Raw genomic sequence first — 55,917 nt, 5'->3', positions numbered from 1 at the left:
ATTTCAGGCGGGCCCCCTGGAGCAGCACTGCCGGAGGGAAGCTCTGCGAGATCGTGTCCCTCCGCTTTTCGTTCGCAGCGGATTCAGGCGCGAAACTGCCGCTTCGGAATACTGTGCTGATTGCGCCATACAGTTTCGAGCGCCGAAGCTACTGCAATCTGCTGTTTGATTTTCAGCACATCAACGAAGAGACGCTTCCCAGGCATTACTGGTATTCCGCAGGAAGCGACGCTGAACTGAAAGTGTCCGCCAATGCGACGACTGACGACAATGTAAGCGGAGCTCTCCGTGTCTCGTATACGATCAAATCAGGGGACAGCGGAAAGAACTGGGTGGTGCTCAGGCATCATGACCTTTCCAGCCCGCTGGATGCCTCAAAATATTCCGGAGTGGAGCTCTGGCTGAAATCCGACGGCAGGGGCGGGCTGTTCAGGGTCGACCTGGAGAATGCCGACGGAAGCGTGGCGAGCTTCAGGGATGAACTGATCCTGAATCAGAAGAAATGGCATCATCTGCAGATAGAGTTCGGGAAGTTCCAGGGAGCGGTCTCACTGGTCAAGGCTTTTTCATTCTACATCGGGCTGGACTGGCATCAGGCGCCCCTCTCGGGTGAAGCTTTCTTCCACGACCTGCGGAGAAAAGGCGAGAAAGCATTGACAGTCGAACGGAACGTGTATCTGGGAAACATCAGCGACAGGATCACTGAGCGCGCGAAAGAGCTGCTGCTCGCGACAATGGACGTTGAGAAATGCGTATCACTGGAGAGCGCGCTGATCACGAACAAGATCGAGGAATATTATTATCACCGCACAGGAGCTGAAGCGGAAATCGCGTATGAGAGCTGCGTGGAAGCATTGCGTACCGAACGGCTGAGCAGCGGGGCAAGGATTTTACTGATGCGGGGTTTCAGCCTGCCGTCGTTCGTGCCCGGCGTGCGGGTGAAATATGCAATCACAGGACGGGACAGCAAGGAGAACTACTGCGAATTGAGAAGATACCGCCTCGCGGAAAGCGTGGTGATCCCGGAAGGCGGAAGCGTAGGCTTTTTCCTGCGGTCTGAAGGAAGCGGAGGAGTGCTGAGGCTGATCCTGGAAGCTGCCGACGGGAGCGAATGGGTCAGCGAGCACAGGCTGGCATTGAGGACCAGGCACTGGCATTACTGGCAGGCGCGGGCAGTGGATTTCAGGCGGGCCCCCTGGAGCAGCACTGCCGGAGGGAAGCTCTGCGAGATCGTGTCCCTCCGCTTTTCGTTCGCAGCGGATTCAGGCGCGAAACTGCCGCTTCGGAATACTGTGCTGATTGCGCCTCATACTTTTTCGAGCCGGGATTATCTAAACCTTCTGTGGGATCTTCCTGAAATCAACGAAGTGACGCTCCCCCGCAGTTACTGGTTCGGGTCCGGAGCTGACGCAGAATTCAAAGTTTTTCCGAACATTGTGACAGATGGATTGGCAGGGGGAGCCCTGAAAGCCGCTTTCAGAATCAAATCAGGGGACAGCGGAAAGAACTGGGTGGTGCTCAGGCATCAGGATTTCCCCAGACCAGTCTTCGCTGGCGAACACCAGGGAGTGGAACTCTGGCTGAAATCGGATGGTCGTGGAGGACTTTTCAGAATCGACCTGCTTCAGGAAGATGGGACGATCTGTTCATTCCGCAACGAGCAGGTCCTGAATCAAAAACGCTGGCATCATCTGCAGATCCCATTCCAGAAATTCAGCGGAAAACCTGTCAAACTGATCTCTTTCTCGTTTTACATCGGACTGGACTGGCACCGTCCTCCCCTGGATGGAGAGATCATTCTGCACAATTTCCGGAGCAGGCTTGAAAAAACAGGATTATCTGAAGAGAAAATCTATCTGAACTTGTTCGAGGATTTCGAAACCGGAACAGACGAACTGGCTGATAAGTTCTGGTGGGCTTCCGGCGAAGACAGCAGCCTGTCAGTGACTCCCATGGTGACAGATCCACAGGGTGTGCAGAATTGTCTGCGGATCAACTACCGTATCGAAAGCCCTGATTTCGAGAAAAACTGGATTGTGATCAAGCATAACGATTATTCAGAACCGCAGAATCTGACTTTTGCAGACGGAGTATCTCTCTGGGTAAAGGGAGACGGCCAGGGTGGTCATTTCCGGATCAAGCTTGTGGATAACGATAAAAACGAATTTATCCATTCTGATCGCAAAATCCTGAATACTACCAAATGGCAGCAACTCAAAATTTCTTTTGATAAATTCATTGCCGGTAAACCCGGTTTTGATCTAAAAAAAGTTGCCAGTTTCGAACTCTACTTAGGTCTGGACTGGAAAAAACCACCATTATCCGGAACGGTTTATTTCAATGATTTCCGCAGACAGAAGGAACAACCTATCGCCATTGGCAGGGGCGATTTTCAGAGCTTCCATTCAGCGCAGGTTTCTGAAAAATATGAAAGCCTGGCATACAGATTTCTCTCCTCTTCCCTGATCCCGAAGCGGCAGGTGCATTTCGGCGGGAAATTGATCAACTTCACTGAATATGAAGGCCTGATCAGGCAGAAACATCCACATGTTGATGATCTCAAACGCAGAAATTTCATCGCCTTCAATGAAAAAGATACTGTGATCCTGGATTCGATGCGAAAAAACCGCTGGGGACTGGACAAGGTCGCTCTCTTCATAGAGCCGACCAACCTCTGCAATCTGCAGTGCATCATGTGCAATCACGGTGACCACAGTTTCCAGAGACCCCTGGGGGTAATGAAACTCTCGGAATTCAAACGGATCATTGACGAAATCGTGGCTGAAAAATTGAATTTATGGGAGTTTGCCCCGTTCTGGCTTGGAGAGTCATTCGTGCATCCTCAGATCGTGGATTTCTTAAACTATGCCAGTGAGGCTAAGACCAGACCTGGAACATTCCGGCATTTCAACATCCACACAAACGGTTCGATGCTTGAACGCCAGCATCTGGACGCCATTCTGAACTCCAAGCTCACTTCGATTCTATTTTCCGTTGATGCTGCCACCAAAGGAACTTATGAGAAAATCAGAGTGGGTGGGAACTTCGAGCGGGTGGTCTCCAATCTCCACTTCCTGCTTTCAGAGCGAATCAAGCGAGGGCAGGCGAGTCCCAAGCTGATTGCCCAGCTGATCGGCATGGATGAAAATATCGGTGAAATCAGGGCTTTTGCCGATTACTGGCTGTCTGCAGGATTTGAAGATCTGATCTTTGCAGGGAGAGCGGAAGACAATCCCTTTCCCAGAGAAACAAAAGTGCACCTTCTGTTTCCGCAGGTGATCAGGGATTCCGTTTTCATCAAAGCCCTTGAACCGAACGCCCTCACCAAGCATCAATGCCATCGGGAAGTGATCGAAATGCATCCCGGACTGGTCAGAAAGCCCTGCGGTTCGCTCTGGCGCATGCTGTCAGTTGCCTGGGACGGAACCGCTACAGCCTGCTGTCGTGACGATCAGATCAAGATGCCGATCGGAAATGTGTTGAAAAGTTCGCTGAAGGAAGTCTGGTACGGAGAGCCGCTGCGCAGGTTGAGAATCGCTCAGATCATGGGTAATTTCTCAGAAACCCCGAAATGCCTGGATTGTGTAAACTGGGTGAAGTACCCTCTTTCCAGGGAAGAAGTCGCGGATTATCTCAGATCAATCGGGGAAGACCGCCTGATCAATCATTTTTCGAGGCTCAGCCATGCTTGAGAGGGTAAAAATCAAAATGCAGGAAGCAACTAACCGTCTGAGTGCCAGATTATCCGGTAATTACTACCCTGACTCAATCCTGGCGGTGGAACTTACCAATTTCTGTAACTGCAACTGTGTAATGTGTACACAGTCAATGAATGCAGCCTACGGTCAACGCAAGGGATTTATGCCTCAGGCTACTGTCAGAAAAATTCTGGAGAGTGTAAGTGAGAGAAATGTAAGAATCGGAAAACTCCTGCCTTTTGGACTGGGTGAGTCATTACTGCATCCGGCTTTTCTGGAGATCCTCAAGGAAATCCTGCAGTTCAACCAGGGCCGGAAACACTTTGAAAGCATTGATCTGCATACAAATGCGATCCTGCTGGACGATAAAATTATTGAAGTCATGCTGAACTCCCCTGCTACGATCGATACCCTGAGTTTTTCACTGGATGCGGCCAGCGATGAGACATACGGAAAGATCCGCAGAAACCGTCAGCTCAACAATGCCACGGAAAACATCCGGAGATTTTTCCGTAAACGGAATGAAACCGGTCTGAAACTCCCTAAAGCCCATCTTCAGTTCATAGTGATGGAGCAGAACAGGCATGAAGCCAGGCAGTTTCTAGAACAATGGAGTGATTTCTTCAATGAACTCGGCATCCCGTTTCAAGTGAATTACGACTGGAACCCGCCGATGAGGATTGATACCATTTTTTTCAAAAGGCTCAACCCTTTTAAAAACAGTGAACTGGCTTCCGCAGAGGCTCTCCACAGGGATGTGGCGAAGGAACTGGGACTGATCCCTCCTGAAAAGCACTCTGAGACTGGCCGCATCATCGATTCCCAGGAATATATTGAACATGAGCGCCCGGCTGCACGCAGACCATGTTCCGGACCATTCAAGTACCAGAGCATCGGCTGGGATGGGAAACTCACTGTCTGCTGCATCGATACAGGCAGGGAGCTTACGATTGGAAATGTAGTCGAGACGCCGCTTTTTTCCCTTTGGGAAGGCGATAAAAACAGCTCTTACAGGCTCTGGCAGATCAAGGGAGAATTCGATAAAATGCCTAAATGCACGATCTGCCACAATCTGGATTCCCCTCAGTTATCAGACGACGAGATCACTGAATTCCTGAAAAGAAAAGGACACGCGGAACTGATTCCAATTTTTTTCGAAAGGATCTACGGTTAGATGTGGGAAAGCGAATTCAGAGATCAGTATATTCTGATCGAAGTTACAGATTTCTGTAATCTCAATTGCGTGATGTGCTCCCATGAAAACATACCCGGCCCACATTCACGGGCCAAAGGCTTCATGAGTTTCGAACAGTTCAAAAAGATCGTGGACGAACTGCCGGAAAAAAAGGTTGCTTATGGTTACAAGCTTTTCTGGCTGGGAGAGCCTTTCCTGAATCCTGACTTTCCCGCGATGCTTTCTTACTTGTACAGTAAGATCAGGAATCGGCCCGAATATATCGATTTACATACTAACGCTCACTTTCTACATGCCGACAACCGCAAACTGCTGCTTCAATGCGGTGATAAAATTCCCCGCCTCACAATCTCACTTGATGCCATCAGGCCCGAAACCTACCGGAAAATCCGCCGCGGTGGTGAACTCAAGAACGCAATGGAAAACGTGAACGCGCTGCTTGCCGAACGCGAACAGGCGGGACTTACCCAGCCGACTTTGATCTTCCAGTTCATCATCATGGATGAAAACAGGGAAGAAGCTCTGGAATTCCAGAATTACTGGAAAGAGAGGGTCATTTCCCTGAAGAAGAAGAGCGGTTTTTTCCAAAAACTGGCTCAGAATATTTTTTCCGAAAGGCTCACTGATGTAGTCTGGTTCAAACGCATTGATGTGGCACCTGAGCGAAGAGCATGGGCTGAGCGGATTTATCTGGAAACAGCTAGGAAATTCGGTCTGAAAAAAGAAAAGAACAATGAGATTGAAGTGATTGTTTCCATAGACAATCTCTGGGATTCTGAAATGAAAACTTCCGAACCGGCTATTCCGGTCTCACCAGCCACAGAGCACAATTCACTTCCCAGCCGTCCCGTCTGTTCCGCCCCCTTCAAAAGCCCCTGCATCATGTGGGACGGAACACTTACGGTCTGCTGCTTCGACCCTGCCATGCAGTATTGCCTGGGAAACTTGCGGGACAAGACATTCACTGAGCTCTGGCACGGTCCTCTGATGGATAAGTTCAGACTCAGCCAGATCAGGGGAGAATTCGATAAAATTATTACTGCAGATGGATTTCCTAAATGTCTGCACTGCACTGGCTACGACACTCCCAGAATCACCGACGAGGAAATCCGGCAGTATCTTGCAGCAACAGGCAGAACGGACGAATGGAATTATTACCTCCGGCGGCGTTATGGATAACCTGAAGCTTAATTATCTGCTGTCTCCGTATCTGACAATCGAACTTACCAATGCCTGTAACCTGAAGTGCGGAATGTGCACACTGCGCGACAAGGACCCTCTTTCTCCCAGGTTTATGGAAGAGACTGTTTTCGAGAAGATACTCAGCGGGATCTATGGCTCTCAGCTCACTTTCTCAGACCTACGCCTTTTCTGGGCAGGAGAACCTCTCCTTCATCCAAAGTTTGCGCGATTCATCCAGCTGCTGGCTTGCCGTGAGGCTGAAAATCCAAAATTCAAGCTGATTACAATGGATTCCAATGCCCTGCTCCTCAGTCAAGAAACCGCCAGCCTGCTGGTGAAACATGGAAAAGCTCTAAAGCTCTGCCTGATACTGTCACTGGATTCCCTGAATCCTGAGACTTACCAGAAAATCAGAAAGGGAGGGGACTGCCTGACTGCCATCGGAAATATTCGTCGCCTTCTGGACATCAAGGGCAGCGCCGAATTTCCCAGGATTGCAGTACAGATGATCGTGATGCGTGAAAACTTCCGTGAAGTTCGGGATTTTATTGAATACTGGAAACCCGAATTTGAAAAACACGGTCAGGATTTCAATCTGTTGGTTAATTCATCGGTAGCCGAGAAAAACGGAGTCAACCTGCGTCCTCTCACTGAACAGGACAGACCTGCACTGCAGGATGCTGCCAATCATCTTTTCACCGACACACTGATTAATTGCGGGATAGTCGGGTCAGCTGCTGAATGCAGTGTTTTTTCGCAGGGTGGAGGCCGGTATGATGAAAAATGATCTTCGTCCCTGCCTGGCTCCTTTCAGACAGCCCATGCTGCGTGTCGACGGCTCGCTGACGGTCTGCAATTATGACCTGACACTCAATCTGAAACTTGGAAATCTGAATCAGGATGGATTCGAAGAGCTCTGGTACGGGCCTGCAGTCACAAAGTTGCGCCTCTCCCAGATTACAGGAACAGGCCTTCCTGAAAAGTGCCTGAAGTGCAGGCCTGACCATTTTCTTCCCAGAAATCAGGCCCTGAAATTCCTGCATATCCTGAAACGTGAAGAACTGGCCTGGCCTTTCCTGCGCAGGATCGAAGAACCACTCAAAGTGCTGCTTGTAAATCCCAGGGTCTCTGAGAAAGCCCCGTACAAGATGACCGTGACGCTCGGCCTCGCCTATCTCGCAGCCCGGATCAGAGAAAGCTATCAGGTGGAGATCATCAACATGCCACAGCAGGGTCTTGGAGAGGACGAGGTCGTCACCTATGCCAACGAGCATAACTTCAATGTGGTGGGAATCACAGGCATGACTTATCAGGGGAACTGCGGACTCAAGCTGGCGAAACTTCTGAAAGGGGCCGATTACAGCCGGAAAATCATTTTCGGCGGGCCGTTCGCGACCCTGGCCTGCGGGGATATCCTGAAAGAACCTGCTGTGGATGCAGTAGCGCTGGGTGAAGGTGAGGAGACTCTCTCTGAATTCCTGTCTGAGATCGAAAAACCACAGCCGGATCTCTCGCGAGTAAAGGGACTTGCTTTCCGGGGGTCACTCGGTGAAGTGATTGTCAATGAACAGCGTGAACTGATCAATCTCGACAGCCTGCCTGAACCTGCTCGCGATCTGGAACCGACGCATTGTCTGATCCCTGACGACAGGGCTTTCAGTGCTGACGGGAAAGGCGAAATATCAGTGATGGCTATGTTTTCGAGGGGCTGCCCCGGTAACTGCATCTTCTGCGCATCCCCAAGATTCTGGCGGCGTAAGGTCCGCTATCGGATGCTGGATAACATTATCGCAGAAATCAAGGGAATCATCCGCGATTTCGGAGTGCGCAACATCGTGATCGATGACGATGCATTCACAGTGAACCGGAAGCTTGTGATGGAGTTCTGCGCTCGTGTAATCGAAGAGAAGCTTGAAATCCGCTGGAGGTGCAATACCAAGGTCACAATGGTGGATGAGGAAATGTTTAGATGGATGAAAAAAGCCGGCTGTGTCAAAGTCTCATATGGAGTTGAATCTGGAAACGACAATATACTGGCCATCATCGGCAAGGAGTTCAGAGTTGATGATGTGCGGCGGGCTTTAGCTTTGAATCAATTGACCGGACTTACAGGCACCATGCTGATGATAGTCGGACATCCCTATGAAACGGAAGAAACTGCCCTGGACAGCCTGAGGCTGGTGCAGGAACTGAAACCTGAGGGGGGGTGGGATTTTCAGATCATGCAGCCACATCCGGGTACTGCCTTGCGTGAGAAATTCGCTAAAGAAACCGGAAGATTACTGACTGACGACTGGGACGAGTATTTCTCGGACAACATCACCTATCTTCCGGAAGCTTTCACACCCGAAACTTTCCTGGAGCTCTGCCGCAAGGTGACAGGCAGGCCGGTGAAATACGCAGGCGATGATTACAACCCTCAGAAAAGCTATCTGGCTAGGAATCGCTATTACATCGAAATCCCTCCCCAGCAATGGGAATACGGTTATTTTGACGAATGGCCCCTTTATTACTGGGATGGTGACGACACCTGCAAAGAGGGGTATACCCATACCCTGGGCAAGAATCACGGCGAAATCAACTATTCCTTTGCCTGCCCGATTCCGGTTGAAGCTGTGACAGCGATCCGGATCAGGGTCAGGCTTTCCTCACAACACGACCGGGAAAAAAGCCTGGTTTACCTGTACTTCAACCAGACTCTGGCCGGGAACAAACTGGTGGCTGAGAAGTCGCTCTGCGGCGAGGAATATGTCTTTGAAATCAATCCGGGAACTGTGCGGATCGACCCTCTGAAGAACGAGCTTAAATTCAAACTTTTCCCTGAAAGCCAGGATTTTGGCATCAGCATTTTCTATCGGCCGCTCAGAAGAGGGGGTACTGAAGCAGAAACGCCGATCATAGTGGAATTCGATCTCTTGGAAGGTTTTGAAAAATCCGAATCCCAACCTTTGAAAAAAAAACCCGGGATTTTCAAGCCGATCCCGCTCCTGATCCTTGATACCGCGAATTTCTGCGATCTTCGCTGCATCATGTGCCCGATCGGGTTTGAAGCAGATAAAAGGGAAAAGCGGATCATGAATTTTTCCCTGCTGGAGAAAATCATCTCCGAACTCATCTCTTATGATTTCAAGCTGGCAGACGCGATTCTCCCCTTCTGGAATGGTGAACCCCTTATCTATCCGTATTTCATCGACATGCTCCAGTACCTCCACAGGAGCCGTAAACGCAGCTTCAACTGCCTGATCCTGCACACCAACGCCCAGCGTCTCTACCCCGAGATTTCCGAATTCATGGTGAGGAGCGGGCTGTTCGGCTCAGTCACCTTCTCCCTGGACGCAAGTTCACCTGAAACATACGCTAAAATCCGCGTGGGCGGAGAACTCGGAACAGCAGAGGGCAACATCCGGGAATTTCTGAAGATGAGAAAACTGCATTCCAGTTTTCTTCCCACAGTCAATCTGCAGTTCCTGGTAATGACGGAAAATCACCGCGAAGCTGCCTCTTTCATCACCCGCTGGAATGAATTCTTCCGCTCGCTCGGATTGCCTGAACCGGCACTGGTCTATGATGATTTCGTACCTCCGAAAAGCGATTCCATTTTCATAAAACGCACCACTGCGGCGAAATTTTCCGATCAGCCAGGCTATGATGAACTGCACAGGAGAACCCTGATTGATCTCAAACTGATCGAAGAAAAAGTGCAGAAACCAGTCACAAACGACGAATGCCTGCCTGCGGCCGCAGGAACTGAAGCTCCAGTCCGCCGTCCATGTGTAGGCCTGTTCGAAAACCTGGGAGTGCGCTGGGACGGCCAAGTTTCGGCCTGCTGCCGCGATTTCGGCGCAGCCAATGCGATCGGCTCTGTCTGGGACAAGAGTCTTCTGGATCTCTGGGAGTCAGAGGAACTCAAGCAGCAACGGCTTTGCCATCTCAACTCACAGTTCGACCGGCTGCCGCTCTGCAAAAACTGTCCGAATCAGCCCAATCACAGGCTGTCGGGCGATGAGATCCAGAAGTATTTGAAATACATTTCTTAGCTCATATTCATCTCAATCTGCGCTGAAGATAAAGTTTCCGACCCTCTGGACGGGACTAGCTGTTTCTGATAAGCTGGAGAAGTTTTACTCAAACCTGAAATATTTCGAGTAGAAGATGAAAATAAAAGATAATTTCATTGCACCCAGGAAAGTCCGCCTCTGTTACAGCATCACAGGCATTTCCAGTTTGGCCGGGATCGAAGATTACACAGAGGGGATCTACAATGGAAACCCGGACGAAGATTACTGCATCGCTCAAAAGCGGCAGCATGAGTATCTGCTGGACGAACTCGGCGCAGGACCAGGTTTCAAACTGCTGGAAGTCGGCTGCGGACTCGGCACTCTTCTGAAAGTGGCACGCGGCAGGGGTGTAAATGCAACAGGCATCACCATTTCAGAGGATCAGTGGATCAGGTGCCGCGCCCAGGGTCTGGAAGTGCTGCTCGTAAATTATAAAAATCTTCCTTCAGACTGGAAAGGAAGATTCGACGGAATCATCGCGAATGGAGCGCTGGAGCATTTCTGCCAGCCCGAAGATGCTGCGGCAGGACTGCAGGACTCGATTTATCAGAGCATGTTCAGAATTTTTTTTAGCCTGCTGAATCCCGCTTCCGCATGCAGGAAGCTGGTCACCACAGCCATCCATTTCCGCGGGATTCCGGTTCCGCCGGAAAAATTCCTGAATAACCCTCTCCTGCAGATCTTTGATAAAACCGGTCTCAATTTTTCAATCCTGCATCGCGGTTACGGTGGATACTACCCGAAAGAAGGGCAACTGAAACATTGCGCCAGTGGAGTTTTCGACATGCTGCACGAGGCAGATGGTACTCTAGACTATCGCTTTACCACTGAAGAATGGTACCGGAAATTCAGCAGGGTTTACCTTCACAACCTGCGCTTCAACAAAGCTCTGTTCAGGCATTTCATGCTGAACCCGATTCATACGCTCTGGTTCATGGCGAGCTTCATCGGCCCAGCATCACAGCTCTGGCAGTTCAGGGGAGATCCCCCGCCGGTTCTGCATCTGCGTCATACCTGGCAGGCAGTCTAATCCAATATCTCCACGATTCCATGATCCGCATCCAACCTGATCATTTGCCCGGTTTTGATGATTCTGGTGGCAGGACCGACGTTGACCACTGTAGGTATGCCGTATTCCCTGGCAACAATGCAGCCGTGAGAAAGCATGCCTCCCAGATCCATCACGATTCCCGCCGCGTTCAAGAAATATGGTGCCCAGCCCGGGTCAGTGAAAGGCGCTACCAGGATTTCACCGGGTAAAACTCGTTCTTTCAGATCTGATTTCAGGATAACCCTGGCTTTTCCTGTTACAATTCCCGGCCTGATCACCAGCCCTTTAAGGACTCTGCCGGTGGGAACTTTTCCCAGCTGCATTTTTGCAGGGTTGAATCTTCCCACAACCACTGCCGGCGGAGACAGTTTGTTATTTCCCTCGTATTCGAGCCTGCGCTGCCTGATAAGTTCTGCAATATCCAGATGCGAGGTTCCGTTTACCAGTGCCTCAAGTTCGGTCAGGAAAAGGAAAAAAACATCGTCCTGTGCCGTGAAAACCTTGCGCTCAGTCAACCGTTTTCCAAGTTCCAGCGCGGCAACCCTCGTGTAAGCGACACCGCGGACGAGCTCTGATTTGATGTTTTCCCTGAAACGCAGGCCAAAGCCTGCCTTATGAAGGAGAATGCGGAAAATCTGCCGCAGCACCGGATTCCTGAGCTTTTCCAGGCATTCGATGAGTGTCTTTTTCTTTTCTCTGGCTGCTTTCCTGTAGAATCCGCCGTTTTTCTCCTGTGGATACGACAGAATCAGGTCAAGGATAAATTCAGGCTCCTCGTACCACCGGGGGTTGTGAAGATCGATCTCGCCTCTGCTGTGATGCCCGTGCTTTGCCATGAAGTCCTCAAAGCGGAGCAGAAACTCAGCCCCTCCTGAAAGACTCGCGATGCGCCCTGTTTCGCTGATTTTCACCAGTTTCAACTCTTTCTCAAGCTCAGGGTGCTTTTTGACTATCCGGGAAAGCCGCAGGAGAGCCAGCCCGGATTCGGCAGACTGGATGCCGCCTGAGGCAGACAGCAGACGGTTGAACAAAACACCGTTGTCTCCAAGGAAACGGCGGCAGAACTCGCGCAGCTGATTGAAACAGGTCATGCCAAGCAGGGCGGCTCCTATCCCGTCAGTGTCGTGATATGGAATACTGTTGAAATTGCGCAGGAAATCGATCAGAAAGACATCCGTTGCTTCTGGCCAGTTCAGCTTCTGCAAATCCTGGAATTTATTATTGATGCGATGCAGCAGGCTGACTGATTTTTTCTCGGTCTGGCTGAGCATCCAGAAAAGGAATCCCGGCAGTCTCAGCAGAGCCTTGATAGGGCTAAATCTGACTGCAGGCATGTCCGCAGGGTTGAGTTTCAGCAGTCCTTCCTGATGAAAGCGCTCCTGCTGTCCGCCAAACACTTCTTCCAGGTTCAGCCGTGTCAGGCCTGGAATGCTGTTGATAATTGAAGCCATGGTATTGATATTGAAATAAACCCGGCCTGCCACAAGTCCGATAATTTTAGAAGTATCTACGCTGCAGCCGATGTTCCTGAGAATCATTCCAAACAGTTTCTGGATAAAATCCTGCACCAGGGACCAGGTGAGAGGAGTGACAACGTCAGGCAGGACTTCCCCGGTATTGGCGTTGGTCCAAATCTGCCTGTCTTCGAGAGGATCATATGCTGATACAGCGGTGACAGGCCTGGACTGGAGCAGAAAAACCTCACACTCTGTCGTGGCCCATTCCAGATCCTGTGCAGACCCCAGCTTGATCTCTATTTTAGTGGCGATTTCAAAGAGTTTTCTTACCTGGATATCGTCCAGGCAGAGAGCCGGTTTGAGTGAGGATTCTGCCAAGCCGGCTGGAAATTTCGTTCCGGCACCAGAGGCATGGTATTCGATGACTTCCCCTCCCGTCTTGGTAAGCACGATTCTGTCCGGGTCAATGGAGCCTGAAACAACAGCACATCCAGAGCCCCAGCTGCCCTCAATCACGATCTGTTCCTTACCGCTGACAGGATCTATGGTAAAGAGCACGCCTGAGGCTTTGGCGTCCACCATTTTCTGCACGATCACAGCCATCGCTACCCGCAGGTGAGAAATCTTTTTCATGACCCTGTAACTTACAGCCCGCTCTGAAAAGAGTGATGCCCAGCAGGAACGGATTTTATCGATCAGTTCATTTTTCCTTACTTTCAGAAAAGTATCATACTGCCCGGCAAAGGATGCTCCCGAAAGATCCTCGGCTGTTGCGCTGGAGCGCACTGCATAGGAATCAGCACCAAGCAGTTCCAAGGCTGCCATGACTTCCCGCTCCAATCTTTCCGGAAATGGGGCAGTTTCAATTTCCAGGCGTAATTCATCAAGTTCCTCTGTGTGGTCCATCCAATCAGAGTCCAGCGAGTCCAGCAGTTTCTGATGCGCTTTGAATGCCACGCCCGCGGCTTCCAGGAAAGCCTCAGTATTTATGCAGAAACCGGCCGGGACCGGGAAACCGGAGTTTATCAACCTGGAAAGATTCCAAGCTTTAGAGCCGACCAGCGGAAGATCTGATTCAGAGATTTTATCCAGGGTAATTACAAGCATGATTCTATCATATCAGAAAAGAGTAGAGACCTGCTATTGTAAAGGCGCGCCATAGCGCACCTCAACAATGGCAGGCCATGGTTAGTGGACTGTAACGTCAAAGAACTTATGTTACAGTCCACAAATCACTACAATGGGAATGCTTTAAGGGTAACAAACTAAAAATCGACCATATTAGTCAGCCGTTCACTGGCAGATGTAATCGTTGTGATTCTGATACCAAAATTTTCATCAATTACAACGACTTCCCCCTTGGCGATCAGTTTGTTGTTGACGAGTACGTCCACAGATTCCCCGGCCAGTTTTTCCAGTTCGATCACTGAACCTGAGCCGAGTTCCAGAATCTCTTTAATTTTCATCTTCTTGCGCCCCAGTTCAACTGTGAGCTGCAACGGCACGTCCATCAGAAGGTCAATGTTGCTGGGCACATCCCTGGATTGTTGATACTGGATCTGGGTGAACGGTGCAGGCCTGATTTCCGGCTGCTGACTTACTTTACCTGTGCTGCCTATCGCCTGGGGTCCGCCCGGCAATGGAGGCGGTGCTTTTACCGGATGAGGCGAAACTCTGGGCGGCTGTGGCTGCATGGGGAACTCCCCGGACTGGAGACTTTCCGTGACAGGAGGCGGCATTTCCACTTTCGGCATTTTGGGGGTGATCCTCGCCTCCAGCTGCTGCTTGCTGTCTATCCTTGTTTTATTAAGGCTCGACTGGAAATCATTATAATCATTGTCCGTAAAGATCAGGTAGGATTCAGAATCCAATAGTTCACCAAGTTTGAGCCGCAGGCTAAGAAGACGGATGTCTCCAATAATGGAAAGATCAAGCGATTCGAAAGATCCAACTTTGGTTTTACCGGGCATGATTTCAACAGAACTCCCGATCAAGGAACTGATGGAATTGGCTGAAGAACCCATCATCTGGTTGAAAGCTTCATCGATCGCCGAGAGGTAAATCTCGTTGATCTCTTCGGGAGGAGAAGTGCCGTCTGTTCCCATCATCATGTCGGCAATCACAGCCACAGATTCCTTTTTGATCAAAAAATGGAATCCACCGCTCAGATTTTTTTGGAACTCAATAAAATTGTGGGAAAAGTTCTGCCCGGCAAGAAGTGAAGCAAGCCCCGTTTCGGACTCGTTTTTAATTTCCTTCAGTGAGAAACTGAAGCTTGTGTTGAGAATGGTGGAAACGACTGTGGAAACAGTACTCAACAATGATTCAATCACTTCTCTGAATTTTTCTTCGTCATTTGTATCCAGAGGTGCCGGCTCCGACCCGGAGGAGGTCCTGGAGCTTGCGCCGTCATCCGAGCCCGGCATGCCACCGCTCAACAGAGCATCTATTTCTTCCTGACTCAGCATTTCTTCGCTCATAGCTTGAGCACCTCCTCTTCATCGTTCTTGACCGTCTCTTCAATCACAGCTCCTCTGAATTTTCCGACTACACCGGGGCGAGCAGAATATTTGACCGAATTGCCGATCTTAATATTTATCGGTTGATTGATCTTTTTATCGAGGATTATGATGTCTCCGACCTTGAGACCCAGCACATCCTGGAAAGAGACCGTTGTAGTGCCGAGTTCGGCAATCAGTGGAATGTTCACATTTTTCACTTTTTTTTCGATTGAAATGATGTCTTCAGACGAAGCCTCTGGCTTCATTGGCATGAACCAGGACTGTGTGGTAAGTTTGCTGACGATCGGTTCAAGCACTAAATATGGAATGCACAGATTCATGATGCCTTCCACTTCTCCAACATTGACCTGGAAGCTAACCAGCAGGACCATTTCAGATGGAGACACAATTTGGGTGAATTGCGGGTTGCTTTCGATCAACTCCAGCCTGGGCGAAATCTCGATCACCTGGAACCACGATTCTTTCAACAGATCCAGGATCTTGACAAGCAGCCTCCTCATCACAGCTTCTTCGATTTCCGTCAGGATACGGATTTTTTCCAGGGTTTTCCCTGTCCCTCCGAACAGACGGTCAAGCATTGAATAAACGATGCCGAGATTGGTTTCCAATACACCGCTGCCCGCGAGAGTTCCCAGATTAAAAACACTGATCATGGTAGGATTGCTGATGCTGCGGATGAACTCTTCGTAAGTGATCTGATCCACGGAAACAATTTCCACACGCACCAATGCGCGGAGCTGGGTGGAAAGAAAGTTGCTTGTCAGATGCGCAAAAGTCTCATGGATTCTGCTGATTGTCCTGATCTGTTCCTTTGAAAATTTATCAGGACGCTTGAAATCGTAAATCTTGATTTTCCGCTGCAGTTTTATAGCTTCCTCTTCTTTCTTCTCTGCCGCTGCATTGGAATCACCGCTTGAAATCGCATTCAATAATGCATCAATTTCATCTTGTGAGAGGGTGTCGGGCATGACATTATTTCCTTATCTTGTCTTTATTTTGCGAAAAAATTCAGAAAATGAACATCAACCACCTGCGGTGGTGCATTAAATCGGAAAAAAGAGGCCCTTACTTTCAGATGCGGGGTTAAGACTTCGTTAACGGATTCCAGGATTTCCCTGTGCAATTCTTTAGAGGCGAATGACTCATTGGCTTCTCCGAGATTTTTCGAAGTCAGAATCCTGTTGACACTGTCACGGATTTCACCCAGATTTTTCGACACCAGATCAGCCATTTTCAAGTCGGAAAGTCCGAGCTCAATTTCCGCCTTGATGATACCCTGATTGTCCCTTGTAGAAACCAAAAACTCCTTCAATCCGTATGTGGCGACAACTGGAGGCCTGCCGGAATTGACTAAAACCGCTGCCTGCTTGTTGGACATGAAGGTGATCGTGACGATGCAGATACAGGTTATTGCAAGGATCAACAGTATTCCGGCAATCCCGAACAGCAGGATTTTATTCAGAGGACTTATCTTTCCGACTCCCAGTACTGTATTTTTTTCCTCATCCGCCATCTGGACCTCCTAAATCTTATTCACCGGACAGAGTCGTCATTCTCCCTGAAAAATTGCATCTTTGTATTCCCTGATTTTCGTTATAATTCCCACGATGTCTTCTTTGACAAGCAGTTTTCTGCCTGACACGAAAGTCAATACGGTATCCGGGGTATGTTCTACCATCTCCACCAGCTCCTCGTTGACAAACAGATTGGATCCGTTGAATCTCGTCAATTTTATCATCGCAACGTAGATTTCCTTTCTCGCTGTCTTCTACCTATCGGCTTTTTCCCTGTCATCCAGAATCCTTCAGACCAACAGCCGCAATTCAAAAAAAATCGGAATTCCTGCCTTTCAAGCTTTTCCGTACTTGTTATCGGAAGGAAAGCCAAAACTTTAACAGGCCATTTTATTTTCTGAATTGTTCTGCTACACTGTGATTGTGAAGAAGGCTCTGACAAAACTCAATTTTCTTCAAGAGGATCTATGAAGCTTATGATAAGGGACACCCTCCTGCGCTTGAAATCCGGGGATCTCACGAAAGAGAGGATTGAAGCGATCGTGAATGCCGCTAATTCCAAGCTCTGTGGAGGAGGAGGCGTGGACGGGGCCATCCATCAGGCAGGCGGTCCTGTGATAGACGAGGAATGCGAGAAAATCGTAGTAATGCAAGGCGGCTGTCCGACCGGAGAAGCGGTCATCACCATGGCAGGCTGGCTGCCGGCAAAATATGTGATCCATACAGTAGGCCCGATCTGGCAGGGTGGGAATGCCGGTGAAGAAGCGCTGCTGCGGAATAGTTACAGGAATTCGCTGAGGCTGGCTTCCAAGAATGGGATCCAACGGATCGCCTTCCCTTCAATCAGCACAGGTGTCTATGGTTACCCGCCGGAACTGGCAGCCCCTGCTGCCCTGGACGAGACCATGCTCTTCCTCAAGGAAAAACCAGGCCGTTTCCGTGAAGTGGTGTTTGTTCTGTTCACAGCTGAAATTCTGAAACTCTTTGAGGACTCCCTGACCGTTCTGGCAGGGAAATACAAAGTAAAAGTCCGCTAGGAAAGCGCGCAATTCCTGAAATTCATCCCCAGTTAGAACCCATTTCATAAGTCTGCGTCACCGCAGACTTATGAAATGGGTTCTAGTACTTTTTCCAGAAATATGCATCCAGCACAGGCCGGTCGTTTACTATCTTCCAGTGATTGTCCGAGAGGTAGGACAGGGTTTTCCCGAGCAATGCAACTGTATTCGGATAAACCGCGTGAAAAAGAATAATACCCCTGCCGCGCCGATCCAGTTCCTTTTGGAGAATTGAAAATGTCTTGTCCGGATCTTCTTCCAGCCAGTCCCGGCTGTCGATGGTCCAGCCCAGCGTGATCAGACCCAGGTCGCTGAATAGATATTTAACGTAATTATCCGGAATAATATCCATCAGCGGCCGGATAAAAAGCGGGTCCTTGTGGGTTAGATTCATGATCCCGCGCGATTCCCTCTTGACCCTGTCGAAGACCTCGCGGAAACTGGATTGAAGTATTGTATCATCCTGGTTTTCCTGGCTGAATCCCAGAATCGCAACCCTGATGTCCGAACCTGTCTGGAAGTGAAGCAATCTTTCCGGAATTCCGTTGTAGAGCTGAAAGAAAAAGATTCCGGGAATCAGGTTCTGATCCAGGAGATTGTATAATTCAATCACTCCACGCTCGTAGCAGGGTTTTTCGAAATCAAAGATCAGGAGAACTTCTCCGGTATTCAGGAACGAGTCGTCCTGGCTGAGGATGGGTGTCAGGCCGTGCAGATATTCGACTGAATTGAAGCGTTCATTGACAATTGTGCTGAAACCACTCTGGTCCCGCCTTTTCATTCTCTCGGCATCACTTTCATGGCCGAAGAAGTACTTGCGTTCGATCAGAGCGGCGATCCGCTTGTCCTGCCTTGGTTCAGGAGTACTTTCGCACAGAACTGCAACTTCCTCGATCGCCCTGACCCTGGTGTCGGCAAGTTCAGGGGTGTGCCGCATCCCTGAGAGATACTTGGCGTTGTATTCCACGAGCTCCCTGAAAGCCGTGTAATTGATCTGCTGCCTGCTTTTTTGGAAAAATTTCAGGAATCCACCCAATGTAACAGAGGGGTTTGCCTCGATCATGGACAATATCTCGCGCCTGTAATTTTCCACCTGCCTGCGGCAGTAAATTCCGGCAATGTAGACTTCCCGGTAGGATTTCCATTGCGACCTGTCAATTCCCAGGGCCTGATCTGAATAGTATTTGAGTGTCTGCCAGCAGTCGTTGTAAGACGCAAGCAGGGACTCGAAGTCGGATTTGCCGGCAAAGGCGGTTAATGAGCAGAACAGGAGAAATAAAATGATGATCTTCATGGAATCAATCTACCAGAATTTTCATGGCTGGTAAAATTCAATTTTCAGGTCTAAAAAAGCAGAGACACGGTTTAACGTGTCTCTGCAATGAGTTTACTAAAAAGAATTACTTTTTCGCTTTCGCCGGTTCCTCAACCTGAGCATTCCTGTATAGGAAGTACATCAGAATCAGGAATGGGATGAAAGCAAACCAGACCGCGTCTGCCAGGTTTTCCGTGTATCCGATCCAGGTGGAAAAGCCGGCCATCTTGTCGTAGAGACTGATATTGCCGTCCACCCCGAAGCCGGTGAGTGCCGCGAGGAATACCCCTGTGATCGCTCCGCCTGCAATATAACCGGACGAGAGCAGCACTCCTGGTGAAAACTCCGCCTCAGCTTCGCTCATCCGCTTCTTCCGGTCCACCAGAAATCGGATCAGCCCGCCGGCCATGATTGGAGTGGAACTGGAAAGAGGCAGATAAAGCCCGACAGCGAAGGGCAGAGAGGATACACCAACGAGTTCCATCATCAGGGACAGGAAAACTCCGAGCAGCACCAGTCCCCAGGGCAGTTTGCGGGTGAGAATGCCGTCGATGATCATGGAAAAGAGCCTGGCTTTGGGTGAATCAAGCTTGGTCGACTTGACGATCTTGCCGTCTTTATTGGTATATTCCGTGACCACTCCGGCGATACCCGGATCCACCAGGTACACAATCTTGCCTGATTCATTGATCAGATATTTTCCGATCGGCACGTCTGCGGTTACTTCCTGGACAAAGTGGATTTTATATAGATTGCTGTCTCCAGCCGGCCCTTTCATCTCAGGTGTGCCGGGAATCACCGGGGCGACATAGTTCGGGTATTCCCTGGGTACGATCGTGGTGTACGCATCATTGAGGGTCATCACAGTCCAGCCGATGAAGAGCGCGCTGGTGATCACGCCGACCATCAGGCCCAGCTGCTGGTATCTAGGAGTTCCTCCGACCAGAAATCCTGTCTTCAGGTCCTGGCTGGTGGCACCGCCGTTGGAAGCTGCCACGCAGACGATGGCTGCTGTGGCCAGCGCCATTGCTCTGTAGGAGACTCCGGTCCAGCCCGCCATCAGGAAAAGCAGACAGGTGATCAGCAGGGTCGCCACAGTCATTCCGGAGATAGGGTTGGACGAGGAACCGATTTCCCCGCAGATTCGTGACGATACTGTCACGAAGAAGAATCCGAAGAGCACGATCAGCACCGCGGAAACCGCGTTGATTCCCAGGTTGGGAGCGAGCCAGATTGCAGCTACCAGACCCAGGGATCCGAACACCACTATGTTCAGGGAAAGATCCTGTTCAGTACGGGGGACGTTCTGACTTTTTCCAGGGTTTTTCCTGGAATCCACGAATGTCTTGAAGCCTGCCATGAAAGCTGAAAAGATCGTAGGCAGGGAGCGGATCAGGCTGATGATACCGCCTGTAGCCACAGCTCCGGCACCAATATACAGGATATAGGCGTTCCTGATTTCATGAGGAGACATGTCTTTGATGAGCTTGACTGCAGGAAACATGATCTCATTAATTCCTGATCCGAAGATCTTGATCATCGGGATCAGGATCAGGAATGATAAGATACCTCCTGCCATCATGTTGGCCGAAATTTTCGGACCGATAATATAGCCAACGCCCAGAAGTTCGGGAGACACTTCAGCTCCGAATGATCCGCCCTTTAAAAATCGCAGCAGAGTTTCCGGAGTATCCAGCCAGAGTTTTGTTCCGCAATTGAGGAACTTGTACAATGCCGCCAGTCCGAATCCCAGGAAAACCGTCTTGGCCTGTGATCCTCCCTCTTCGCCTACAATCAATACATCAGCGCAGGCTGTGCCTTCCGGATAGGTCAGTTTCCCGTGTTCTTCAACTATCAGTCCGCGCCGGAGCGGGATCATCATCAGCACGCCCAGCAGGCCGCCGAACAAAGCCACCAGAAAAATGGTCAGAATTTTCATATCCTGTCCAAGCAGCAGATAGACCGGCATGGTAGTGGCGATTCCGAAAGCCAGGGATTCGCCGGCTGATCCGGTGGTCTGCACGATGTTGTTCTCCAGGATCGTGGCTTTTCCGAAGAGCCGGAAAAGTGTGATGGATAGAACTGCCACCGGGATGGAAGCACTTACAGTCATGCCCACTTTCAGAGCCAGGTAGACGCTGGACGCCGCAAAAACCACTCCGAGAACTGCACCCAAGACAACGGCACGGAGCGTGAATTCAGCCGGTGATTTGTCGGGAGAGATATAAGGCTTGAAATCGCTCTGAGACATTAAAGTTCCCCCTTTGTTGAATCAATAGTTAAAGACTTCGCTTTTCCTGAAAAAAATCTTGATTTCACGTTCAGCAGCTTCGCGGCAGTCGGAAGCATGTACAAGGTTCTCCGTGGTATTGAAAGCGAAATCTCCACGTATGCTGCCTGCTTCAGCTTCCATCGGATTTGTGGCACCTACGACTTTGCGGCAGAGTGCAATGGCATTGTCGGACTCGATCACCATGGCCAGTAAAGGACCTGAGGTGATGAACTGGATCAGGTTTATAAAAAAATCCTTGTCCTTATGCATGAAATAATGCTCTTCAGCCTGTTCCCGTTCCAGTTTCATGAAACGCATGGCTTCAATTTTCAAGCCTTTCTGTTCAAATCGGCTGAGAATATCTCCCATCAGTCTGCGTTTGATGGCATCCGGTTTAAGCAGGATCAAAGTTTTTTCAAGCATTCTGCACCTCGATTAAAATGATAGTGATATTGTCATTGCCGCCGGCTTCATTGGCGGCTGCGATCAAGTCCCTAGCCTTGGCTTTCAAGTCAATTTCAGGCATTAAGATGATTTCTGCAATTTTATCATTATTTACCAAGGAACACAGGCCGTCCGAACAGAGCAGGAAAAAATCTTCTGCTTGAGGGGTACAGGTGAAGGTATCTACATTGACATCAGGGAAGATCCCCAGCGCTCTGGTGATGATGTTTCTCCTGGGGTGATTCCTGGCTTCTTCTTCAGTGATTAAGCCAAGACGGACCTGCTCAGCCACCAGTGAATGATCGTCAGTAATCTGTTCGATCCCGATTTTGGGAGAGATCCGGTAAATCCGGCTGTCACCTACATTGGCCAGAAATAATTTGTCATTCAGAAACAGGGATAAAGCAATCGTAGTGCCCATGTGAGAGGATTCTTTCTGATTTTCGCGGTAGATCTGGCCGTTGATCTCTTTCACCCAGTCGAGTAAGGTTTCCGCCACATTGCCTTGCGTCAATGTGGTTTCGCTGATCTCGTACAGGCTTGCTAAAAGTGCAGTCGCCATTTTGGAGGCTTTTTCCCCGAAAGAATACCCTCCCATGCCGTCAGCCACACAGAACAGCTGCTCGCGCATAAGGAAAGAGTCTTCATTGTTAGTCCTCTTTTTCCCGATGTCTGAAAGTCCGTATGACTTGAGGGTCACTTTTGGGAAAGCCTCCCCAGCGCTTTTTTCAGTCGTACCAGGCCTTTTTCCAGTTCTTCCCAGGAAGCCGCAAAGGAGATCCTGATATATTCTTCAGAGAAGAAGGATTCTCCCGGCACAACAGCCAACATGAACTCATCCAGAAGCCAGTTGCAGAGTTCGTTGGAATTCCGGATTTCCTGGTTGTAGTAATGGTCCACTTTCACGAAGACATAGAAAGCCCCTTCCGGCTTGTAATAGCTGAGATGAGGGATTTTGTCAAGTTCTGAGGTGAAGTAGTCCCTTCTCTCGCTGAAGGTTTTCACCATTTTCCGCACCTCCAGTTGCACTTCGGGATTTTTCAACCCTTCCAGCGCTGCATACTGGGAAATTGTGCAGGCATTGGAAGTCTGATGACTCTGGATGCGGTTGAGGAGGGTGATCATGTCCTTGGGGCCTGCAGCATAGCCGATGCGCCATCCCGTCATGGAGAAAGCCTTGGAAAAACCGTTGATCAGCAGTGTCCGATTCCTGATCTCAGGAACAAGAGCCGGCGGCGAAAAATGCTTGTTATCATCGAAGATGATTTTTTCATAGATTTCGTCCGAAAGCAGGATCAGATCCCTTTCCTGGCAGAGCCGGGCGATCTCGATCAGTTCCTGCTTGTTGTAAATATAACCTACCGGATTATTGGGAGAATTGATGATCAGGGCGGTGGTTTTGGAAGTGATTTTTCGAGCCATTTCCTCTGCCTGTGGTTTGACAGAGGCTCCGAAAACGAGAGTGGGGATTCCGTGGGCCAGCTTGATCTGTTCAACGTAGCTGACCCAGCATGGAGAAGGAACCAGGACTTCATCGCCGGAGTTGAGCAGACAGCGGAATCCATTGTAAATTGCCTGCTTAGCTCCGTTCGTGACTATTATCTCGTCCGGAGAATACTTAAGGCCATTCTCAGTCAGAAGTTTCTCGGCAATGGCTTCCCTGAGTTCGATGATCCCCGGGTTGGCTGTGTATTTCGTCTTGCCGTCACGGATGGCCTTGATTCCGGCTTCAGCCACAGGAAGCGGAGTTGGAAAATCCGGTTCACCTGCACAGAGGATCACAGTGTCTTTTCCTGATTTCTTCAGATCCTGGGCTTTCTTAGTGATTACCAGGGTCTGAGAAGGTGAAAGTCCCGAAATTTTTCTAGATAGCTGCATTGCCACTCCTTGACTAGATTTGGTTTACGGTTTCGCTAACCGGGCCGGCTGCCGAATGCCTGAAACTGTCCTGTCCGATCCGGCTCAGCAGAGTCTGCAGTTCAGCCAGTTGGCTTGCAGCGGAAGTCTTGTCTCCCGCATAATAATCGCAAATCGCACAGACCGTATGGGCGTCGGTGTTGGAAATTCCGAGGCTGTATCCATCTGATAAATATAGTCCCGGAGGGAGCAGAGATTCAAGATTGGAGGCAGCCCCGGTGAAACCGGCGGGAGTGGTTTCGCAGATCGAGGCCAGAGAGGCATAAATCACTGCAGCCAGCTGGGAAGAGCTTTTTGAGGAAGCGATGCTGGAATAGGCAGCAGCCCAATTTTTCTCCCCGAAATACGCAAGGCTGGCAGCAATCTGGGACTCCCGGCTTTCGGCAGGATCGGTATTCAGTCCTGAAAGTGTTGCCAGACAGCCGGCGAACTGCCCCGCAATGAGCATCCGGTATGCGGAATATATGCTGATCGCATTGCTGCCGTTCAGACGTTCGCGAGCCAAATCCTCGTTCCCGGATTCGATAATCACCAGTGCATGATCGGAAGTGACATCCAGCGTTTTCCGCGCGAAAACATCAGTTGTTTTGATCATCAGGTTGGCCATTCCTGAACTGAACATGGCGTACTCGCTCTCTGTGAAAGGAATAGTTACACCTCCAGGGGTATAAGTAGCTGATTTCCCGTTTTCCTGAAAAAAAAGGTCGGCGGAATTGAACTCGATCAGATTTCCAATCGCATTGAAATAATAAAGCTTCAGATTGAAGCTGCCTGCTGTAGTGCTGCCTTGTTTGGGAAGAACTACCAGCTGGTTACTGGCCAGACTGGTTGTGGTGATGCGCAGCTCATAATCATTGGAGGGAAAATTCCGGTTAGCGCTGATTCTTCCATCTGCGGTCTTGCCCCCGAAACTGATCCTGAGATTGCCTGTGATCACACCCCCTGTTCCGGAGAAGGTGAAATCATCTTCATACAGAGGCAAGCTGAAAGAAGAACCGGAAATCATTACTGTCCTCGTAAAATTTCCATTGAGCGGGGTGAAAGCAGCTGTACCGGAAACAGGAGAATATCCGGCAGGTGCCGGGAGGCTGGCAACAAATTCTTCCGCCACCTGGTATACACTGCCGTTAATGGAAGTCAAAGGCGTGACCGTTCCACCGCCTCCATCGCTTCCTCCACCTCCGCAGGCCGACAGGAACAGAAACGCAATCAGGAAGGCATAGGCAAACCTTTTAGTCATGTCCCGCTCCAGAAGCTGCAGGGGCGAAAAATGTCTTCTTCACACCTGCTGCGGTGAATTGCAGACTGGCAGTTTTAAGGATGCCTGAAACGCGTCCGGAAAGATCCAGGTTCAGACAGTTCGAAGGGTTATTTATTTCACAGGTCGCAAAATAGGTGTTCCCGGTTAAATGGACGGCTGAGATCTGTCTCAGGGACTGCCCTTCCGTAAGATTGACTGAAAGTTCCTGGCTGTCCAGGGCAGCAGTTGAGGCAATGCTCATGAATAGAAGTTTCGCTGACAGTGGATGGAAAAAAATCCCTGCCAAAAATCCGAAGCTGCTTTCCTTGTCGAATCCGATTCCTGCATCTGAGGCGTGGATATTTTTCAGGAAGACTGCGGATTTCAGTCCAGCATAGTATGAATTGCTGGAGGGAGCGGTGTCCGGAGTGAAGGAGGTTTTCAGGGATGTCCCCGGAAAAGGATCGCCCTGATCTCCTTTATTAGCTTTTCTGTCGAGGCTGTTGGAAGCGTCGGCTTCTTCCAGATCGACACCTTTGTGATTATAATCTGAATTGACATTGTTATCCAGCCATTTGGATGCCAAAACCTGCTCATCCACATGCCAGATCAGCATTCCTCCTCCGGGAAGATATGCATCGTAGCCCGTCCTGCCTCTGTTTTCCAGCAGGAAATATTCCGAGCCTGTAAGCGAGATTTTATAGACTGTGTCAGTTTCCTCCATCTGCGGCAAGGTAAAGTTCCCGCTCTGCGCGCTCAAGTCAAGCGGAGCTATCCATCCCAGATAAAATCTCTCATAGGCGCTGAAAAGCGGGGGGGATTCACCGCTGTATGATTCCCCGTTCCAGCATCCCAGGGACATCACATCCCAGTTCCCGGTGCCGTATGAACCATAGGTAGTGTCGTAAAAGTCGACCAGGCCGAGATCGTGTCCGAATTCGTGCACCATGATGCCGAGCGGTGAGGAATTGGCAAAAATGCAATAGTTGACTACTTTGAGTTCTCCGGTGGCAGGTTCCCCGTCAGGAGTATCAGAAAGACTGCTGTAATCGTCGTCTGTACCGTTTATTATCTTCCAGCTGTGAGACCAGATGTCCCCGGAGTTTCCATTTTCCTGAGCATTTCCGGCATGTATGATCATAAAGTGATCAACTATGTTGTCATGGTTGGTATCCAGGTTATGGGCCTGAAAGTCGAAACCGGAAGCTGTGAGGAGTCTGACGGCTTCGCGGGCCAGCTCGTAAATCTCATGATCCGCCCCTGTGTCGATCCCGTGGCTGTCGGAACCCCAGTAATTGTAAGTATGTGTTGAATAGACGGTCGGGGTGACAACAAGCTGGACGGAAAAATTCCCGTGGGAAGATTTTTCATAATAATCCTTGAATTTGGCGAGCAGGTTCATGTCGATGCCGGGATGAGCCCTGTCTGAAAAAGCCACCGGCACTGTCAGGATTGTAGCAGTGCCTGTAACATCGATGCGTCGCTGGTAAGGGGCGCGATCCCGTTCGTGATAAATCGGCCCTCTGGCAGGGGCAGAGGGATAAAGATTACTCTGATAAAGGTAATTATATCTGTCCGGATGCGGAGGGGCATCAATTCTGGAAGCATGTAGAGAGTAAGAAAAAAACAGCAGAACAATCAGGAGAAATCGCATATTTATCTTAACCCTGGAAGATATCAATACTATTCGATATAAGATATCAGAAAAGGATTTTTTTTAAAAATCATTGAATGATTCAATTCACAATTCCTCTCTGATGCTGTATATTTTTCTCATGAAACCCTCTGTCATGATTCTTGTTTTTCTCTGCGGAAGCCTGATTTTTGCTGCTGATATTTACAGCTGGACTGCACCGGACGGAAAACTGTATGTTTTTTCGAGCCGGGAAAAGCTTGAGGAAGTGAAGCAGAAATACGAGCCAGTACAGAAAACTGAGAGTATTATTCAAAATAAGGTGGATCTGAATGATTCCGAAGAACCTCCTCTCGAACCGATTATCACACCAATCCATCAGACTGAAAAAGTAGAAAAAATAGAAATTCAGAATCCATCCCAAGAGTTGATTCAGCAGATACCGGCCGCCCCCAAGCTTCCAGCCGGTAATGCTCCCGGCCGGATTGTCAGACCGGTTCCCGAATCCCAGGAAAGCCATCCCCCATTTCTACTTTACGCATCCCTCTGCATTCTAGCCGCAGCAGCGATTTATTACTGGAGAAGGCAGGAATTAGCCGCTGAAGACGAGTCACCTGGCAAGATTCCGGTAATCAGCATCGTGGAAAGGGAAATTTTGTGAGCAGGATCACTAAAGCCTTGCGGAAAGCTGAGACTGAAAGCATTCCGTTGCGGAGAAAGTCCTGTTTCAACCAGATTCTGGACCAGCTTCTGCCTCAATTGCCGCGACCTTTCTCCCTGAGCATTCTCTATCAGGAGCAGGATACAGCGTACCGCAGATTCATCGGGCATTTCACCCGGGCATTTTCCGAGCGGTTTGAAGTCAGATTGATCACAAAAGATGCCGCAGCTTTTTCCGAGTTTGAAATTAACTGTCAGGAAGGACGAACAGAAGAGCATTTGATTTACATTTTCGACAACATTGACGACGAGCGCAGCAGGCTGGTGTTTTTAGTGAATCGTGCGGATTTCTTTGTTTACCACAACTTCCCCGCCGAAAAAATCCTGGGGGCGATTTTAATCCGCTGATGTATTTGAAATTCTTCAATCTGACCCGTTTTCCTTTCCATGTCACCCCTGACCCTGAATTCATCTATCTGACAAGCCGCCATGAAGAAGCTCTGAACCGCCTGAAATTCGGAATCGAGTCCAATCTGGGATTCATTGTGCTAACAGGCGAGATCGGATCAGGCAAAACCACCTTAATCCGGAAAATCATCGGGGAATTGAAGGGCGAATACGCCTTTATCTTCAACCCGCAGGATGATTTTCTCAAACTGATGAGGCAGATCCTGGATGAACTTGAAATTATCTATGCGAAGAGCGATGACGCCCTGGAACTGATCAACAAGCTCAATACACACGCCCTGGATTGTCTCTCACAAAACCTGCCCCTGACTGTGCTGATAGACGAAGCCCAAAACCTGTCAATCGCTACTCTGGAAAAAGTGAGAATGCTCACCAACCTCGAAACCGACAAAGCCAAGCTTGTGACAGTGATTCTGACCGGCCAGCCCGAATTGTCCAAACTGCTGGAAGAGCCCGCGCTGTTTCAGCTCAAGCAACGGATCGGAATGAGGTATCATCTTAAACCTCTCGCTTATGAAGATCTTGCACCATACATCAACCATCGCCTCAGAGTGGCAGGCAAGCAGGAAGTCCCTGCAGTCGTTTTTACCGGATCTGCCTTACGCCGGATCTATTCGGTTTCCAGAGGAGTGCCGCGTCTGGTGAATCTGATCTGTCACCAGGTTCTGATCACCGCCTTCACTCTGGAGAAGAAAAAGATCACAAGAGAAATGGTGACTGAGATCTCCCGTGAATTCAAGCTGCCAGGCAGATTATCAGACGGTATCTTTCAGGCTGTACCCCTCTTTCTGATCCTTCTGGCACTGGTTTATTTTGCAGGCAGCAGGGAAGGCTGCCAATCCCCGGCCAGAGGAAGCAGGCCTGAAGCCGGTGCCAATAAAAAGGCGGAAATTATCAATTCACCTTGCGTGGCTACTCTGGAAGCGGAAGTAACTTTAAAAATATCAGAATCCCAAAGGCCTGCAGCAGGTTCATTGATTCCACAGTCTGCCGAACTCCAGACAGGAACAACTGTGGAAATCCCTGTCAAGAAGGAGTTATTAATTCCATACTCCGAAACCTTGGTTCCATTGAAGCTTGTAGAAGAAAAGACTGTTCAAACGGAAGTGGGAAAACCCGTTCCAGATCGGCCCGTAATTATCGCCAAGACTTTAGAAAGCAAAAAAAAGGAACCGCCGAAACCTGCTGTCATCCAGCCCGTGCCCAGGCCCCAACCAGCGATTCCAAAGGAAGCAGGACCCCTGCAAGCGGATCCTATCAAGCTGCCTGTAGTTTACCTGAAAAAAACCGGGGACAGAGTATATTTCCTGCCTGATGAACTGCGGCCCATCAGATATCTGTTGATTACAGATGAGTCGCTCGGGACCGCGGAAATCGAGGGGAAAGGTTTTGAGCAGGACGGCGGATTTTACTCCAGGGAAATGGATTTCTACGGTAATGATGGAGAGCAAGCGAAAAACATCAGGATAGCCGGGAAAAATTACAGGATTGTCTATAAAATTGACAGCACCCCTCCCCTGATTCCAAAATCAATATTGAGTAAGCAGGGGGCTGAATATCTATTGATTTATCCTATGCAGCCTGCCAGGGACTTCACAATTTACCTGAACAACGTCAAAAAAACAGCTGCCTATTTTCGAGAATATCCGGGATATGCAGTCAGGATTCCGGCCAGCGCGCTTTTTCAGAGCTCCAACGAGGTGCGGGTTGTGGTCAGTGACAGGGCAGGAAATTCAAGCACTTCGACATCCAGTCTTTTCCCCTGAAACCAAGGTTTTCAGCCGATTTGTTACAAATTTGGACAATTTGTAACAAAATGTAACTGGCTTTAGCCCTTTTAGTGAGGATATTATTATTACAGTACAAGTATATTGGATTTACTGTATCGGCAGGTGACAGTAGCGGAAAATCCTTATCCGGGAGGTGGCGTAAAGCCGATGGGATAGTAGGCAACAATGTAATGTAAGAATGTAAAAGTATAAGTTGTATAAGAGTAACAAGGAGGAGTAGTGAGTAAACTGAAGCTGTTCGTGTTCTTCTTTCTGATCACAAGCGTCTCAATCTATGCTTTCCAGGCTGATGATTCCAATGCACTGCTGAGAAACCTGCAGGAAAAAGATACCATGACCCTGCGCGGCTTCCAGAATGATTTTGCCGTTTTCGGCAAAGTCGACCCTAATTTTGAAGTGACCTGGGACGAAACCTACGCAGTACCTTCCTCAGTCTGCGGAAATTTCTGCAGCTGCGGCAGAGCTGACCTGATGAATCAGTATCGCTCCTCGCTTCCGGAAAACCTGACCCTCAATAAAATCAAGAACAATGAGGGCCATGAAGTTTATGAATACTCCTTCAATGGAATCAAAGTTTTCCCGAGCGCTCTGACCTATTCTGCAGGCAACAAGGGATTCATGCTCGCCGGAGCTTTCATCCACAACACAGTCATCAAGAATCGTTCCATTTATGACATCGCCACCTGCGAGAAGATCGCCACTGAATATCTCCATGTATTGTCGCTCAGGATGGATACAATCTCTGAAAAAGTTTTTTTCAACACTTATAACGGCCTGAAATCCGCATACCTATATAAAATCGGCGCAGAGCAGCCGCTCGGCGATTTCCTGATCGTGGTGGACGACGAGGACGGAGAAGTTGTTTACTGCGACAACCTGATGCAGTTCATGGACGGCAAGGGCTCAACCTACATGACAAATCCGCTCAAGTGCGATGCGACTGTGGAACCGTTCACAGCCATCACCAAAAGCGGTTATCTCCAGGGTTCCTGGGCCAAGATCGAGAACGGCAACAGCTCAGCCTCAGCCGCCAATTCCGAGCGGAATGAATTTGTCTACGAGACCACAGACACCCATTTCGACGAATCCCACATGTATTTCCACATGACCCGCATCCATGATTACTTTAAGGACACATTCGGTTATACAGGCATGGATAAACAATCCAGGGCAATCGTGCATTACGGCAACAACTATGACAACGCCTTCTTCTCTCCCTGGGGCGGCTACTTCGCTTTCGGGGATGGCAGCAAATTCAATGACCTGGCCAGGGAATCGGCAATCGCCTATCATGAATACACCCATGGCGTCACTTCAGACATCGCAGGGCTCGGAACTTCCGGTGAAGCCGGCGGAATGAATGAGGGATTATCCGACTATTTCGGCAATTCCATCGACAATGACCCTGACATCGGCGAATACGCCTGCGCCAAGATGGGCAAACCCTATCTGCGCTCCTGCATCAACAATTCACATTACCCTGAGAGCGTGCAGAATGAATGCCATGCCGACTCTCTGATGTGGTCTGCTCCGCTGTGGGAAGTCAGGCAGGCCTTCGGCCGGGAAGTCGCCGACTCACTTGCCCATTACAGCCGCTATTATATCAACAGCAGTTCCAAATTCGCCGACGGCCTGAAAGCCATCCTCAAAGTCGATGACGAAAAATTCGGCGGCATCCACAAGGAAGAAATAGTCAAGATCTTCGCAGCCCGCGGCATCCTGCAGAACTCCAAAGTCTTCATCGAAAGGCTGAAGGAAAAGGATATCGTGCAGAAGATGTACGGCGAAGTCGCAACATCCGGATAGGGAAAGTAATTATTTACAGATAGCTAATCATTTACCTCCTATTTCCAATTGGCCGCCGGCAAGGCGGCCATTTTTTTAAGGTTTGGAACGGCCCTCTCAACCCCTGACAAATTTTGGGTGCAGCTAAGGATGGATCAAAAAGGCAACATACTTGCAAAAACCCTGTTTTTTTGCCATAATCAGAAGCATGGAATACCTGATCAGGATCAAGCCGAGAGCTTACGTGTTGGGGAATTTCGAATTCTGTTTGAAATCCACGGAGCTGAAATCATTGTATACAGGATAAAAAATAGAAAAGATGCCTATCAATAAGGCCAAGGAGCATCAGAAATGATAAAACTGCATCCCGAATTCCTCAAAAAAAACGGTAAGGCTGAGTTTGTTGTATTCCCCTATGACGAATATGCAATTATCCAGGAACTGTTGGAAGATGTCGAAGATCTGATGGACTTGAGGGAAGCCAAAAAGAAAGAAGCAGGAAAGTCGGCTCTTACACTGAATGAAGTCAAATCAAAGCTGAAAACTGCTAAGCCAGTCTCGAAAAAACGCAACTTTCGCTGAGCACTGCAAGCAAGGGTTTCGTCTACACTAAAAACGGAATCGTCAAAGCCGCCCCGCCCAAGCGCGGTACACCTGAAGTGCTGTCCGAATACCAAAAGTTGAGGAATCTGATATAATTACATTATGAAGAAAATGCGGATCTATCTTGATACATCAGTGATTAATTTTCTTTTCGCTGAAGACGCGCCGGAATTTATGGCAATTACCCGGGAATTATTCGAAAACTTTGTTGGCCCCGGAAAGTATGAGGTTTTCATTTCTGAAGTGGTAATCAGGGAGCTAGGGAAAACAAGGAACGAGACAAGGAAAATTTCTTTGTTAAAAGTGATCTCCGATTACGCTCTCAAGGTTTTACCTCTTGATAGTGAATCGGAAAAATTGTCTGAAATTTACCTTGAGCAGGGTGTAATACCAAAAGCTAAAACAGATGATGCAAGACATGTTGCAATTGCTGCGACCAATCAGATGGATATTCTACTTTCCTGGAATTTCCGGCATCTGGCCAATGTCAACAAACAGATAAAGATCAAGGCCATCAATGAAAAGGAAGGCTTACTGCATCCTTTATTGTTATTGAGCCCCTTGGAGGTTATCGATGAAGAAGAAAAGTAATGTTATTCCTAAGTCGATGCAGGAAGTCTGGGACTGGAAAAAAGAAGTCTACGAAGATACAAAAAACATGGAGTTCGAAGAGAAAAAAAGTTACTTTACCGAAGGCATTGAAACAGCCCTTAAAATTCTTAATGCCAAGCTTAAAAAAAATCCGGACGGCAGTTTCCTGATAGTGTGAAAAACTCCTGAAAGGGCGCTCTCCTCGTTTTTTTGGTTTCCCCATTAGCCGGGTTGCTGATAGTGTCACAACCCCGTCATTCCAGCGGCTATAGTCCTCGGAGTCCTGTCGGAGACAGGACATAGGGGAAAGCTGGAATCCATCCGTTCTCAACTTGCCTGTCCCAAACCCCGACTTGTCCCCGTCTGAATGCTTGGAAAATATGTAAAAAAAGGCCAGGAAAAAGAATCGCAGGCTGTGAAATTTTCTGATTTCGGAATATCTGGAAAATCCGGAAGGGAAATAGTATTGTAAAATGGCATTAACCGGCTTGATACGGCCAATCATAACAAAGAAAATTGAATTAAGTTCCGCAATAAAATTAATTAATTGATTTCCGGAACTTGAATAATATTTTATCACTTTCAAAAATATCAATCAGCGGTAAAAGTTGACAATGAAGCTACTTTGTGTTAATATATCTCAACAAAATTACGGTGAAACACTTGCAAAATTTCGAGTGCCAGATTTCACCGAAGTATCCACTGCTTTTTTTTAGAGGTAGCGTTTATGAAACAGATTGATGTTAGAGAAGGGGCCCGGAGACAGCATCGTACTATCTCTTTATTTGCAGTTATTCAATGCTGGATTCGTGGATTAGATGGAGTCGCTTTCACGCGCCAATCGCTTCAAAGATTGATAGGTCTTATACGCTTCAAAGGAAAGCGAGAGGTTTGGTTCAAAGAAGACTTCAAAGAATTTTTCCCACACATCAAAACTTATTATTCAAAAGTTCCACCTAAATCATTTGAAGTTCTGATTGTATCGCGTCTTCCATTAGATGACTATTTACCAAATGGTGCTGATTCAACTCAAGATCTAATTGCTGAAATTGCAGAGGGTGGCCCAAAAATTGGAGTGTTCCAATTATGGGGTAATCCAAATGAAGAAGAACTCAAAAGTCAATTTGAAGGATTGGTTCCCTTTTTCGCAGATTCTGTCAATTATGACGAACGTTTATTAACGTCCTATCTAGCGCTCCTTGTTCAGGGACAGGTTTCACCGCGTAGCCTACTTCCTATGGATGTTGAAGCTAAGCAAAGCAATGTGTGATATCGACCTAGTAATTATGGAGATTAAATGTCAGCAGGTTTTATTTATGTTTTAGTGAATAGTTCCATGCCAGAATTAGTTAAAGTTGGAAAAACCACAAGGGAACCATTAGCTAGAGCAGATGAATTGTCTGGTGTGACAGGAATACCAACTCCCTTTATAGTGGCATTTGATCGCTTTTTTGAAAATTGCGATGAAGCCGAGCAATACATTCACACAGTACTTTCTGAAAAAGGATATCGGGTATCTGAAAACAGAGAATTTTTTAAAGCTCCTGTAAAAGATGTAATTACTACAATTTTACAAGCACCTAATCCATCTGGAAATATTCCCAGCGAAGGCACTGAAGATGAAGACTTACTAACCAAAAATCAAAATGATGAACTGAATGATATGAAGCTAAGCAAATGTTCACCTATACACCACCCTTGGACTGATTTGCTTAACGAAGCGGAAAATTATTATCACGGACATGATAAACACCTCCAGGATTTTTCCGAGTCATTAAAATTATACAAAGGGGCAGCTAAGCTCGGTTGCATTGTTGCATATCGATTTATAGCTCACCAATATGATTCCGGGGAAGGCGTTCCTAAAGATAAGCAAAAAGCGTTTGATTTTCTAAAAGAGGGTGCACGAAAAGGGGATTACTTTTGCTTTTTGGAAATGGCAAGAATTTTTTCAGGTGAAAATAATTTTAATAATTTTAAGAAATGCGTTAAAAAATTCTTTGAGGCTAGAGAATTAAAGCCGGATATCACTATTGAAAAACATGGTGATTTTGATTCATTTATTATGTTTTTGAGCGTTGCTGATCAAAATGTAAAGTCTGGAGCAATCATTGCAATTGCTGAATCTGAATTCAAACAAAAAGTGGAAATCTTACAGCAGATAGAAAAGAATGAATCCAACCCTTCTGTTTGTGAGGCAATACTCAAAATCATCGATCAGACTCGGAAACATTCCACTCTATTACCATCTAGATTGATTGAAATTACTTCCAAGTTAGAAACCGGTGACGATTCAGATCTTTTTTCTAAAAACAGTAAAAGAAACGATAAATTTAAATTGAACAGTGATACAACCCCAGCGTGGGTAAATATTTTAAACAAAGCGAACAATCATTATTTCGGACAAGTTGAACATCCCAAGGATTTTTCCAAATCAATAAAGTTGTATAAAGAAGCGGCCAAATTTGGTTGTATTTATGCCTACAAATTTATCGCACGTCAATATTATTATGCTCAAGGTGTACCAAAGGACAATCAAAAAGCTCTTGATTTTTTAAAAGAAGGAGCTGAAAGAAAAGGTGATTATTATTGTTACCTTGAAATTGCAAGAATATTCTTGGATGAAAATGATCATGATAAGTTTAAAGAATGGCTTGATAGATTTTTATTTGAACGATTCCGAAAATCACGGACAGTAGGAATAGATTTAAACATGGAAAAGTATGGGGAAGGTTACTCCATAATCTTAGTGGGAATTTTATTGGAGGTAGTCAAAAAGAAAGTATCGATTAAAAAGTGGGATGGGATTCGTCGCGAGGAGAAAGAAAAAGTTTGCAATTGTATAAAAGGAATGCAGGCAAGATTACGTGCTGACATTGCAAAGAAAGATCAAATTGCTAAATTAGCGGGAATTTTAATGTATGAAGTTAACAAGGAAATTTCTACTGAAATCTGGAAGTATAAACATGAGGAGAGAGAAAAAGTTTATTCATGTATAAAAGAAATGCAAAAGAAAAAGGACTATGGTAAAGCATTGAAAGAACAAATAACTGAATTAGATGGACTTTTAAGCTATGTGACGAACTCACTTTAAGAGCTAAATTATGAAAATTCTTGATTGTAAATCTTTAGGCACAACATATAAATCATTGAAATTTACAAAAACACCTGTTTTAAGGTGAAAATGTCAGAATGTAGTGGGAAGATCAACAGGTTTATTATGAGCGACAATAAATTACAAAAAAGCCGAGAACGACTTTTACTTGAAAGTTTTCTGGATGTTATGTGTATTTCAAAAGAATTTATCGAAGAAAGAGAGTCTCCTGATTTTCTCATTCAATTTGAGGGAAGAAAAATCGGAGTAGAACTCACAGACCTTTTTGTGAACATGAGGCAAACAACGGGAGGCAAGTTTTTAACACAAGCGCAAGAGTCGATTTCCAGAAAGATTATTAATCAATCCCAGAAACTATACCAACAAGACATCTTGTCAACTCCTGTGCGTGTTAGTATTGGATTTTTAGACGATCTCAGAGTATTAGATAGAAACTGTGATGAAGAGGCAAAATTTATTGCTGAATTTGTTCGTGATTTAAGACTGTTTAACGGAGAATATTTCGAATTTAATCCCGATGAAATTGAGCATTCCCCATTGCCAGAAGAAATAACCTTTCTTCATGCTTTAGGTGTGCCTGAATTTGCAATGGCCTCATGGGATGTTGTAGATGCTGGAATTCCAATGCCAATTAGTGTAGAACTACTGCAAGAAAGAATTGAAGATAAATCTAAGAAATTAAAGGAATATCAGAAGGTTGTGTCTGAAAATTGGCTCGTAATAACAGGTAATAATTTCAAATTTTCTCAGATGTTTAAAATAACGTCCGAATTTGACCCAACACTGATCAGCAGCCCTTTTTCAAAGACATTTTACTTTAGCGGGACTGCAATCGTCAAACTTGGCAGCAATGCAAAAGAATCGGATTAGGATTAACTGGCGGAGTTGCGTGGGATAGAGAAAATGATGGAAGAAAATGCAGGAAAATAGGAGTATTTAATTTTTTCCGAGGTCTATTATGGAGCTGAATTTAAAGGAGCTGAGCTGATGTTTTACAACTGGCGTCCGCTGGAAGATCTTCCTGAAGATTGGAAAAATCTCGCTTCTCTGCAACTGGCCAGTCTGTCCCAAGTGTGGCGGGAACAGAGAGAAAAATTGCGCGAGGATAAGGATTTAAAGGAGTTTAATGCACGGCTGATGCGAGAATGGGCGATTGAAACTGGAATCATTGAAAATATTTATTCGCTATCGCGGGGCATTACTCAGGTTTTAATTGAAAAAGGTTTGTCGGAAAACCTGATCGGCCATGGAGATGCGAATCTGCCTTCTGATGAGGTTATACCGATCATCAAGGACCATCTTGAAGTTTTGGAAGGTTTGTTTGATTTTGTTGCAGGCCGCCGTCCTTTATCTGTCTCGTACATAAAAGAAATGCATGCTGCCATGACCAGGCATCAGGAATTCACAAGAGGAATCGACAGTCTGGGAAAGAAAGTGAATGTTCCATTGATCAGGGGCGACTGGAAAAAAATGCCGAACAACCCATCCCGCCAGAACGGCTCACATCACGAGTATTGCCCGCCAGAGCAAGTGGCTTCAGAAATGGATAATTTAATTAAACTTCATCTTGAACACTGTTCCGCGCAAGTACCGCCTGAAGTGGAAGCTGCCTGGTTACATCACAGATTCACCCAAGTGCATCCTTTCCAGGATGGTAACGGCAGAATAGCCCGCACTTTAGCTTCACTGGTTTTTATTCGAGAAAGGTGGTTTCCGCTGGTTTTAACCCGTGATATGAGGGATGATTACATTGCTTATTCGGAGAAAGCCGACCAGGGGGACATTTCCGATTTGGTCAGACTTTTTACAAAAGTTCAAATCGATGCTTTCAAGAAAGCATTGAGCATTTCCGAGGACATTGTCCGTGAAAGAAAACATCATCATGATATCATCCGGTCGGCTGTGGATAAAATCGCTGAGAGGAAAAAGGACGATCAGAAAAACAGGAAATTGCAGGCTTTGGAAATTTTCTCGCAATTGGGAACTTATACAGGTAAGAAACTAGAAGAACTGGCTTCAGAGTTGAATGAACATTTACAGCGGATTGACAAGAATTATGGCGCACAATTCCAGAAAAATGGTAAAACCAATGACCATTGGTTCAGGGGGCAGATTGTGGCTTCCGCGCGTAAACTTGAATATTTCGCTGATCTCCGTACATATAAATCGTGGATAAAATTGAGGTTAACTGAAGAACGGCAGACAGATATCATTTTTTCCTTCCATTTTCTCGGACAAGCTTTTACAGGTATCTGTGCTATCAGCGCGTTTCTGGAACAGAAAGACGTTGCGCACAAAGAACCTAAGAATAAAATTCAAAGCTCTGCTGAGAGTTATATTGAAGAGTCACTACCATCTCCAAATGTGATTTGCGAGGAAGTATTTCAATTTTCATACAATGAACCCTTAGATAATGTTGAAAGAAGATACAAAACCTGGTTTGAAGATTCAATCAGGATTGGGCTGGAATCCTGGCGGCGGCAGTTATAAACCAGCTGTTCTTTTCCCAGTAACCGGATTTAAAAGTCAATCCCCCTGTGATACAATCAGCCTATGGAGGCTCTATGCATAAGTTTCTCCATCAACTGCTCAAGATATGCTTACTCTGCGTTGGAGTATTTGCTGCAGCTTTCGGACTGAAGGGCTTTTTACTGCCGAACTGCTTCATCGACGGCGGGGTCACCGGGATCTCCATGCTGATTTCAGCTGTTTCAGGCTGGAGCCTGCCTCTCCTGATCGTGCTGGTCAACATCCCTTTCATTGTGATCGGCTACTATCATGTGGGACGTACTTTCTGCATATCCGCGTCATTCGCGATTCTTGGCCTGGGACTTACACTTCTGCTGGTCCACTTCCCGGTAGTTACTACTGACAAACTGCTGGACGCAGTGTTTGGAGGAATCATGCTGGGCGCCGGGGTAGGCCTGTCAATCCGCGGTGGCGGAGTGCTTGACGGAACTGAGATCGTAGCACTTGTCTCAAGTAAAAAACTGGGAGCCACGGTCGGAGACGTGATCCTGCTCATGAACATCATCATTTTCAGTTTCGCGGCCCAGCTTCTCTCCCCTGAAATCGCGATGTATTCGATACTGACGTATTTTTCCGCTGCCAAGACAGTGGATTTCATACTTTACGGAATCGAAGAATACCAGGGAGTTACGATAATTTCAGCGAAAAACGCAGAGATCAAGCAGATGATCGTGAATGATCTCGGCCGCGGAGTCACGGTTTTCCAGGGGCGCGGCGGATTCACGGAGGCGGAACAGGACATTCTTTTATGCGTGATAACCAGACTGGAAGTATCCAAACTGCGCAGCATGATTCATGAGATTGATGAATCCGCCTTTGTGATCACTGAACATATTTCCGAAGCCAGCGGAGGCATGGTAAAGAAACGGGGGTTTCATGGCTAAGAAAAAAATATACTGGCTCGAAGAGAAGGGAAAAGTCATCCGTGATCCGATCTGGAGTTACATCTATATCACAAAGGAAGTCGAGCGGCTGATCGATACCAGGGAATTCCAGAAACTCAGGCACATTTCTCAACTCGGGCACGTGGAACTGGTCTACCCTGGCGCCAGGCATTCCAGATTCGAGCATTCCCTCGGTGTTTACCATCTGGCCAAGTTTTTCCTGCGCCAGCTCATGTCATCCGATCCCCCTCTGGTGATCGACGAAGAGGATATCGCGACATTCCTCGCTGCAGCCCTGATCCATGATATCGGGCATTACCCGTATTCCCATATCCTCGAAGAGATCCAAGTGTTTTTCCAGGACCATGAGGAGCGCGGACGGAAAATCATTCTGGACCCGAAGGGTGAACTGAGCCATGTGCTGTGCGAAGTCTGGGGAGTGGACCCTCGGCGTGTAGCCAATATCATCGATTACAAGGGAAAAAATATTCCTGAACGCGACCTTAGGCTTGCCAGGATCCTCTCCGGAACCCTGGACCCGGATAAGATTGATTACCTGCTGAGGGATTCCAGGTATTGCGGCGTGCCGTTCGGCGAAGCTGTGAACAAGGACCGCCTGATCCAGTCGATTGTCTATGACGCTGAAAACGATGGACTGGCCATCAGCCACAAAGGCATTTCAGCGATCGAAGCCCTGATTTTCACCAATTACCTGATGTACAGGAACGTTTACTGGCATCACGGAGTCAGGTCCAGTGTAGTCATGTTCAAGCTGATAGTCAGTGAACTTCTGCGGCACCCGGACAACGGCCTGACTGAGAAGGATTTCTACCTGATCAGCGAATATGAGCTGCAATCGCTTCTGAAGCGCAGACTGGCTGAACTTAAAATGAAGGACCTCCTGAATCTGCTCCAGAATATTGAAAAACGGAAGCTGTATAAGCGTGGACTGGTTTTTTATGCCTGGGAATTGTCACGCAAGGAAACGCATCTTTTCTATGATTTCTACCAGAATCCGGAATTGAAGCGGACGCGCGAACAATGTCTGTGCGGGGAGATCGGCAGGAAAATCCGGAAAAAACTTCATGGCCACGAGATCCTGATCGACATCCCGAAATTCGGAAAAAGCCTGCAGATCGACCTTAGAGTCTTCATGCCGGAGGATGTCTGCGTGAGAAAGAAGAATCCATTCACCTTCGATGATTATGAAGTGACGCAGCTTAAAAAACATCTGGTGGATAATTTCGAAAATTACGCGAAGACCTTCCACGTCTTCTATCATCCGGATTTTCCGGAAATCAAGAAAAAGCTCAGCAAACGGGAAATCCTTTTGGAAGTCAGGGAATAGCCAGTTTCGGTTCCTGGCTCGGGAACCGCTTCATTTCAGGCACAACTGTGGCTTTCTTTGAAAACAGGCTGTAAGGAGAACGGAACTCCACCACAGGATGGTCGTCTGTATTAAGTTCCCCTTTCCCTGCATAGGTTTTCAGGTCATTACCGCTTAACAGTTCCAGTGCCAGAATTTTTTCAGGTGAATCCATTCCGATCGAACTGAGATTTTCCCGAATCGACTTTTCAGAGAAGGCGGTTTTCAGATGTTCAATGCTGAGATCCTCTATCCGGTCACAACTCAGAATCAGCAGGTCATAATCATTGGGAGTGAAAATGATGCTGTAGGGGAAGATCGAGCCTTGCGCTCTGAGCACGGATTTCACGTCTTCTTCAGAAATTTCATAGGATTGAATCCACTGGCATAAAATCCCCCCTGGATTGAGGTGTTTTCTGGCATCCCTGAAAAATTCCCTGGTGAAAAGGTTGCCTACTCCAGCCACCCAGAGATTGGTGGGCTGTGAGATAATCACATCGTATCTGCTCCTGGTGGTGGCCATGAAATTCCGGCCATCCTCAATCTGAATCACAGGCGGGGTTTGTTTGAAAACACCATGATTGACATGCTCAAAAAGGCGGGAAGCCTCGACCACTTCCCTGATCAATTCCACTGCATCGAAATTTTCGGGGTGATGCAGGGAGGCGGAATATGCCGAAACTCCGCTGCCCCAGCCGATCAGCAGCACACTTTTCGGATTTTTATGCATAAGGCATGGCAGCTGGCCGACCAGCACCTGGGTGGGCATATCCGCGTCGTCTGAAGCATCCACTTTGCCGTTGATCACGAGGAATCTGGACCCCATCCGCTCAAACACATTCACATAACCCTCCACGCCATCAGCCTGGAATTTCACCAGAGGCTTGAGGATGGAGAGTTTTGAATTGGGTGTTCTGACCTGTTCATCGTAAAGCTGCTGAAAACGTTCAGGCCTTTGAAAAACCATGCTGCTGTATAGTCGATAGTCCCAGCTGGGAAAGATCCAGATCAGCAGTAACGGCAGCGCTCCAAGCAGAATCGTGTATAAACTGGTTTTATCAGCCCTTTTCTGCACAAAGAAGCAGGAAATCAGCAGCAGGCCGGAAAAATAGATGGTGTTCTGTGTCCCGAACAAAGGGATCAGAAAGAATCCCGCAGCCAGCGAACCCAATACGTCGCCTGCAGTATTCAGAGCATACAGCCGGCCCAGGCCTGTCCCCTGTTTTTCGCTGTTTGAGAGCTGGATTCCTGCAGCCATGGGGAAAATCCCCCCCAGGAAAAAGACGGGCAGGGAAAGAATCAGGAAAATGAGGGCTGCCTGCCAGGTCAGGAATGTGGCATAGTCGATCCTGTCGTTCAGCAGGATCAGGTAGATCAGCAGGGCCGGGGTATAGTAGATCAGCGGAGAGAGGAAAATCGTGAACAGGCCTGAGAGGTAGAGCGAACGCTGCAGGATAAATTCAGGGCACCCGGCAGTCGATCTGTTGGAAAAATAGCTGCCCAGTGCAAGCAGCAGGATGAATACAGATACTGTCAGGGAAAAAGCGTAGACAGTGGAACTGAAGCTGAAAGAAAAGGCCCGGATCAGAGCGATTTCCAGGCTCATCCCTGCAAAACCGGACAGGAAAAGTGTATAAACAAGGTTCTTTGCGAGCGGCGTTGAGGTTTCCGCAGGTTTATCGGCCGCTGGGCTGGAGGCTACCCTTGAAATCAAAAAAGCCCAGCCCGCAAGAAGCAGATTGATCAATGCAGCGCCGAGCATTGTGCCGCGCAGGCCATAAGCCGGGATCATCAGAAATCCAGCGCTGATCCCGCCCAGCGCTGCTCCGGCTGTGTTCAGGCCATAGAGCCTTGAGAGGCCGGATTCGAAATCCGGATCTTCGCTGGTTTGAAACTTTACGATCAGGGGCAGAGTGCCTCCCATGGCACAGGAAGGCAGGAACAAAGTCAGGAAAGAAAGCAGAAAACGCAGGCCGGTCAGCAGCACCGGAGTCTGGGACAGGAATGGATGCAGAGCAGTGTAAAACCAGGTGTTAAACAGGTCGAAAACCGGGAATATCAGGGCAAAGAGGAAAAGAGTCAGTTCGAGCAGCGCATAAATCCGCAGCGGGTTTTTAGATTTGTCTGAAATCCTGCCGAATAAAAGCCCGCCGACCGCAAGCCCGGTCATGAATGCAGCAATCGTGGTAGCAGAGGAATAAGTAGAACAGCCCATGATCCTTACAAAGATCCTGCTCCAGGTTACTTCGTAAACAAGGGCGCAGAATCCTGACAGGAAGAAGATAGTAAAAAGTGATTTTCTGGCCATACGATATCCGCAAAAAGATTAACCTGAAACCGGGTGATTTACAACTGGCCTTTCCTGATGCCTTCTATGATTTCCTGATCAGGGGTGAAAAGACTGTATGGAGCCAGGAATTCGAGCAGAGGATGATCGTCTGTATTGATCGGGCCTGATTCGCAATAAGCCCTCAACTTTTCCGAATTCAGCAGTTCGCCTCTCAGAATATCTTCCGGTGAATTGAGCGATAATCTGGAAAGCTGTTCCCTGATTTCAGGTACTTGGAAAGCCCTGTTCAGGGAGACTGGATCAAGATCCCCTTTTCCGCTTACAACCAGCAGATCATTGACGCTGAAGGAGTAACCCCGGGCCTCGGGAAAGACTCCGCTGAAGGTTCTGAGCGCGATCTTCAACATTTCAGGGGATGTGTCATAGCAATGAAACCACTGACAGATCAGGCCTCCTTCTTTCAAATGACCCCTGGCGCTTTCGAAGAATTCCCTGGTAAAGAGGCTGCCGATGCCTGCGATCCAGAAATTAGTAGGCTCTGAGATAATGATGTCGTATTTTTCAGGCGTGGCAGCAAGAAAGTTACGACCGTCGTCTATCACCATCCTCAGGTTCTTGTGATCCAGGATGCCGTGATTGATATGGTTGAACAGACGTGAAGCCTGGACCACTTCCTCGCAGATCTCCACTGCCGTGTTTTTTTCAGGGTCCCAGAGTGACGCTGAATATGCAGTAACTCCGCTTCCCCAGCCTATCACCAGAACATTCTTGTGACTTCCCCCAAACAAAAACGGCAGATGACCCAGCATCACCTGAGTGCCCATGTCCAAGCCGTCCGAGGCGTCCACCTTGCCGTTGATGGCAAGGCTGGTCACACCCTGATGCCTGATGACTGTTACTTCAGCTTCCACTCCCTCCTCTTTAAACAGAAGCTCGGGTAGAACATATGCTGCCTTCTGATCAGACCGGTGATCTGACGGCTGGAAAGTTGAGCCAGGTGTCTGCAGGAATCGCTCAGGCCGATAGTACACTGCCGAATTGAGCAATTTGATGTCCCAGGCTGGATAAAACATGGGGAACAGCAAGGGGATCAGGAAAAGAGGGAGGGTTGAGTTCAGCTGTTTTTTTCTGAAGTAAAAAAAACCTGTCATCCAGAGCAGCATTCCGCTCAGATTGATTGTGTTCTGCATGCCGATCAGAGGCAAAAAAACAAATCCGGAAGCAAGCGTGCCGATCACGTCACCAGCAGTGGCCAGGGCATACAGGAAACCAAGAGATTCCCCTGTATTCCTTTTGCCTGTGCAATACTCCGCCACTGTCAGAGGGAAAACACCGCCCAGGCAGAATCCCGGCAAAACGATGATGAAAAAGGTGAGCAGTATCTGCCAGACCAGGAACCAGCCGTATCCGATCAGGCCGAACAGCCGGAACAGCATGATCACCATCGGGGGCAGGAGATAGATCAGTATCGGGAGCAGAAAGATCGAGGCTGTGCCGGAATAGAGCAGGAAAAGCAGTGCTTTTCCGCTGTTTCTGGCAAGGATCCTTGCTCTGTAGCTTCCGAAGGCCAGCGAGGCTATGAACACTGACACTGTGAGAGAAAATGCATAGACTGATGATCCGAATACAAGTGAGAGGGCGCGGATCAGTGCGATTTCCAGGATCATGCAGGCGATGCTTGTTACGAACAATATCAAAGCCGGAAATGGATTCCGCAGGATCAATGCAGAAGAGGAAGATTCCTGGTCCGGATTTACTAAAGCGGCAAGTTCGATTCTGCCATTGGCGAAGGCCCAGGCTGCGATCAGCAGGTTTACAAGGGCGGCTGTCAGCATGCTGAGCCTGATACCCAGAAACGGGATCAGGACAAAACCAGTCATTGCGCCACCCAGGGCAGCTCCTGCAGTATTGCAGGAATACAGCAAAGCCAGATCGGACTTAAAATCCTTGGAACCGGACGAAAGATAGCGCCCGACTAAAGGCAATGTAGCGCCCATGGCAAAAGCAGGGGGGAGCAGGAAGGCCAGGGAGAGGATAAATCTGAGAAAGATGAGGCCTGAGTGAGAGGAATTGAAAGCAGGGTGAAAAATGAGATAGGTGTAGTCCAGCAGCCTGACAAGAGATGGGAACACCAGCGAATAGAACGCCAGGAAAGCCTCGCAGCCCGCATAAGCCCAAAGCGGTTTCGCCCATTTACGGGAAATTTTTCCTAGAATTCCGCTGCCTAGCGCCATTCCCAGCATGAAGGCTGTGATTGTGACTGTGGATGAGTATGTGGAGTTTCCCAGCACACGGGCAAAAACCCTGAACCAGACAACTTCATAAATCAGGGCTGAGAGACCGGAGAGGAAGAATATCAGAAAAATAGTCTTCTTCAAGCGGTTTCAGATTTATCCAGGATTATGATCCTGGTGGGAAGTGCCAGGTTGATTTTTTCACGTTCAAACTCTTCTGTGATCCCCAGATTGATTTTCTGCCTGGCTTCGGCATGTGCGGAAAAATCCCTGGCATTCAGATAGTAGGCTGCTTCGAATTTAAGGCCGTTTTCAGTGATTTCCCCGAAAAAACAGTAATCAAAATCCACGCTTTGGGTTCCGGAAATGATCCGTTTCACAATTTCAGGGATGGCCTTCAATTTGGTCGTGGGTATGCCATGAGCGACAGTCAGATCGAAAGAGACGCGGCGGCGCACCATTTTATGGTAATTTCTGATCCTGCTGCCTGTCAGGTCTGAATTGGAAAACACTATCTGTTCCCCGCTGACGCTTTCCAGGCGGGTGGTTTTAATCCCGATTTCGCGGACTGTACCCTGTGATTCTCCGACCATTATGAAATCACCTTCCTCGAAAGGCCGATCGAAAAAAATCACGAAATAATTGAAGAGATCATTCAGGATATGCTGGGAAGCCAGAGCGATCGCCATGCCTCCGATGCCCATACCGGCAAGAATGGTGGTAAGGCTGAAACCCAGGTTGTCGAGGATGATGGTAGAGCAGAGAATCCAGAAAATCAGTCTGACTGTTCCTGTGATACCTGCCGAGGTAGTGGGAGAGATTCGCGAGCCCTCCTGCTTGAACCAGTGCTCTTCCAGGAAATAGACAGTCACGCAGATGGCGAATCTCGTGGTCTGGACAATCACAAAGATCAGGCCAAACCAGTCCACAAGTTTTTTAATGGCTACGCTCAGGTCAAGTTCATTCACGGCAAAGTAAAATGCCAGATAATAGAGCAAAGGAAAAAGATACTTTTCCACCAGCTTGGGAATGATGCTTTCAGCTCGGAGTTTTCCGGCTGAAGCCAGGAATTTAAGCCGCCGCAGAAAGAAATTCTTCACGAAACGCATGCAGGAAAAAGCAAACAGTAAAGTCAGGACTGCAATCGCATAGCTGGAAAAAGAGTTGCCCAGAAACTTCCAGGACCAGATTTGATTTCTGAAAAATATTTTCTCGATCAAAGAAAAAAGACTATCGAATCCCTGCTGATTCATGTGCACTAAGTCTTGGCTTCAGTTTCTTTCTTTTCTATCCAGTATTCCTTGCAGTCTTTCGTCCTGTATAGAAGCTTGGCGTCAATCATGTCCCTGCGCAGGAGAGCCGGGTTTTCAAAAGTATGGCTGTTCCTGAGGATCTGGTTGACTTCAGATTCCGCATATTTTTTGCCGACTTCGAACTGTGTATACAGATGATTCAGGGCTAAAAGCTGCAGGCTGCGCTTGGTGGGCCACTGCTTCAGTTTGCCATCCTGGTCGAGAAAATTCTTCAGTTCTGCAGGAAAATCCATCTTTACCTCCGTTTTGTAATGCAACCATATATTACCATCTTTCACTCCAACAGGAAAGTTCTGGCCATGATGACTCCTGGTGTGAAGGATATTCTTTCGCGGATTGCCCGGGATATGCTATAAATTAATCAAAGCTGGTTTCTGATTTAGCGAGGTTGGAAGATGAAAATTCTGATTAGCTTGCTGCTTTCCGGATTGCTCACGACTGGTCAGGCCTTTTGTCAGGAAAATAAAACAATCAATGAAGTATCTTTCGGGACGACAATTGAAGTCAGCACACTTTCACGCAGGGGGCAGGACTGCTTTTTCATGTTTTACAGCCCCAAAAGCGAAAAGTGCCAGAACATGATGAATTTCATCAGGGATTACGGGGCGGGAAACCACGGCGTTTACATCACAATTGTAAATATCGACCGGAAAGCTCACAAAGAAATTGACTGGGATTCTCCTGTTTCAAGGCAATATGGATTGAAAACACTGCCTTATTATATCCTGGTCGACAGCCAGGGGAAATTCTCGGATGGAGAGGAGGCCTGGAAGGTATTTTCAGGAAAACTGTTCCACTTCTTTGAAGAAAAGATGGCAAAAAAAATCTCGTTTCTCCATGAAGACAGCTCCATATATTGCGAATTCGGTTCTTTCTACATGGAATTCGGGGAATTCGGAAAAGCTGCTGAAAAATACCGGAGGGCCGTGGAACTGACCGGCAGCGAGAATGAGAAAATACTATATGACTTTGCCTGCGCACTATCCAGAGCAGGTCGACCGGAAGAAGCTTTGAAAAATCTGGAAAAAGCCCTGTTCCTGGCTAAGAAGCGCCACACTGAAGAGTTGCTGCAGTATTTCAAGCAAGACATTGACCTGGAGCCGCTTGCCGAGCAATCAGGATTCCAGGCACTGCTGGATAAATATTGATGCAGGATAAATAAAAACACCCCTTTTCAGGAGTGTTTTTTGTGAGTTGTGATCGGGATTTTTCAGCTATTCGTCGTCATTGTCTTCATCATCGTCTTCATCATCCTCAAGGCAGTAAGCGCAGGTCGTTTTGTTCCCGCCATCGCAGTCAAGGCAATACTCTGTTTCACATTCTTTGCAGAGGATCATCTTCTTTCCGCAGATTTCACACTTTTCCATTTTACTCCCTCCTGAAAGGATGGGATTTATTATAAAGCAAATCTATAAAAAGCAATATTTTTTTAAAAAATGGACCTGCTGACCGCCATCTTAACTATCTTTTTCACCATGTCCTGATAAGAATAACCGGCCTGTTCACAAGCGGTGAAAAATGTGCTGTCAGGAGAAATGCAGGGATTGACGTTGATATCGATCAGCCAGGGCCGGTTGCGCACATCCACCCTGAAATCCATTCTGGCATAGCCTTTAAGATGAAAAGCCGTCCAGCATGATCTGGCAAGCTTCTTGATCCTGGCAATCAGGGGGAGATCAGACTTGGGATGTTCGAACAAACGCTCAACATGCTGATATTCGAAGGAAGTTTCATCCCATTTTGCCTGATATGAGTAAATCTCAGGTTTGCCGTCCGGATATTTGTGGAAGCGCAGTTCCACCACTGGTAAGCAGTCTACAGTCTCGAAATCACCGATCAGGGAGATGCTGAATTCACGCCCGGGAATATACTGCTCAGCGAAATATTCGGTATGTTTACTATTTCTGAGTTCCAGCAGAGTGCCTCTGAGTATGTCTGCATCAGTGACATCGAGTATGGAATTGTCTGTGATCGAACTGGAAGCATGTTCAGATACGGATTTCAAGATATAGCTTCCTTTTCGGAAGTGCTGCAGCATCGGATCAGTCAGGCAGAAACAGGAAGGAGCCGGGATATTAGAGCAGAGGAGAATTTTCTTGATCAGCAGTTTGTTGCCGCAGAGGTACATGCTCTGGGAACTGGCTCCAGTGTAAGGAATTTCCAGGATTTCCAGGAACTCCGGTACAATGTAAGCCAGGCTGTCACGGTTTTCCAGAGATTCCACCAGATTAAACACGAAATCAGGTTTTTCCCTGGTGATTTCCCTGGAAAAATCCGGAAAATCAAGTGAAAATACCCGGCAGGCATTTCTGACTCCAAGACCTGTCAGGGCTTTGGAAACATGTTCCACCTGCACAAGTGTATCTTTGTCATCTAGAGCAGCGTCATTTCCTGGTTCGTTGTAAATGATAAGCGCGGAAAGTTTCTCCTGCTTCCTCACTTGACGACTCGCTCCATCGCCGAATCCAGGATGATTTTGATCAAAGTGTCGAAATCTATGCCATAATGGTTGCAGATGATCGGCATATCCGAATTTACAGGATGCAGACCGGCGATCGGGTTGATTTCCATGAACTGAAGATTTCCGTGCTCGTCCATCCGGAAATCGGATCTGGAAGAATCCCTGCAGTTCAGCCCGACATGCACCTGCACAGCGAGTTTCTTGGCCGCTTCAGCCACTTCATCCTCAGGAAATTCATATTCCACAACTTCCTTGTAATTTTCCTTATTAAGGTAGGAATATGCGTTCTGTTCGGCTACGGGTTTCAGGATGATCTCCATCACTCCGAGGGCCTGGGAATTGCTGCCTGTTCCAACCACCACCACAGTGAATTCACGACCAGGCAGGTAGCGTTCGATCAGTACAGGCTGCTTGAAGCGCTCCAGCAGTTCGCGGCAGGCAGTGGTCAGTTCTTTTTTATCAGCGATTTTGGATTTAGAGGTAACCCCTTTCCCTGTTCCTTCAGCCACAGGTTTCGCAAAAAGCGGGTAAGCCAGGTTTACCTGAGTTATGTCCAGGAGTTTTCTGACCACCACAAAATCGGGAGTAGGAACTCCCAGATCCTGCACCACCCACTTGGTGAGGGCTTTCTGCAGGGTCAGAGCCATGATCACAGTGTCGGAAAAAGTGTAGGGTATCTGGTAGGCATCGAGAATCGCCGGGACCTGGGCTTCCCTGCCCACTCCGTAAATGCCTTCTGCAATGTTGAAAACAAGATCCCATCTGTCACCGCGGGCCAGTCTGTTTACCAGTGATTTGAAATGTCCTATCCTGTCAGTTTTATGTCCAAGTTTCTTGAGAGAGGCGTCAATGGCCTCGACAGTCTCAACACTGTCGAATTCGGCTGCATCTTCGTCGCTCCAGCCTTCTGCAACATAATCATCCTTGAGATCATAGGTCATGCCTATCTTCACAATTCTTTTTCTCCACTGCTCTGTTTTGATAATGAGGCTAATTTATCGGGTGAAAAAAAGCAATAATTTTTTTGGTTTTTTGAGAAATACTACTGCCACTTTCAGAACTGGTTCCCGGCACTTGCAAAACTCGAATTAATAGAAGAATATTATACCAACGCAGCAATTTGCATCACCAAGGAGTTCTCATGAGAATCGCTGTTGCATATAATCTCCCTCGCGAAGATTCACCTCAATTCAGAAAAGACTATGAAGAAATATTCATTGATGAAATTTCCACTGTGATCAGGGAACTGGGTGACACACCTGTGCCAATCGAAGTTTCCGGGAAACCCGACTTCATTGCCGAGAAAATTCTCTCCACCGAGCCGGACATGATTTTCAACCTGGCCGACGGGAATCGCAATAAGACCCAGATGGCTTTTTATCCTTCCCTGTTTGAACAGCAGGGTATTCCTTACATCGGCAGCAATTCCAATACTTTTCACATCAGTTTTTCCAGCTTCCTTTTTCAGAGCATCTCCAGCAGCCACAAAGTCCTTGTCCCTGATACACTCTACGTCAAGGACCCGGGGCAGAAGATCAGGGGGGAAATCGATTTTCCGGTTTTGATCAAGCCTCATAAACTGGACCTCGCTCCAGACATCAAGAGAGACATTTTAGTGGATAACCCCAAAAAATACCGGGAAAAGATCAGACGCATGCTCAGCAGGCATCCCGAAGGTCTTGTGCTGGAGTCATTCATCAGAGGCAGGAAAATCCGGGTGCTGGTGATCGAAGGAATGGAAAAGGCAATTACAGCCATCAATTTCTCGGAGCTGTCCAGCGGGCGTAAGAAGAAACTGCCTGACCTCACGGAACTGGAACCCCGTCTGAATACTTTGGCCGTGGATATCTTCAAATCCCTGGCTGCAAGCGATTTCGGCGAAATAATCTTCATCAGAAATGATGAGGGAGAACTTTATTTCGTAAATTTCAATCCCATGCCTTCACTCTTTCCGGAAAGTGAATATTATAAATATTTTCTAAGCAAAGGGATGGACTTCCGCTTTGTGATCAGATCCATCATCCAGTCCGCAAAACAGCGCTACAAGATTTATTTCACATACAGCCCCAAACCGCCATTCAAGGCGCGCAAACTGCTTCCTCCCAGATCTACAGTCAGGGAACTGGGACTTGAAATCGGAATCTTTCCGACCGGTAAATTCAATGCCATCACTGATGTCAAGGGTGTGAAGGTAGGGCATTTGACCTATGTCGAGGACAATGTGGAAATTCCGGGTTCAGCTGAACTCACTTCTGTCCGGACTGGTGTGACTGCAATTCTTCCTACTGAAGGCAACATCTATGAACATCCGTTTGTGGCAGGCGGTTTCGTGCTCAATGGAATCGGTGAAATGATCGGTCTCAACCAGGTGATGGAATGGGGATGGATCGAATCCCCGATTGTGCTCACCAACACCATGTCTGTAGGTGAAGTTCATACAGGAATAGTATCGTATATGACTTCTAAATATTCCGGGCTTGGCACGATTTCAGATGTGATCATACCCGTAGTCGGAGAAACTGATGACTCATTCCTGCACGATGTGCGGGTCAAGCGCACTACTCCCAACGACGCAATCAGAGCTCTCAACCGGGCTAAAGGCGGCCCTGTGATTCAGGGCTCGATCGGAGCGGGAACCGGTATGACCACATTCGATTTCGCAGGCGGCATCGGCAGCAGTTCGCGGATGCTCCCCATCGAGGAAGGGGGCTACACTATCGGTGTACTGGTGCTTTCGAATTTCGGCAACATGCGCAACCTGACCATCGATGGAGCGGTAGTCGGAAGGGAATTGGACAAACTATACGAACAGGAGATCCGGCGAAACTACAGCTATGGGTCGATCATCGTGGTAATCGCCACCGACGCTCCACTGATCGCCGGACAGCTCAACCGGATCTGCAAGAGGGCTGCCTTAGGGCTGGGCCGGGTAGGTTCACACGCAGCCACTACCAGCGGTGAAATCATCATCGCCTTTTCCACGGGTAACCGTTTTTACCGGGAGGCCAGGGGTAAGAGCCATTATCAGACAATGAAATTCCTGAGCATTTCCCAGATCAATTCTTTTTACGAAGCAGTGATCGAAGCTACCGAAGAAGCTGTTTTGAACGCAATTTTCTGCTCAAACGGCATGGACGGACGTTCAGGCCGTTTCTGCCCTTCGATACCTCACGACAGGGTGCTTGACATCCTGAGGCGGGGCAGGAAGGTTTAACACAGGTCGTAAATAAATCATCTCTTCTGCCGAATCTATTTCAAAGAGCCTCCAAAGTCTGCGAGAGCGCCCTTTTTTGTTATGAAAAAAATTGATTTCAGTGTTTTTCTATCGATAATGGCCGTTTTGACGGTTTTTATTGCCGTTTTTTCCGGCTGCCAGGGGAAAGAGATCGGGGGCCTCGTCCTGACCGAGCTGCCTGGAGTACCGACTGTACTCAAAGCGGATGACCTTACCACCACCAGTTTTAAGCTTATCTGGTATAAAACACCGGGAGCGGATAAATACAGGGTTTACAAAGACGGGAAGTTATACAAAGCCTTCGTTTTTGACAATCTGCTTAATATCACGGGTCTGACCAAGGAAGTCAATTATGTGATGCAGGTGAGTTCAGAAAACCAGCGGGGAGAAAGCTCCCTTTCATCGCCTTTCATCGTGAGGACTCCAGGCGCCAATCCACCCGGAGCCCCGACCGGTCTAGCCGCTCTCAATATCACTACTGCCAGTTTCATGCTCAACTGGAATCCGGTGGACAAAGCTCTGTACTACAAGATCTATAAAAACAACTCTCTGCTGGCCGACAATGTCGCAGGAACCTCCAAGGAAGTCAACGGACTCACTGCTGATACAACCTATGTGATGGCTGTTTCAGCTGTGAACAGCAATGGTGAGAGCCAGAAAGCCGAGATCAATGTAAAGACTCTGCCTGAACAGCATTTTCCGCCCGAACCGCCTACCGGACTTGCTGCCACTGAAGTGACCTCGAGCGGGTTCAAACTGGCCTGGAACAAGTCCACTGGAGCTACGAAATACTCGGTTTACCTTGACAATGTCCTGACCATGTCGGATCTGGTCTTTGCCAATGCGTCCCTGACCGGGCTTACCGCCAATACTTCCTATAATGTACAGGTCACGGCGTCGAACACGTATGGAGAATCAGCCAAGTCCTCTCCCATCACAGTCCTGACCAGACTGGCACCTCCTGCTGGTCTCGCAGCCAGCATGCTGACCGACTCATCCTTTACTTTGAGCTGGAACGCTGTCGCCAGCGCGACCGGATACAATATCTACCGGGACGGAGTTCTGGTGGTCCAGAATCTGAACGCCCTTTCCAAGAGCATTTCAGGCCTGCAGCCGGACACTTCATACAGGATGGAGGTCTGCGGCCTGACCGCCAGCAGCGAGGGTGACAAAGCTGTCCTGACAGTCAGAACCCTGCTGCCTCCACCGACTGGACTCGCTTCCTCAAATATTACCGGAAATTCGTTTACTCTCGACTGGAATTCTGTGACCGGTGCTACAGGCTACAAAGTCTATGTTAACGGCGTCCTCTATTCCACTGTAGGAAATTCTAACGAAGTCGTAATTACCGGCCTGAATCCAAACACTCAATATCAAATCACCGTCACTGCTGTAAATGGGGTCGGAACAGAAGGCGTTCCTTCGCAGGTGCTGCTTGTCACCACGCTGAACAACAGTCCTCCGGTGGCCACCAGCGTATCGAATCAGGGCAACAGCGGAGAGATCACGATTTCCTACAATCTGGCAGACAATGAAAACAATGCCTGCAGCATTAAATTCTATTTTTCCAAGAATGGCGGCACGACCTATGTCCTGAGCAACAATTTGAACGGTGCAACCACCGGCATTGTACCAGGAACCGGGAAAACCATCGGCTGGAAATCCAACCTGGACATTGCCACTAATGAGATCAATGTCAAAGTCAAGATACTGCCCAACGATGGAGTTCAGGACGGCACTGCCGGAGAATCAGGAGTGTTCCAGGTGCTGAACGGCGGTCCGCTCAACAACCCGCCTGTATCCAGCAATGTCAATGTAGTCGGAAACTCAGGGAGCATCCAGGTTACATTTGACCTGGCAGATGCCGAGAATGACAAATGCAGCATTGTGTTCAAATACAGTAAGGATGGCGGTACTACTTATACTCAGAGCGGCAGCGTCTTCGGGCCGACAACGAACCTTACTCCAGGTCCGAATCACGCTTTTACCTGGAATTCCACAGCAGACGTCACCACCAATGAGCCGAATGTTAAAATCATGGTCCTGCCTAATGATGGAAAAGTGGACGGAGTTCCCGGTTATTCAGCCGTGTTTGCCGTCAACAACGGAAACACTCCTCCAGCAGTCAATACTGTTACTACAAGCGGGAATTCCGACAGCATCGAAGTTACATACAACCTGACGGATGCTGATAATGACCCCTGCAAGATCACTTTCTATTACTCCAAGAATGGCGGTACAAACTACATACAGAGCAACAACGTCTCAGGCACTACAACCGGGATCGCTCCAGGCACAGGTAAAAAAATCACCTGGGGATCATTCCAGGACATCAAGACCAATGAACCGAACGTAAGGGTGAGAATTCTACCTAATGATGGAAAGGCAGACGGCACTCCAGGAGAATCGATTGTGTTTGCAGTCAACAATTTCAAGCTGGTGGGTTTGACGCTCACTCCGAATTCGACAGAGGTTCAGATTAATTCCAAATATGCGCTGAGCAATATCACTGTCACTGCAGTTTATTCTGACGGTTCGACCAAAGTCGTGACCACAGGAACCTGGAAGCTTGTAAACGGTAACGGCGCCATCATTGCGGGAAACTACGAAGCCCCGTCATCTGCCGGGACTGCAGTATTGAGAAACACTTATGTTGAAAGCGGTGTCACAGTTACAGCGGATTTCAATGTCACAATCGTCACAGTCGCCAAAGAAAGGATTGTCTTTTGTTCCAGCCGCGACGGGGGCACCAGCAATCTCGAGATCTACATCATGAATGATGACGGCACCAATGTGACCAGGCTCACGAACAATACTCAGAACGACCTGATGCCTTGTGTCTCGCGGGCCGGAACCAGCATTATCTTTTCCAGAGATCTCGGCACATACAACTACGAGCTCTTTAAAATGAACATTGACGGCACAAACCAGCAGAACATGACCAACAATCCGGGTGCTGCCGACGGCATGGGAGCTTATTCGTTTGACGGGTCCAAGATCGCCTATGTCTCAGCAGTGATCACAATGCCTGTAAATCCGGAGATCTTTACCATGAACGCCGACGGCACAGGTTCCACCAAGCTCACAAACATCGCTGGCAATGATACTACTCCAAGATTTTCCCCGAGCGGAACCATGATAGTTTTCAGTTCAGACCGTGACGGCAGCAATGAGATCTTTACTATGACTTCAAGCGGCGGCAACCAGACTCAGCTCACTTACACGAATAAGGTCGACAATGTCACACCGATGTATTCTACTGACGAGAGTAAGATCCTCTACTGCACCAATGGCAATGGCTCCGGGAAATATCAGATCTATACGATGAACACAGACGGCACCAATGCCAATTGCCTGACCAACTCACCTTACAATGAGCAGTCTCCATGCTATTCCATTGACGGAAAAAAGGTCGTTTTCAGCTCAGACCGCAACGGCAACACAGATATTTACACCATGAATGCGTCTGACGGAACAAACCAGTTGAGGATTACAACTGATCCCGGGGAGGACACTACTCCTTGGTATGTAAAAGCGCCCTAAACCGGCTTGTCAAACAGCACCCCCGGATTCAGCCTGTATTCAGGGTCAAAGAATTCTTTCAGACTGCGCATTTCCTGCAATTCCGCCTTTGAATACTGCACTTCCAGCAGGTTTTTTTTAAGCCTGCCGATGCCGTGCTCAGCAGCCACGCTTCCGCCTAGTGAGACTGCCTTGGCAGCAAACTCCAGGTAAAGAGCCTTGGCTTTCTGCAGATCCGCCTTACAGTCAGGTAGAATGTTGACATGCAGGTGTCCGTTCCCGATGTGCCCGAATACTGCGGACTGGAGTCCCAGTTTTCCCAGTTCCTGATAATAGCAGCTCATGATTTCGGATAAGGCTTCATCAGGAACCGCCATGTCTGTAGCGACTTTTGTCAGGTCCGGATTTTTAAGCTTGCGGCGGGAGATCAGACTGTTGATTCTCTCTGGCAAAGCATGACGGAACTTTTTCATGGCGTCCTGGTACTGTCTGGAAAATCCAGCCCAGGTATGGCT

Annotated in this window: 44 protein-coding genes (1 of these 44 cut by a window edge); 24 read left to right on the top strand and 20 right to left on the bottom strand. The window is 48.0% G+C overall.

Annotated elements, in window-relative coordinates; translation table 11 throughout:
- The 6 genes from PHW04_02515 to PHW04_02490 form a co-directional block, all read left to right on the top strand.
- Positions 1–3,692, top strand: a 3,692-nt coding sequence (locus PHW04_02515; GenBank protein MDD2714748.1) for a CIA30 family protein, incomplete at its 5' end; no start/stop codon positions are given.
- Positions 3,685–4,872, top strand: coding sequence for a radical SAM protein (locus PHW04_02510; GenBank protein ID MDD2714747.1), 1,188 nt, complete (start codon positions 3,685–3,687; stop codon positions 4,870–4,872). The genes PHW04_02515 and PHW04_02510, both read left to right, overlap by 8 nt.
- Positions 4,873–6,072 carry a radical SAM protein gene (locus PHW04_02505; protein ID MDD2714746.1) on the top strand — a complete coding sequence of 400 codons (1,200 nt, stop codon included), beginning with the start codon at positions 4,873–4,875 and terminating at the stop codon, positions 6,070–6,072.
- Positions 6,065–6,862 (top strand): radical SAM protein, encoded by a 798-nt coding sequence (locus PHW04_02500; GenBank protein ID MDD2714745.1) that lies wholly within the window; start codon positions 6,065–6,067, stop codon positions 6,860–6,862. Before PHW04_02505 ends, PHW04_02500 begins: the two co-directional genes overlap by 8 nt.
- Complete coding sequence (locus tag PHW04_02495; GenBank protein MDD2714744.1) at positions 6,852–10,112, top strand: radical SAM protein; 3,261 nt, start codon at positions 6,852–6,854, stop codon at positions 10,110–10,112. Before PHW04_02500 ends, PHW04_02495 begins: the two co-directional genes overlap by 11 nt.
- A 115-nt stretch (positions 10,113–10,227) precedes the next feature.
- Positions 10,228–11,163, top strand: a complete 936-nt coding sequence (locus PHW04_02490; GenBank protein ID MDD2714743.1) for a class I SAM-dependent methyltransferase — start codon at positions 10,228–10,230, stop codon at positions 11,161–11,163.
- Here PHW04_02490 and PHW04_02485 read toward each other — a convergent pair.
- The 5 genes from PHW04_02485 to PHW04_02465 form a co-directional block, all read right to left on the bottom strand.
- Entirely contained in the window at positions 11,160–13,748 is a 2,589-nt protein-coding gene (locus PHW04_02485) for a PEP/pyruvate-binding domain-containing protein (GenBank protein MDD2714742.1), read from the bottom strand. The two genes, PHW04_02490 and PHW04_02485, sit on opposite strands and share 4 nt — an antisense overlap.
- 158 nt (positions 13,749–13,906) lie before the next feature.
- On the bottom strand, positions 13,907–15,121 hold the full coding sequence (gene fliY, locus PHW04_02480; GenBank protein ID MDD2714741.1) for a flagellar motor switch phosphatase FliY: 1,215 nt from the start codon (positions 15,119–15,121) through the stop codon (positions 13,907–13,909).
- On the bottom strand, positions 15,118–16,131 hold the full coding sequence (fliM, locus tag PHW04_02475) for a flagellar motor switch protein FliM (protein MDD2714740.1): 1,014 nt from the start codon (positions 16,129–16,131) through the stop codon (positions 15,118–15,120). Before fliM ends, fliY begins: the two co-directional genes overlap by 4 nt.
- A 23-nt stretch (positions 16,132–16,154) precedes the next feature.
- Positions 16,155–16,676 carry a flagellar basal body-associated FliL family protein gene (locus PHW04_02470; GenBank protein ID MDD2714739.1) on the bottom strand — a complete coding sequence of 174 codons (522 nt, stop codon included), beginning with the start codon at positions 16,674–16,676 and terminating at the stop codon, positions 16,155–16,157.
- A gap of 36 nt (positions 16,677–16,712) precedes the next feature.
- On the bottom strand, positions 16,713–16,901 hold the full coding sequence (locus PHW04_02465) for a flagellar FlbD family protein (GenBank protein ID MDD2714738.1): 189 nt from the start codon (positions 16,899–16,901) through the stop codon (positions 16,713–16,715).
- A gap of 243 nt (positions 16,902–17,144) precedes the next feature.
- Between PHW04_02465 and PHW04_02460 the strand changes: the two genes are divergently transcribed.
- On the top strand, positions 17,145–17,714 hold the full coding sequence (locus PHW04_02460) for an O-acetyl-ADP-ribose deacetylase (GenBank protein MDD2714737.1): 570 nt from the start codon (positions 17,145–17,147) through the stop codon (positions 17,712–17,714).
- An 82-nt stretch (positions 17,715–17,796) separates the two neighbouring features.
- Here PHW04_02460 and PHW04_02455 read toward each other — a convergent pair whose 3' ends face one another.
- The 7 genes from PHW04_02455 to PHW04_02425 all read right to left on the bottom strand — a co-directional run bounded on the left by PHW04_02455 (position 17,797) and on the right by PHW04_02425 (position 26,577).
- Positions 17,797–19,029, bottom strand: a complete 1,233-nt coding sequence (locus tag PHW04_02455) for a hypothetical protein (GenBank protein MDD2714736.1) — start codon at positions 19,027–19,029, stop codon at positions 17,797–17,799.
- A gap of 106 nt (positions 19,030–19,135) precedes the next feature.
- The gene (locus PHW04_02450; protein ID MDD2714735.1) at positions 19,136–21,301 is read right to left on the bottom strand and encodes an oligopeptide transporter, OPT family; all 2,166 of its coding nucleotides are present in this window, start codon (positions 21,299–21,301) and stop codon (positions 19,136–19,138) included.
- A gap of 21 nt (positions 21,302–21,322) precedes the next feature.
- Positions 21,323–21,745 carry a nucleoside-diphosphate kinase gene (ndk, locus tag PHW04_02445; GenBank protein ID MDD2714734.1) on the bottom strand — a complete coding sequence of 141 codons (423 nt, stop codon included), beginning with the start codon at positions 21,743–21,745 and terminating at the stop codon, positions 21,323–21,325.
- A complete protein-coding gene (locus tag PHW04_02440) occupies positions 21,738–22,466 on the bottom strand; it encodes a Stp1/IreP family PP2C-type Ser/Thr phosphatase (protein MDD2714733.1) in 729 nt (242 codons plus the stop codon). The genes ndk and PHW04_02440 overlap by 8 nt, the downstream gene beginning before the upstream one ends.
- Entirely contained in the window at positions 22,463–23,644 is a 1,182-nt protein-coding gene (locus PHW04_02435) for a pyridoxal phosphate-dependent aminotransferase (protein MDD2714732.1), read from the bottom strand. Before PHW04_02435 ends, PHW04_02440 begins: the two co-directional genes overlap by 4 nt.
- Before the next feature lie 13 nt (positions 23,645–23,657).
- Positions 23,658–24,923, bottom strand: coding sequence for a hypothetical protein (locus tag PHW04_02430; GenBank protein ID MDD2714731.1), 1,266 nt, complete (start codon positions 24,921–24,923; stop codon positions 23,658–23,660).
- Positions 24,916–26,577, bottom strand: coding sequence for a M6 family metalloprotease domain-containing protein (locus PHW04_02425; protein ID MDD2714730.1), 1,662 nt, complete (start codon positions 26,575–26,577; stop codon positions 24,916–24,918). The genes PHW04_02430 and PHW04_02425 overlap by 8 nt, the downstream gene beginning before the upstream one ends.
- Before the next feature lie 121 nt (positions 26,578–26,698).
- Here PHW04_02425 and PHW04_02420 point away from each other — a divergent pair, with 121 nt between their 5' ends.
- The 14 genes from PHW04_02420 to PHW04_02355 all read left to right on the top strand — a co-directional run bounded on the left by PHW04_02420 (position 26,699) and on the right by PHW04_02355 (position 40,329).
- Positions 26,699–27,217, top strand: a complete 519-nt coding sequence (locus PHW04_02420) for a hypothetical protein (GenBank protein ID MDD2714729.1) — start codon at positions 26,699–26,701, stop codon at positions 27,215–27,217.
- Entirely contained in the window at positions 27,214–27,624 is a 411-nt protein-coding gene (locus tag PHW04_02415) for a hypothetical protein (protein MDD2714728.1), read from the top strand. The genes PHW04_02420 and PHW04_02415 overlap by 4 nt, the downstream gene beginning before the upstream one ends.
- On the top strand, positions 27,624–29,450 hold the full coding sequence (locus PHW04_02410; protein MDD2714727.1) for an AAA family ATPase: 1,827 nt from the start codon (positions 27,624–27,626) through the stop codon (positions 29,448–29,450). Before PHW04_02415 ends, PHW04_02410 begins: the two co-directional genes overlap by 1 nt.
- Before the next feature lie 243 nt (positions 29,451–29,693).
- Positions 29,694–31,280, top strand: a complete 1,587-nt coding sequence (locus PHW04_02405; GenBank protein MDD2714726.1) for a M36 family metallopeptidase — start codon at positions 29,694–29,696, stop codon at positions 31,278–31,280.
- A 129-nt stretch (positions 31,281–31,409) separates the two neighbouring features.
- Entirely contained in the window at positions 31,410–31,592 is a 183-nt protein-coding gene (locus PHW04_02400) for a hypothetical protein (protein MDD2714725.1), read from the top strand.
- Positions 31,593–31,610: 18 nt separating this feature from the next.
- Entirely contained in the window at positions 31,611–31,841 is a 231-nt protein-coding gene (locus tag PHW04_02395) for a type II toxin-antitoxin system Phd/YefM family antitoxin (GenBank protein ID MDD2714724.1), read from the top strand.
- A 123-nt stretch (positions 31,842–31,964) separates the two neighbouring features.
- Positions 31,965–32,453: a type II toxin-antitoxin system VapC family toxin gene (locus PHW04_02390; GenBank protein MDD2714723.1), complete on the top strand. Its 489-nt coding sequence runs from the start codon at positions 31,965–31,967 to the stop codon at positions 32,451–32,453.
- A complete protein-coding gene (locus PHW04_02385; GenBank protein MDD2714722.1) occupies positions 32,437–32,631 on the top strand; it encodes a hypothetical protein in 195 nt (64 codons plus the stop codon). The genes PHW04_02390 and PHW04_02385 overlap by 17 nt, the downstream gene beginning before the upstream one ends.
- Positions 32,632–33,180: 549 nt before the next feature.
- Positions 33,181–33,723, top strand: a complete 543-nt coding sequence (locus PHW04_02380; protein ID MDD2714721.1) for a hypothetical protein — start codon at positions 33,181–33,183, stop codon at positions 33,721–33,723.
- Between the two features lie 27 nt (positions 33,724–33,750).
- Entirely contained in the window at positions 33,751–35,547 is a 1,797-nt protein-coding gene (locus PHW04_02375; GenBank protein MDD2714720.1) for a GIY-YIG nuclease family protein, read from the top strand.
- 126 nt (positions 35,548–35,673) lie between these two features.
- A complete protein-coding gene (locus PHW04_02370; GenBank protein MDD2714719.1) occupies positions 35,674–36,438 on the top strand; it encodes a hypothetical protein in 765 nt (254 codons plus the stop codon).
- 117 nt (positions 36,439–36,555) lie between these two features.
- Positions 36,556–38,058 (top strand): Fic family protein, encoded by a 1,503-nt coding sequence (locus PHW04_02365; protein ID MDD2714718.1) that lies wholly within the window; start codon positions 36,556–36,558, stop codon positions 38,056–38,058.
- 74 nt (positions 38,059–38,132) lie between these two features.
- The gene (locus PHW04_02360; protein MDD2714717.1) at positions 38,133–38,981 is read left to right on the top strand and encodes a YitT family protein; all 849 of its coding nucleotides are present in this window, start codon (positions 38,133–38,135) and stop codon (positions 38,979–38,981) included.
- Complete coding sequence (locus tag PHW04_02355; GenBank protein ID MDD2714716.1) at positions 38,974–40,329, top strand: HD domain-containing protein; 1,356 nt, start codon at positions 38,974–38,976, stop codon at positions 40,327–40,329. Before PHW04_02360 ends, PHW04_02355 begins: the two co-directional genes overlap by 8 nt.
- On the opposite strand, the gene PHW04_02350 is transcribed toward PHW04_02355, so the two are convergent.
- The 4 genes from PHW04_02350 to PHW04_02335 are packed head-to-tail and all read right to left on the bottom strand — an operon-like array spanning position 40,319 to position 46,417.
- Complete coding sequence (locus tag PHW04_02350; GenBank protein MDD2714715.1) at positions 40,319–42,655, bottom strand: fused MFS/spermidine synthase; 2,337 nt, start codon at positions 42,653–42,655, stop codon at positions 40,319–40,321. The genes PHW04_02355 and PHW04_02350 overlap by 11 nt on opposite strands.
- A gap of 38 nt (positions 42,656–42,693) precedes the next feature.
- On the bottom strand, positions 42,694–45,015 hold the full coding sequence (locus PHW04_02345) for a fused MFS/spermidine synthase (GenBank protein MDD2714714.1): 2,322 nt from the start codon (positions 45,013–45,015) through the stop codon (positions 42,694–42,696).
- Complete coding sequence (locus tag PHW04_02340; GenBank protein MDD2714713.1) at positions 45,012–46,091, bottom strand: mechanosensitive ion channel; 1,080 nt, start codon at positions 46,089–46,091, stop codon at positions 45,012–45,014. Before PHW04_02340 ends, PHW04_02345 begins: the two co-directional genes overlap by 4 nt.
- 38 nt (positions 46,092–46,129) lie before the next feature.
- Entirely contained in the window at positions 46,130–46,417 is a 288-nt protein-coding gene (locus PHW04_02335) for a DUF2087 domain-containing protein (GenBank protein ID MDD2714712.1), read from the bottom strand.
- Positions 46,418–46,579: 162 nt separating this feature from the next.
- On the opposite strand from PHW04_02335, the gene PHW04_02330 reads away from it, so the two are divergent.
- Positions 46,580–47,332 (top strand): tetratricopeptide repeat protein, encoded by a 753-nt coding sequence (locus PHW04_02330; GenBank protein ID MDD2714711.1) that lies wholly within the window; start codon positions 46,580–46,582, stop codon positions 47,330–47,332.
- Positions 47,333–47,398: 66 nt separating this feature from the next.
- Here the strand turns inward: PHW04_02330 and PHW04_02325 are convergent, their stop codons facing one another.
- The 3 genes from PHW04_02325 to PHW04_02315 form a co-directional block, all read right to left on the bottom strand.
- On the bottom strand, positions 47,399–47,551 hold the full coding sequence (locus PHW04_02325; protein MDD2714710.1) for a hypothetical protein: 153 nt from the start codon (positions 47,549–47,551) through the stop codon (positions 47,399–47,401).
- A gap of 62 nt (positions 47,552–47,613) precedes the next feature.
- Entirely contained in the window at positions 47,614–48,624 is a 1,011-nt protein-coding gene (locus PHW04_02320) for a hypothetical protein (protein MDD2714709.1), read from the bottom strand.
- Positions 48,621–49,598, bottom strand: coding sequence for an ATP-grasp domain-containing protein (locus PHW04_02315; protein ID MDD2714708.1), 978 nt, complete (start codon positions 49,596–49,598; stop codon positions 48,621–48,623). The genes PHW04_02320 and PHW04_02315 overlap by 4 nt, the downstream gene beginning before the upstream one ends.
- A 188-nt stretch (positions 49,599–49,786) precedes the next feature.
- On the opposite strand from PHW04_02315, the gene PHW04_02310 reads away from it, so the two are divergent.
- Positions 49,787–51,859, top strand: a complete 2,073-nt coding sequence (locus PHW04_02310; protein MDD2714707.1) for a P1 family peptidase — start codon at positions 49,787–49,789, stop codon at positions 51,857–51,859.
- Between the two features lie 81 nt (positions 51,860–51,940).
- Complete coding sequence (locus PHW04_02305) at positions 51,941–55,423, top strand: fibronectin type III domain-containing protein (GenBank protein ID MDD2714706.1); 3,483 nt, start codon at positions 51,941–51,943, stop codon at positions 55,421–55,423.
- Here PHW04_02305 and PHW04_02300 read toward each other — a convergent pair.
- Positions 55,420–55,917 carry the final stretch of an FAD-binding oxidoreductase gene (locus PHW04_02300; protein ID MDD2714705.1) on the bottom strand. 1,065 nt of this gene lie beyond the right edge of the window, so the window shows 498 of its 1,563 coding nt (coding positions 1,066–1,563); its start codon lies beyond the right edge, outside the window; its stop codon occupies positions 55,420–55,422. The genes PHW04_02305 and PHW04_02300 overlap by 4 nt on opposite strands.

The organism is Candidatus Wallbacteria bacterium (assembly GCA_028687545.1).
In the GTDB taxonomy this organism is placed as follows: Bacteria; Muiribacteriota; JAQTZZ01; order JAQTZZ01; family JAQTZZ01; genus JAQTZZ01.
Note: the sequence above shows the minus strand (reverse complement) of the source record. Positions and strands in the feature narration are given on the sequence as shown.

Bases quoted from the DNA above. Each gene is read 5' to 3' on its own strand.
- fliY (MDD2714741.1), bottom strand. From the start codon at position 15,121: ATGAGCGAAGAAATGCTGAGTCAGGAAGAAATAGATGCTCTGTTGAGC.
- PHW04_02495 (MDD2714744.1), top strand. From the start codon at position 6,852: ATGAAAAATGATCTTCGTCCCTGCCTGGCTCCTTTCAGACAGCCCATG.
- PHW04_02430 (MDD2714731.1), bottom strand. From the start codon at position 24,923: ATGACTAAAAGGTTTGCCTATGCCTTCCTGATTGCGTTTCTGTTCCTG.
- PHW04_02450 (MDD2714735.1), bottom strand. From the start codon at position 21,301: ATGTCTCAGAGCGATTTCAAGCCTTATATCTCTCCCGACAAATCACCG.
- PHW04_02455 (MDD2714736.1), bottom strand. From the start codon at position 19,029: ATGAAGATCATCATTTTATTTCTCCTGTTCTGCTCATTAACCGCCTTT.
- PHW04_02390 (MDD2714723.1), top strand. From the start codon at position 31,965: ATGAAGAAAATGCGGATCTATCTTGATACATCAGTGATTAATTTTCTT.
- PHW04_02365 (MDD2714718.1), top strand. From the start codon at position 36,556: ATGTTTTACAACTGGCGTCCGCTGGAAGATCTTCCTGAAGATTGGAAA.
- PHW04_02470 (MDD2714739.1), bottom strand. From the start codon at position 16,676: ATGGCGGATGAGGAAAAAAATACAGTACTGGGAGTCGGAAAGATAAGT.
- PHW04_02325 (MDD2714710.1), bottom strand. From the start codon at position 47,551: ATGGAAAAGTGTGAAATCTGCGGAAAGAAGATGATCCTCTGCAAAGAA.
- PHW04_02335 (MDD2714712.1), bottom strand. From the start codon at position 46,417: ATGGATTTTCCTGCAGAACTGAAGAATTTTCTCGACCAGGATGGCAAA.
- PHW04_02465 (MDD2714738.1), bottom strand. From the start codon at position 16,901: ATGATAAAATTGACGAGATTCAACGGATCCAATCTGTTTGTCAACGAG.
- PHW04_02425 (MDD2714730.1), bottom strand. From the start codon at position 26,577: ATGCGATTTCTCCTGATTGTTCTGCTGTTTTTTTCTTACTCTCTACAT.
- fliM (MDD2714740.1), bottom strand. From the start codon at position 16,131: ATGCCCGACACCCTCTCACAAGATGAAATTGATGCATTATTGAATGCG.
- PHW04_02420 (MDD2714729.1), top strand. From the start codon at position 26,699: ATGAAACCCTCTGTCATGATTCTTGTTTTTCTCTGCGGAAGCCTGATT.
- PHW04_02505 (MDD2714746.1), top strand. From the start codon at position 4,873: ATGTGGGAAAGCGAATTCAGAGATCAGTATATTCTGATCGAAGTTACA.
- PHW04_02330 (MDD2714711.1), top strand. From the start codon at position 46,580: ATGAAAATTCTGATTAGCTTGCTGCTTTCCGGATTGCTCACGACTGGT.
- PHW04_02410 (MDD2714727.1), top strand. From the start codon at position 27,624: ATGTATTTGAAATTCTTCAATCTGACCCGTTTTCCTTTCCATGTCACC.
- PHW04_02360 (MDD2714717.1), top strand. From the start codon at position 38,133: ATGCATAAGTTTCTCCATCAACTGCTCAAGATATGCTTACTCTGCGTT.
- PHW04_02510 (MDD2714747.1), top strand. From the start codon at position 3,685: ATGCTTGAGAGGGTAAAAATCAAAATGCAGGAAGCAACTAACCGTCTG.
- PHW04_02355 (MDD2714716.1), top strand. From the start codon at position 38,974: ATGGCTAAGAAAAAAATATACTGGCTCGAAGAGAAGGGAAAAGTCATC.
- PHW04_02400 (MDD2714725.1), top strand. From the start codon at position 31,410: ATGGATCAAAAAGGCAACATACTTGCAAAAACCCTGTTTTTTTGCCAT.
- ndk (MDD2714734.1), bottom strand. From the start codon at position 21,745: ATGCTTGAAAAAACTTTGATCCTGCTTAAACCGGATGCCATCAAACGC.
- PHW04_02490 (MDD2714743.1), top strand. From the start codon at position 10,228: ATGAAAATAAAAGATAATTTCATTGCACCCAGGAAAGTCCGCCTCTGT.
- PHW04_02310 (MDD2714707.1), top strand. From the start codon at position 49,787: ATGAGAATCGCTGTTGCATATAATCTCCCTCGCGAAGATTCACCTCAA.
- PHW04_02435 (MDD2714732.1), bottom strand. From the start codon at position 23,644: ATGCAGCTATCTAGAAAAATTTCGGGACTTTCACCTTCTCAGACCCTG.
- PHW04_02305 (MDD2714706.1), top strand. From the start codon at position 51,941: ATGAAAAAAATTGATTTCAGTGTTTTTCTATCGATAATGGCCGTTTTG.
- PHW04_02380 (MDD2714721.1), top strand. From the start codon at position 33,181: ATGAAACAGATTGATGTTAGAGAAGGGGCCCGGAGACAGCATCGTACT.
- PHW04_02350 (MDD2714715.1), bottom strand. From the start codon at position 42,655: ATGGCCAGAAAATCACTTTTTACTATCTTCTTCCTGTCAGGATTCTGC.
- PHW04_02385 (MDD2714722.1), top strand. From the start codon at position 32,437: ATGAAGAAGAAAAGTAATGTTATTCCTAAGTCGATGCAGGAAGTCTGG.
- PHW04_02375 (MDD2714720.1), top strand. From the start codon at position 33,751: ATGTCAGCAGGTTTTATTTATGTTTTAGTGAATAGTTCCATGCCAGAA.
- PHW04_02460 (MDD2714737.1), top strand. From the start codon at position 17,145: ATGAAGCTTATGATAAGGGACACCCTCCTGCGCTTGAAATCCGGGGAT.
- PHW04_02395 (MDD2714724.1), top strand. From the start codon at position 31,611: ATGATAAAACTGCATCCCGAATTCCTCAAAAAAAACGGTAAGGCTGAG.
- PHW04_02500 (MDD2714745.1), top strand. From the start codon at position 6,065: ATGGATAACCTGAAGCTTAATTATCTGCTGTCTCCGTATCTGACAATC.
- PHW04_02485 (MDD2714742.1), bottom strand. From the start codon at position 13,748: ATGCTTGTAATTACCCTGGATAAAATCTCTGAATCAGATCTTCCGCTG.
- PHW04_02370 (MDD2714719.1), top strand. From the start codon at position 35,674: ATGAGCGACAATAAATTACAAAAAAGCCGAGAACGACTTTTACTTGAA.